Genomic DNA, 57,671 nt, shown 5'->3' on the forward strand with positions numbered 1-57,671 from the left:
CTGGCCGCCCGCCTCCCCATCGAGGCCGCACTCCACTTCACCGGGCAGGTCCCCGCCACCGAACACCTCACCGGCTGGGGCTTTGTGAAGGACCTCGCCGACCGCACCGGCGGCACCCCCGCGACCACCCGCTGGGACGTCGGCGCCGTCTTCACCGTCGTCGCCGAACTGGCCGGACACGAACTCCTCACCCGCATCCTCACCCAACTCCCCAACGGATATGCCCTGCTCTTCGGTCGAGCCGAACTGATCCAGGCTGCCTGACACACAGAACGGGGGCTGGCCTTCACCGCCGGAATATCCGCTCGCGGTCTCCAACCGACGCCGGCGGTGAGCACGCGGTCGAGCAAGCGATGCGCGACGCTCGTACGGGGGACGCCACCCTCATCGTCGCTCACTGCACTCAACGCTTGTCATCGCGGGGGCAGTTGGGCTCCCCGAGCAGGGGCGAGTTGTCGCAACAGGACGCCATGAGACCCTGCTCGGGGAGAGCCGTGCTTACTAGATAGCTCCTCCTGGGGGTCAACGCGGAAGGGACGTTGCACCCTGCCGCATCACGGCGCTGACGCACGGGAGGCCCTTACCTTGGGCGCTCCCGCTTCGTTCGCTGACCAGCACAGCGTGACACGGAGAGATGACCAACGAGCTGCGCTGCACACCAGCACTCCCCGCACCGGGGTTCAAGGACCGGTTGCACACGTGAGTCCGCGCGCCAATACATCGACTCGGCACGGCTAGCGTCAGTCTCGGTCCGGACGAAGCCGGCGGTTGGTGCCGGAGCGGCTGATGTCCAGGTCCAGAAATGAGGACAGCGCAGTGCCGCTGTTCCAGAACCCGAGCAGGTTCACATCGATCAGGCACAAGTGGTGGCGGAAGGCGAAGTCGCGCGCCGGCTTGGTGAACACACAGGAGGCCACGAAAATCGGGACGTCGGCCCCGTGCTCGACACGGGCCGTACCATTGAAGGTCTGGATGTCCCTACTGCCCACCGTTCGATGCTTTGCATATCGCTTGCACTGAATCACCATGCGTCGCCCGTCAGGCAGAAGACCGGTCACATCAGCCCCCAGATCGCCGGCGCCGCCGACCCGCTTGACGTCGGTGCAACCGTCTCGCCGGCACAACTCGGCGACGTACTCCTCGAACTCTCGGTCGTCCATCGCCCAGACCGCGTCCAGCGACCTGCGCGCCTGTACTTGTTCCTCTCTGAGCAACCGGGCTTTTTCAGCTCGCGCTTCACGCTGTCCCGCTCGCACCAGAGCCGCCACGACTGCGCCGACACCGACGACGGCTAACGCCACAAGCAACACTGCCCCCACCGCACGTCCTCCCCATCACCTGATCTGCCGATGTGTTGCTCCCCATCGAGCAGGGCGTTCACCCCGGGCATCGCACAACTTCCCGGCTGAACTGGTTGGTGATGCGGTCAGCGGCGATGATTCAAAACTGCTTGTCGGTTCACCGACAGACTCTGCAGCGTTCGCTCAGTTGCGGCGCTGATGGCGATGTCGCCCGGCCGGTTCAGACCCCCGGTGCAGCCTGCAGAGACGTGCTGATCACGCCAGAAGAGTTGAGCAGGATGCTCTTCGGCTGGACCATCGCCATGGCAGACGACGGTGGCCAGCGAGCGGCGTCGGGACGGCGGCGCCCGCTGTTATTGGCTCCCTGAATTTGGACGGGACAGCTGCCTGCGCTGATGGTCTCTGCGGCCAGCAGCTCGGCTGGCGTCTCGAGCACGTATCAAAGGTGGGGCTGGTCGACTTGAGTCCTGCCAAGTGAGCACTGCGGCTGGTAGCCCATGACGGAGCCGAACAGACGACGGCGAGAGCTGCGGCTGATCCTCACGACAGCATGAGCGGACCGTCCGGCAGCCAACCTTCGACGTAGCCGGCGGTCAGCAGAACGACTCCCTCTGGGAAGACGTCCCGGCGTCGCTGGCGGAGCTGAGTCACCGTCCAAAGCACATGGCTGCCCCCTATGCCCTGCAAGGCTGCCGACTGCTCATCGGTGACGCGCACGATAAAGGCGCGAGACGCGGTGGGGCGGTCGCACTCCCACGACTCCCCCCGTCGCGACTGATGAAGTCCATAGAGGGCGGAGAACTGCGGACGGCGCAGGTCGAACCGCTGCCGCAGGAAGGAGGCTGCTTGCCCGAGGTAGTCGGCGCCTGCATTCAGCCGTACCTGAGGCACTGTCCAACCCCGGCAACACGCCCCACAAAGCATCAGCCGCCTCTGATCATCCAGGAGAAGCAAGAACGCCCGGCGGTCAAACCGGGGCCATGGCACAAAAACGTCGTCCATGACCAGACCATCAGTAATTGCTATTCAAATAGCAAGTCGACAGGCGGGGCACCCGGGAGGCTGGGCCGTCAGAGTGACGCTCCAGAGAACGCACCCAACGGAGTTCGTCGTTCGGGAGCCTGGAGGGATGGCCAGCAGGTACGCCAGCACCGGCCGCGTTTTGAGATCCGGGGGAGGCCGTTTTCACACCCAGAGAACCGAGTCTCCGACCTGGGCTTCGGAGGTTTTCGACAGATCCCACGCTCGGCCCGCGGCAGGACGCCGGTGGTGCCCTCGGAGATGCCCAGCAGCTCGTAGAGGTGCTCGGAGGTGGAGTACGTCTCCTCCGGCTCGTCGAACGGCAGGTCCAGCGCCTTGTTGATGAGCTTCCAGCGCGGGATGTCGTCCCAGTCGACGAGGGTGATGGCCGTACCCGACTTGCCCGCACGGCCCGTACGGCCGATGCGGTGCAGGTAGATCTTCTCGTCCTCGGGCGACTGGTAGTTGATGACGTGGGTGACGTCCTCGACGTCGATGCCGCGCGCGGCGACATCGGTGCACACCAGGACGTCCACCTTGCCGTTGCGGAACGCGCGCAGCGCCTGCTCGCGCGCTCCCTGGCCGAGGTCGCCGTGGACCGCGCCGGAGGCGAAGCCGCGCCGCGCGAGCTGCTCGGCGATGTCGGCCGCCGTGCGCTTGGTACGGCAGAAGATCATCGTCAGGCCGCGGCCCTCGGCCTGGAGGATGCGGGACACCAGCTCGGGCTTGTCGAGCGAGTGCGCGCGGAAGATGTGCTGTGTGATGTTCGCGACGGTCGCGCCCGTGTCGTCCGGGGCGGTGGCCCGGATGTGCGTGGGCTGCGACATGTAGCGCCGCGCGAGCGAGATGACCTGGCCGGGCATCGTCGCGGAGAACAGCATCGTCTGACGCTTGGCGGGAAGCTGCTGGATGATCTTCTCGACGTCGGGCAGGAAGCCCAGGTCGAGCATCTCGTCGGCCTCGTCGAGGACGAGCACCTTGACCTCGGAGAGGCGCAGCTTCTTCTGGCCCACCAGGTCCAGCAGGCGGCCCGGGGTGCCGACGATCACGTCGACGCCCTTCTTCAGGGCCTCGATCTGGGGCTCGTAGGCCCGGCCGCCGTAGATCGACAGCACGCGGACGTTACGGACCTTGCCGGCGGTCTGGAGGTCGTTGGTCACCTGCTGGCACAGCTCGCGGGTCGGTACGACCACGAGGGCCTGCGGGCTGTCACCGGCCTGGCCGGGCTCGGCCCGGCCCGCCTCGACGTCCGCGGGCACGATGACGCGCTCCAGCAGCGGAAGGCCGAAACCGAGCGTCTTGCCGGTTCCGGTCTTGGCCTGGCCGATGACGTCGCTGCCCGAAAGCGCGACGGGAAGGGTCATTTCCTGGATGGGAAAGGGATTCGTGATGCCGACGGCCTCGAGGGCCTCGGCTGTCTCGGGAAGGATCCCGAGGTCTCGGAACGTAGTCAGGGTTTTGCCTCTTCTGTGAAACGCGGCGGCAGAAGGCGAGGGGGGTCGTACCGCACCCGGAATTCAGTCGGCCGTGGGTTGGCCGTCATCGGCGCAGGACCACTGGCTCTCGCGCATCCACTCGCGCCGCGAGCGGGCCCCTCGCTCAGCGGTCCGTACGGTCGTACGTCCCGCGGGGAGGGCTGTCGGTCGGAGCCGATCGGGCCACCGACCGGGCATCCGCATTCATCAGAGCACCCACCGTATGACCGGCGGGCTCTTTACCACCATACCCCGGATTCGCGCACATGTGTTGGGTCATTCGGGTAGCGTGCCGCGTCGCGCTTGCCTGACCAGGGACTTCCGCGCGGCCACGAGCGGGCTATTGTGCGCTTCATGGAGACGCCTGACGAGACCAACGCCCCCGCCGGAATCGAGACCGGGAGCGCCGGGAATCACACGGGAATCGCCGCCCAGGACTGGGCGCAGGCATCCGCGGAGCCGCAGTACCGGGCCGCCGTCGTCGACCTGCTCGGCGCCCTCGCCTACGGCGAGCTGGCGGCCTTCGAGCGGCTCGCCGAGGACGCCAAGCTGGCGCCGAGCCTGGAGGACAAGGCGGAGCTGGCGAAGATGGCCTCCGCCGAATTCCACCACTTCGAGCAGCTGAGGGACCGGCTCGCCGCGATCGAGGCCACCCCGACCGAGGCCATGGAGCCGTTCGCGGCCGCACTGGACGAGTTCCACCGCCAGACCGCACCGTCCGACTGGCTCGAGGGCCTGGTCAAGGCGTACGTCGGGGACTCGATCGCGAGCGACTTCTACCGCGAGGTGGCGGCCCGCCTGGACACCGACACCCGTGCCCTGGTGCTCCGCGTCCTGGACGACACCGGCCACGCCTCGTTCGCCGTCGAGAAGGTGCGGGCCGCCATCGAGGCCGAGCCACGCGTCGGCGGACGGCTGGCCCTGTGGGCGCGGCGCCTGATGGGCGAGGCGCTGAGCCAGGCGCAGCGGGTCGTGGCGGACCGTGACGCGCTGTCGACGATGCTCGTCGGCGGGGTCGCCGACGGCTTCGACCTCGCCGAGGTCGGCAAGATGTTCTCGCGGATCACCGAGGCCCACACCAAGCGGATGGCGGCGCTGGGACTGGCTGCCTGACCGCCGTAGCTCCGCCCCGGGACGGGTGAGCCCGGTGCCGGTGCCGTCACCCGCAGCGGTGACGCCGGGTGCCGGGCGGATCGCTACGCCGGTGCGCAAAGGCTGCGGCCCGGCGGTTCCGGAGGGACCGTCAGGCCGCCGCTGACCGGCGGACCCAGCGTCCTGCCGGCCGGATCAGCAGCGACAGCAGCGCCACGCCCACGGCCAGGGCTCCGAGGAGCGTCGCGAGCGGATACGCGTCGCCGACGACGGTGTACGTGATCAGTCCACCGAAGAGCGCGGCGATGGCGCCGGTGCCGAGAACGAGGGGCCGGGCCGGGAGCCGCTCGGGCAGCCAGCGCGTGCTTGCGTAGGCGACCGCGAGGCCGATGAGTACCGAGCCGAGCGCTTCCAGGATCATCCTTGTCGTCCCTCCCGCACAACAGCCGAACAGGCAGGTGCAAACCGGTCCACGGCCGTCGTACCCCGGCCCTCCGGAACGTAATCCTCCGCCCGGATCCCGCGGGAGACACGCGTACGGCGGCCAAGTGGTCGAATCCGACCACCCGGCCGCCGTCACGGGGTTGCTGCGTTGTGCGCGGTTGACGCGCGGCGCGCCTACGCGGCGCCGAAGCCGACCTTGCGGGCGGTCGGCTCACCGATCTCCACATAGGCCAGGCGGTCGGCAGGAACCAGGACCTTGCGGCCGTGGTCGTCCACCAGGGTCAGGAGCTGTGCCTTGCCGGCGAGCGCCTCGGCCACCGCTCGCTCGACCTCCTCGGCAGACTGCCCGCTCTCCAAGGTGATCTCGCGGGGCGCGTGCTGCACGCCGATCTTGACCTCCACGGCTTCGTCCTCCGACGGTCAGTAGGGTGCGCGGTCAGCCGCGCTGTACGCAGCACACATTAGCCCGGTGCGGGGACCTGCTGACCGCCGTTCGTGCACGCCAGGAGCGAACAGCGCCGTCGGTGTGCCGCGCGGACGCGGCACACCGGAACCGCGTGGCCTACGAGCGGTTCGCGCCGTGCAGCGGGAAGCCCGCGATACCGCGCCAGGACAGCGACGAGACGAGCTTGGCCGCGGCGTCCCGGGGCAGCTTCTGCCCGGAGCCCAGCCAGTAGCGCGCGGTGATCTGCGCCATGCCGCACATGCCCACGGCGAGCAGCATCGACTGCTCGGCCGGCAGGTCGGTGTCCTCGGCGATGACCTCGCTGACCGCCTTGGCGCAGTCCAGGCTGACCTTGTCCACGCGGTCGCGGACCGCGGGCTCGTTCGTCAGGTCGGACTCGAAGACCAGCCGGAACGCGCCGCCCTCGTCCTCGACGTACGCGAAGTAGGCGTCCATGGTGGCCGCCACGCGCAGCTTGTTGTCCGTGGTCGAGGCGAGTGCGGCACGCACCGCCTGCAGCAGCGCTTCGCAGTGCTGGTCGAGCAGGGCCAGGTACAGGTCGAGCTTGCCGGGGAAGTGCTGGTAGAGCACCGGCTTGCTGACACCCGCCCGCTCGGCGATGTCGTCCATTGCCGCCGAGTGATAGCCCTGCGCGACGAAGACCTCCTGGGCCGCGCCCAGGAGCTGGTTGCGTCGGGCACGGCGCGGCAGGCGCGTGCCTCGCGGGCGCGCCTCGGTCTGCTCGATGGCTGTCACGCCGCCTCCCATGGGTCCGTTCCGTGTGCGGCGACGCCACGTCCACCGCGTCCGCCATCGTACTTTCGGGTAACCCGGGTGTGCTCGGTGCGGGCACAGAATTTCACGGTCCGGACAGATTGCCCGGTGTACTAGGGGGATGACAAAAAGGGCAGATCACCGGTAGTCGTCCTCATTGAGCTCGACGACCCGGGCCTGTTCCGCGGCGTCCGCGGGATTCGCGGAATCCAGCGCCCGGTCGTCGATCGGGGCGTCGTGCTCCTCGACCAGATCGGCGTGCTGCTCGGCGGCGTCGGCCTCGGGGGCCTCGACGTCGAACTCCTCCGCCTGGTCGGAGTCGTTCTCGAAGGTCTCGGGATCGGTTGGGTCGACAGACATGGTGGCTCCCCTTTCCAGGGCGAGCGCCCTCTACACGAGCCTATGAGACCGGGTGTTCTCGTGCCATGACATGGTGTGACGGCCGCCACACAAGCCAGAGCGTGATCGTCTCGTAACATTGCCGCATGTCTTCGACCGAGCTGCCGGGTACCCGCGCCGCGCATGCGGCAATCCAGACGCGTGGTGCCTGTGCTGCCGGAGAGGAACTCCGCCAGGTCTCGCTCCCGGGTCTCCACCTGGCCGTGCGGACCAGAGAGCCGGCCCGTGAGGGCCTGGATCCGGCGCTCTACGTCCACGGGCTCGGCGGTTCCTCGCTCAACTGGTCCGCCCTCCTGAAGTCCCTCGACGACACCCTCGACGGCGAGGCCCTCGACCTGCCCGGCTTCGGGTACTCGGCGCCGCCGGACGACGGGGACTACTCCATCTCGGGACACGCCCGGGCCGTCATCCGCTACCTCGACGCCGAGCGCCGCGGACCCGTCCACCTCTTCGGCAACTCGCTGGGGGGCGCCGTCACCACCCGCGTCGCCGCCGTCCGCCCCGACCTGGTGCGCACACTCACCCTTGTCTCGCCGGCGCTGCCCGAACTGCGCCCGCAAGTCTCCGCCATGCCCACCGCGCTGCTCGCCGTCCCGGGTGTGACCAGCCTCTTCGCCCGGATGACCCGCGAGTGGACCGCCGAGCGCCGCACCCTCGAGGTGCTGGCCCTGTGCTACGGCGACCCGGGGCGGGTGGATCGGGACGGATTCGCGACGGCCGTCGCCGAGTACGAACGGCGGCTCGCACTGCCCTACTTCTGGGACGTGATAGGCCGCTCCGCGCGAGGCGTCGTTGACGCGTACACGCTTGGCGGCCAGCATTCCCTGTGGCGCCAGGCCGAGCGTGTGCTCGCACCGACCTTGCTCGTGTACGGCGGACGGGACAAGCTGGTGTCCTTCCGCATGGCTGCCCGCGCGTCGCGGGCTTTTCGCGACTCGCGGCTCCTGACCCTGCCGGAGGCCGGGCACGTGGCGATGATGGAGTATCCCGATGTGGTGGCGCGGGCCTTCCGCGAGCTGATGGACGACGAGAAGGCCGCGGGGACGACGACGGCCGCGGCAACGGCCGCGAAGCGGGCAGGAGCTGAGTCGACGCGTGGGACGTCATAGCCGTCGCGGCCGCACCGGTGCGGCCGCAGCTACGGAACAGACGCCGGGGCGGGAGTCCGCCGACGGCGAGTCCGTTCCACGGGTCGTCAGGGGCTCGGGCACGCCGGGGCCGCGCGATGCGCGTGGCGGCCGTCCCGGACAGCGCGAGCAGGGCGGAGACCGGGGCGCCGCCCCCGCGCCGCCGACCCCGCCGCACGGCACCCCCGTCATGCACCGAGGTGCGCCGCCGATGCAGCACGGCACGCCGCCGCGCGGGGTGCCGGTCCAGGGCGGCAGCCCCTTCCCGCAGCCCCGCCCCTCGCAAGGGGCGGGCCCCGGGACGCCGCCGCAGGGCGTGCCGGCATACGGCGCGGGCGTGCGCAACGGCGCCGCAGGGCGGGCGGCCGGTGTGCGCCGACCGGGACCGGGAGGTGGTCCCGCGTACGGTCCGGGCACGCCGCCGCACGGTGTTCCGGCGTACGGTCCGGGCACACCGCCGCACGGTGTTCCCGCGTACGGACAGGGGCGCCGCGGGCCCGGTGCCGCCGCTCCCGCTTCCTCCGCACCGGCTTCCGGATCCGGATCCGTCGCCGCGTCAGCAACTGCCGCTGCCACCCAAACCCCGCCAGGAGGCGTGTTCGTGCCGAGGCCGCGGCAGGAGTACATCGATGCGTTCGAGGACGAGGTCTACGGCGGCGGTGTGCCCGGTGTGCCCGGTGTGCCCGGTGTGCCCGGTGTGCGCGAACGGCGTGGGAGCCGAACGCCCGGGACCCCGCCGGAAGGCGCTCCCGACCCGCGCGAGGCCGACGACGGCGTGAGGGCCGGCGGCGATCCCGCGGCACGGCGCCCCAAGGGCGGGAAGGGCCGCACCTTCACCGGCATCGCCGCCGCGGCCGTCATCACCGTGCTCGCCGTCGTCGCCGCGGGGGAGTTCATGGGCGGCGACCGGAGCCGCACCGCGTCACCGGGGCCGAGCAAGGCGCCGCGGGAGGACACCCGCGACACCTCGCGCTCCGACAACCGGCCCGCGCCGTCCAAGCCGACCGCCGCCCCCCTCACGTACGTCCAGAAGATGGCGGCCCTCTACCCGCTCGACGAGAAGCTGGCCGCGTCGGGCGCCTTCAGCGCCGTCGGCGGGCGCGACAAGGCGCCCGGCAGGGGCGAGGTCGTGCGGTACCGCGTGGACGTGGAGAAGGGACTCCCGCTCGACGGGAAGCTGTTCGCGCAGGCCGTGCAGAAGACCCTCAACGACCGCCGCAGTTGGGGCCGCGGCGGCACCCGCACCTTCGAGCGGATCTCGTCCGGGGAGCCGGACTGGGTGATCACCCTGGCCAGCCCCGCCACGACCGCCAAGTGGTGCGCGAAGTCCGACCTCGACACCACGGTCGACAACGTCTCCTGCGACTCCGCCTCCACCGAGCGCGTCATGATCAACGCCTACCGGTGGGCCCAGGGTGCCGAGACGTACGGGGACAAGAAGCTGTTCAGCTACCGCGAGATGCTCATCAACCACGAGGTGGGCCACCGTCTCGGGCTCGGACACGAGGGCTGTCCCAAGTCGGGTGCCCTGGCCCCGGTCATGATGCAGCAGACCAAGTACCTTGCGACGGACGGCCGTCTCTGCAAGCCCAACGCCTGGCCGTACCCCAAGGGTTGAGCCTCAGGCGGACGCGTCGAGCCTCCCGTGAGCGTTCCGTCGGCCACGCGATGTGCGATGCGCGATGGTCCGGTGCGCCGAACGGGGCCTGCCGTACGAGGCGTACGAGCCCTCCGTCACCTGCTGGTCCCGTCGTGAGGGGCTGTCGTACCGGCCCGCGCGCCGGGGCTCGCGCCTGCCCGCCGCGCGCCCGGTTCGCGTGCCCCGGTGCCTGACCTGCCCGTTGGATGGGGGTGCGAGGTCGGGAACCGCTGTCTCTAGCGCGTCGCAACGTCGATCTACAAGGAAAGTCACGACCGTTCACCCCTTCCGGTGGCGTGATGGACAACCGTCCATCGCACTGCCCGCAGGCCCGCATACGGTCTCTTCGCTGCCGTTCGGCGGCCTTGTCATCGAGTTCGGGGGTGCACACGTGCGCGTAGGACTGCTTACGGAGGGTGGGTATCCGTATGCGACCGGTGAGGCCAGGGTCTGGTGCGACCGGCTCGTGCGCGGTCTCGCGCAGCACGAGTTCGCCGTCCATGCGCTGAGTCGCAGCGAGCGCCAGGAAGCGCACGGACTGCTCGAACTGCCGCCGCACGTGACCCGGGTGCGCACGGCCCCGCTATGGGGGACGGCCGAGGACTGGCAGCAGGACGCCCCCAAGGGGCGCACGCGGGCGCGTGGATACGGTCGGCGCGAGCGCCGCAGGTTCGCCGCGCACTTCGCCGAACTCGCCGCTGCGGTCTGCGGTGCCGCACCGGACACCGCCGCGGAGGACGCGCGGGGCACGGAAGTCCAGGCGGACCGTTTCGCCACAGGGCTCTACGGCCTGGCCGAACTCGCCGACGAACAGGGCGGGTTGCCCGCGGCCCTCCGTTCCGAGACGGCCGTGCGCGTCCTCGAGGCGGCCTGCCGTGCCCCCGGTGCCCTGCGCGGCGCCCACGGCGCGCACCTCTCCGACGTGCTCGCCGTGCTCGAAGGGCTCGAGCGCGCCCTGCGTCCGCTCTCCCTCGGCTGGTACGGCGACGGTGACGACGGCCTCGGCGGCGTCGACCTGTGCCACGCGACATCGGGCGGCACGGCGGCCCTGCCCGGACTCGTCGCCAAGCGCTTCTACGGCACTCCGCTCCTCGTGACCGAGTACGGCGTACGACTGCGCGAGCACTACCTCGCCTCCGCCGCCGCGCCGCTCACCGCCCCTGTGCGTGCCCTGCTCGCCTCCTTCCAGCGGCAGTTGGCGACCGAGGTCTACGCCCAGGCCTCCCTCATCACCCCCGGCAACACCCACGCACACCGCTGGCAGGAGCGCTGCGGAGCCGACCGCACCAAGCTGCGGACCGTCTATCCCGGCATGGACGCGCGCCCCTTCGCCGCCGTCGGTGAGGCGGACCGGACCGCTGGGTCCGGCGCGGCGCAGGGACACCTGGCGGACGACCGCACGCTGGTCTGGGTCGGCCGGATCGAACCGGCGAAGGACCTGGTCGCCCTCCTCCACGCCTTCCGGCTCGTACGGGAGGCCGAGCCGGACGCACGGCTGCGGATCGTCGGGGCGCCGGGGCGCGGGCCCGAGGCGGCCGCGTACGACGCCCACTGCCGCGTCCTGGCCGCGCAGTTGTTCCCCGACGAGGCCGAGAGCGCCGTGAGCGTCGGTGACAACCCGGTCTCCTTCGAGGGGATCGGGGACCCCGAAGTCCCCGAGCTCGCCGACGCGTACGCGTCGGCCACGCTGGTCGTGCAGTCCAGTGTGGTGGAGGGATTCCCGGTCGGCCTGGTCGAGGCCATGCTCTGCGGCCGGGCGACGGTCTCGACGGACGCCGGCGCGGTGTGCGAGGTCATCGGTGGTACGGGCCTGGTGGTGCCGCCACGCAACCCCCGCGCGCTGGCCGACGCGTGCGTCACGCTGCTCCGTGACCCGGACCGCCGCGAACGGCTGGGCGCCGCCGCACGGGCGCGAGCGCTCGAACTCTTCACCGTCGAGCAGAACATCGCGGCATTTCGTGGCATCTACCTGGAGTTGATGTCCCGCTGCCCGGTCCAGCGCGAGCCCGCCGACGGGGGCGGTGAACCGCAGCCGTTCGCGCGCCCCGCCGAGGCCCATGTCCCCGGCCGCTGGGCCCGTTCCGGCGGCGCCCGGCCAGGCCCGGGACGGGACGCCGGACAAGGCGGAGCGCTGATGTCCCACGTCCCGGCCTGGGCGGCGGACGGCCCGGGGCGGCAGGGCGGAGGCGCGCGGGAGGACCGGTCCGGTGCCGAGGCCGAACCGGTTGCGGCAGGTGCCGGAGCAGTGGGTGGTGCGGAGACCGAAGCCGTGGGTGCCGGGGCCGAACCGGCCGGCGCCTGCACCGAACCGGTGGGCGCGGGGGCCGAACCGGTGGGTGCCGGCGCGCCGTTCGCCCGTCACACCCCGTTCAGGGAGGCCCGGGCATGACCAGACCGGATACGACGGACGGCTCATGGTGGACGGAGGGCGGTGGTTCTCTGCCGTCCGCGCGACAGGAGGACCCGGCGCCCGCGGCGGCCGACGCGGACCGCGGCCCGTACGGCGACGCACGCCCGTACAGCGACGCACGCCCGTACAGCGACGGCAGCGCGTACGGGAAGGGAAGCGCGTACGGCGACCGCAGCACGTACGGGGAAGGAAGCCCGTACGGCGACGGCAGTGCGTACGGCGGTTCCGCGTACGGCGGTTCCGCGGATGACAGCAGCACCGGGCGCTACGGATCGGCCTACGGCGGTCCGGCGGCGGACGGCGCACGTCGGCGGGCTCCGGACGCGGAGGACGACGCGGACGAGTCGTCGGGCACGGGCTCCCTCGCCGCCGCGCGGCAGCGGATCGCCGACCGGCGCTCCGATGGCACGGCACCCGGGCCGTTCTCCGACGCGGGCGAGGATGCGGATGCGGGCGCCGCAACGGGCCCGGAGGCGGACCGCACCTGGTTCGATCCGGTGGTCACCCCGCGCCCCACGAGCGGGATTCCCGCGCAGGAGCCGGGGCGCGGTGCCGACCGCGACGCGGACCGTCCGCCCGGGAGCACGCCGCCCCCCGGCATGCCCGGCGCGTCCGGTGCCTCCAGTACCTCTGGAGAGCCACGCCACGTCCCGTCTCCGCCCGCCGCGCGGTACCAGGCCGCCGTGGATCCGCGCTCCGTCGAGCCCGGAAACGAGCCGGCCATCGCGCCGAGGAGCCCGGCTGGACCAGGTCCGCGGGAGGCGCGGCCGCGCGCCGGTGCCCCCAGGCCCGCGCGGCCCGCGCCCCGGCGCGGCCCGGCCGACCCCGTCAAGGCGCTGATGCACCGCCACCGCGCCCTGTGCGAGCGGGCCATCGACCCGCTCGAGATCGCCGCCGGTCTGGAGGCGCACGGCGTCACCGACCGGACCGCCGCCCGCTTCCGGCACCGCGACGTGTTCTCCCTCGCGGAGGAGCTCTACGCGCGTGTCCCGAGGGCGGAGAACCCCCCGGGCCGGTCGCGGACCACCGCCCCCGAGGCCCCGCCCGCGCCGCCCCGTTCGCGACGCCTGCTGTATCTGCTGCCGGGAGCGGGGGCGGCCTGCGCCGCCGCCACGCTCGGCGCCGAGCCCCTGGTGACGGCCGGTCAGCCCGTACGGCTGGTGATCGCCGTCGCGGGCACCGTGGCGGTCGCGGTGGCGCTGCGGCTGTGCGTACGCCGCGGGCCGCTGAGCCTGCGCGGCACAGCCGCCGGCACCGCTCCGCTGTGGACGTGCTGGCTGCTCGGCCACCTCCTCGTCGGTGACGCGCTGCTGGCCCAATGGGCCGGTGGCCAGGGCCCGTTGTGGCCGCCGACCGCCGCACCGGACGCCGCCGCCACCGCGGCCCCGGCGGTCGTCGCCCTCGCGTTCGCGCTCGCCCCGGCGGTCTGGTGCGCGCGGTGGTTCGCCGCGCGCGCCCGATCCCGGCTCGCGGCCAGCCGCGGCCTCGAGGACTTCTCGGCGGCCGTCCGCCCGTCCCTCCCGGCGGCGGCTCTCCTCTTCGTGGCAGCGCTCGTGACCCTGTTGGTCGCCGCGCGTGCGGCGACCCTGGCCGCGGGCGGCTGGTACGACGCCGTGCCCCGCCACGCCCTGTCCCACGACGCCTCGTACGCGGCCCTGGCCCTGGACGCCCTGTCCGCGGCCGCGGCGCCCGCGGCACTCGGCGCCCTGGTCTTCGTGGCCCGGCTGCTCGCCGTCCACGGCCGTGCGTCGGCCGCGGCCCGCGGACTCGCTGCGGCCTGCGCGGTCGAAGCCCTGGCGCTCGGCACCGCCGCGGCCGCGCGGCTGCCCGGATGCGGAGTGCTCGGCCGCCCGGTCGAGGCGGTCGTCACCGCGTACGGACCCGGAGCCGTGCCGCTCGCGGCCTGCGCCGCCGCCGCGCTCGCACTTCTGGTGCACGCCACCGTCACCCTCTCCCGCGCCGAGGCGCACGCCCGGCCCCCGGCCGACCCGCGTTGACCTCCTGACCCCGAACGCCCCTGCACAACCCCCCGTTGGACCCCTCACCCCCTGGTCGCACCGCGGCTCCGGCACGTCCTTCTAGGAGAAACCGAGATGACACCACGGCTTCCGGCATCGCCGGCCCGGCCCCTCACCCGTTCCCGCACCGCGCGCCCGCTGCGCGCCGGCGGGGGCGCCGCCAGGCACCCGTACGGGCACCGGACCACCGTCCGGTACGGCACCCACGCGGTCCCGTGCGAGAAGAGGGAGGGCGCGCGATGAGGGTCCTGCTCCTGGGGGCCAACGGGTTTCTCGGACGGCATGTGGCCGAGCGCCTCCTCGCCGACCCCGCCGTCCAGCTCACCGCGCTCGGCCGCGGTGACGACGCCGACGTCCGCTTCGACCTCGCCGCCGGGAGCCCCGGTGCGCTGACCCGCTTCCTGGACGCCGTGCATCCCGGGGTCGTCATCAACTGCGCGGGCGCGACCCGCGGCGGCGCCCGCGACCTCACCCGGCACAACACCGTGGCCGTGGCGACCGTCTGCGAGTCGCTGCGGCGCAGCAGCTGCGGCGCCCGCCTGGTCCAGCTCGGCTGCGCCTCCGAGTACGGCCCCTCCCAGCCGGGATCGTCGACGTCGGAGGACGCGGTGCCGCGTCCCGGCGGCCCGTACGGGGTGAGCAAGCTCGCCGCCACCGAGCTGGTCCTCGGCTCCGATCTCGACGCCGTCGTGCTGCGCGTCTTCTCCCCGGCCGGCCCCGGTACCCCCGCAGGCTCCCCGCTGGGCCGTCTCGCCGAGGCGCTGCGCCGCGCGATGCAGTCCGGGGACAACGAGCTCAAGCTGAGCGGGCTCGGTGTGCAGCGGGACTTCGTGGACGTACGGGACGTGGCCCGCGCCGTGCACGCGGCCTCCCTGTCCGCCGCCCAGGGCGTGGTCAACATCGGCACCGGGCGCGCCGTACGGCTTCGTGACGCCGCCGTCGTCCTGGCGAAGTCCGCCGGCTTCGGCGGCACCATCCACGAGCTGGACGCGAGCGCCGCCCGGGGCGGAATCGGGGGAGCGGCCGAGCACCTCGGCGTCCCCGCCGCCTACCCCTACCCGGACGGATGCGGCACCTGGCAGCAGGCGGACGTGCGTACGGCACGCGACCGGCTCGGCTGGCGCCCCCGCATCCAACTCGAGGAGTCCCTCGCCGACATCTGGATGGAGGCAGCATGTCGCATCTGATCTCCGCCGGTCCCCGGCGGACCACTCACGCCGATGTGAACCGTCTCGGCTTCGGGGTGCCCGGCTACGCCCATCCGCTGATCGCCCCCTCCGAGTGGGCCGAGCTGACCCGCCCCGAGACACCGCTGCACTGGGCGGTGCTCAATGTGGCGCGCGGCCCCGGGGTCCGCCCCGATCCGCACTGCCTGGAGGCCGCGGGGCGGCTGACCAACGCGGGCGTGCGCGTCCTCGGCCATCTCGACATGCGCCTGGGTACCCGTCCCTTCGGTGAACTGGTCTCCGACGCCCACCGCTTCCTCGACTGGTACAAGGTCGACGGGTTCTTCCTCGGCCGCTGCTCCTCCGAGCGCTCCGAGCTGCCGGACGTCCGGCGGACGACGACCACGCTCCGTGCCCTGCTGGAGGAGGCCTTCGTCGTCTACGGGCACGGCACGCACCCCTACCCCGGCTATGCGGAGTGGGGCGACCAGCTCGTGACCTTCTCCGGGGCGTGGACGGACTACCGCTGGTCACAGGTGGCGGAGTGGACGGCCGAGTACGCGCCGCAGCGCTTCTGCCACCTCGTCCACGGCGTCCCGCGCACGCACCTGGAGGAGGCGATGCGCATCGCCCGCTGGCAGGGCGCGGGCACGATCTACTTCACGGACCGTACGGATCGGGGAGGCGGCGCGGACCCCTGGGAAGCCCTTCCCGGGTACTGGGACGAAATCGTCTCGCGCATCGGACCGGGTGTCTCGGAATGAGAAGGCCCATGGCACTGTTACGAGGAGACGAACCGTCCTCATAACCGACCAACGGAGTCCCCGTGTCGCTGCCACCCCTGGTCGAGCCGGCTGCCGAGCTCACCGTCGACGAGGTCCGCAGGTACTCACGCCACCTGATCATCCCCGATGTCGGGATGGAGGGGCAGAAGCGGCTCAAGAACGCCAAGGTGCTGTGCGTGGGCGCCGGCGGCCTCGGCTCGCCCGCCCTGATGTACCTCGCCGCGGCCGGCGTCGGCACGCTGGGTGTCGTGGAGTTCGACGAGGTCGACGAGTCGAACCTGCAGCGCCAGATCATCCACAGCCAGTCGGACATCGGCCGCTCCAAGGCCGAGTCCGCGCGCGACACCGTCAAGGGCATCAACCCGTACGTCGACGTGATCCTCCACCAGGAGCGGCTGGACTCCTCCAATGTGATGGAGATCTTCTCCGGCTTCGACCTGATCGTCGACGGCACCGACAACTTCGCCACCCGGTACCTGGTCAACGACGCGTGCGTGCTGCTGAACAAGCCGTACGTCTGGGGTTCCATCTACCGCTTCGACGGCCAGGCCTCCGTCTTCTGGTCCGAGCACGGCCCCTGCTACCGCTGCCTCTACCCCGAGCCCCCGCCGCCCGGCATGGTGCCGTCCTGCGCCGAGGGCGGCGTGCTCGGCGTGCTCTGCGCGTCGATCGGTTCGATCCAGGTCAACGAGGCGATCAAGCTGCTCGCCGGCATCGGCGACCCGCTCGTCGGCCGGCTGATGATCTACGACGCCCTGGAGATGACGTACCGGCAGGTCAAGGTCCGCAAGGACCCGGAGTGCGCGGTCTGCGGCAAGAACCCGACCGTCACCGAGCTGATCGACTACGAGGCCTTCTGCGGCGTCGTGTCGGACGAGGCGCAGGAGGCGGCCGCGGGCTCGACCATCACGCCGAACCAGCTCAAGGAGTGGATCGACGCGGGCGAGAACATCGACATCATCGATGTCCGCGAGCCCAACGAGTACGAGATCGTCTCCATCCCGGGCGCCCGGCTGGTCCCCAAGAACGAGTTCCTCATGGGCACCGCCCTTCAGGACCTCCCGCAGGACCGGAAGATCGTCTTGCATTGCAAGACGGGCGTCCGCTCCGCGGAAGTCCTCGCGGTGCTGAAGAACGCGGGCTTCGCCGACGCCGTCCACGTGGGTGGCGGCGTGATCGGCTGGGTCCACCAGATCGAGCCGTCGAAGCCGGTGTACTGACGGGGACCGACGCGGTCGCGACGCGAGCGCGGATTGCGCTCGCGCCACGGAACGCACGAGGGGCCTGCCCGCTGGGGCAGGCCCCTCGCCGTGTCCCCGGCCCGCTGATCATCCGGTCCGGCGGATCATCCGGTACCGCTGGATCGGTCCGTCCCGGTGGGTCAGCCGGTCACGGGGCGGAGCACGTACCCGGCGTAGCGGTACTCGCTGCCGTGTGCGCGCCGCAGACCGATCTCCTCGCGGACGGCGGCAACGGCCTGTTCCATGCCTGGTGTCGCGAAATCGGCCGCGTCGGCCCGCGCGGTGAGCGGTGTGTAGTACTCCTCCCACCAGTCACGCTCGGGGAGCGGGAGGACGGCGCCCACGCGGTAGCCGGCGGCCTCCGCCGCCGCGCTGTTCTCCTCGGACGTCCGCAGCGGATAGGCCGGATCCCAGAACGCCCGGGTCCGGGGCGACGGGCTCGCCGTGGTCCACTCGACCTCGGTCACGACGAGGACCCCACCGGGCGCGAGCAGCCGGCGCCAGCCCCGCAGCGCCGTGTCGAAACCGATGGTGTAGGCCGAACCCTCGGCCCAGATCACATCGAAGCTGTGGTCCGGGTGGGGCAGATCGTCCATGGAGCAGTTGAGCGTGGTGATCTGTCCGGTCAGGCCCTTCCGGGCGGCGGCCGCGTCCAGTTCGTCCAGGAACGGCTGGTGCAGGTCGACCCCGGTGACCCGGGCCCCGGCGTCGGCGGCGAGGATCAAGGTGGCGCGGCCGGGGCCGCAGCCCGCGTCCAGCGCACGGGGGCGCTTGGGCAGCGGACCGGCCAGTTCCATCAACCGGCGCGTGGTGGCATCGGATCCGGGGCCCTGCCGCGGCAGCCGGTGGTGCAGGGCGAAGAAGGCGTCGGTCAGTGGATCGTTCGACGGTTGAGACAACGTGGAAACCCTTGGTGAAGGGGCCCCGAGGAGGACGGGGAGCGCCCGACGGCGATGCGCCGTCGCCCCGCGAGCCGTTCGTACGGCCCTACGGCGGGTGGCTCAGGTCAGACCGGGGCCCGGGACGTGAGGATGGTCCGGGACTTGCGCACGGAAGTGGTCTCCACGACGGTCATCAACCTCACCTCTCCTCCGCTCCGGCAGCGACCTGGTCGTCTCTGCGCCCGCGACCTTAACACGCCTCGCTGCGGCCCCGTTGGCCACAGACCCCTTGAGCCCGAAGCCCGGGCGGGCACCGTGCGGAGGCTCCGGTGAGCCGCTACCGCGTGCAGACCGTGCCGGACCTCGGCACCTTCCCGTCGAGCAGATAGGCGTCGACGGCGTCGGTGACACAGGTCCCGTTGCCGTACGCGCCGTGGCCCTCGCCCTTGTTGGTGACCTCGATGCCCACGCCCCTGCCCAGTCCCTGGGCCATCCGTCGCGCCCCCTCGTACGGGGTGGCCGGGTCGCCGGTGTTGCCGACGACCACGATCGGGGCCGAGCCCTTCGCGGAGACGTCCAGGCCCCCCGAGCCGCCGCCCACCGGCCAGTCGGTGCACTGCTGCAGACCCCAGGCCAGGAAGTCCCCGAACACGGGGGAGGCCTTGCGGAACTCGGGCAGCTTCGCCTTGATGTCGTCGGTCGTGTAGCGCTGCCGGGCGTCGGCACAGGCGATCGCGGTGTTGGCGGACTGGATGTTGCTGTAGTGGCCCTGCTGGTCCCGGCCCGTCATCGAGTCGGACAGGGCCATCAGCAGATTCCCGGTGCCGAGTTGCTGCGCCTCCGACAGGCCCTGCTTCAGATAGCTCCAGAAGTCCTGGGAGTAGAGCGACTGCGCGATGCCGTTCAGCGCGTGGGTCTGGGTGAGGCGACGGCCGTCCTTCGTCGGCAGCGGCTTGCTGTCGAGCTGCTTCAGCAGATCGCTGATCTTCTTGCTGCCCTGCTTCGGGTCGGTGCCGGTCGGGCAGGTGGCGCCGTCCGCCGCGCAGTTCCTGAGGAAGTTGTCCAGCGCGAGCTGGAAGCCCTTGGCCTGGCCGAGGGAGCTCTGCTCGGGGTCGTGGGTGGGGTCGACGACGGCGTCGAAGACGGCCCGGCCCACGTTGCGCGGGAAGAGGTGGGCGTAGACGGCGCCGAGCTCGGTGCCGTACGAGATGCCGAAGTAGTTGAGCTTGCGGTCGCCGAGGACCTGGCGCATCAGGTCCATGTCGCGTGCGGCGCTCTCGGTGTCCACGTGCGGGATCACCTTGCCGAAGTCCTTGTCGCAGCCCTCCGCCGACCGGCGGGTGACCTCCAGGGACTGCTTCTCCTCGGCCGCGTCGTCCGGGGTGCCGTCGACGGCGTAGGCGGCGTCCATGGCCTTGTCGTCGAGACAGCGCACACCCTCGCTGTCGCCGACGCCGCGGGGGTCGAAGCTGACCAGGTCGTAGCGGCCGTGCAGCTTCTCGTAGTCCTCCTGCGCGGCGAGGGGCAGGGTGGAGACGCCGGAGCCGCCGGGGCCACCGAAGTTGAAGACGAGGGAGCCGAGGCGCTTGTCCTGATCCCTGGCCTTGGCGCGGATGAGGGCGAGATCCATGCGCTCGCCGTCCGGCTTGCTCCAGTCGAGCGGCACCTGCATGGTGCTGCACTCCCAGGCGGTGCCGTCGGGCATGGGGGCGGGCTTTCCCGTGCCGGCGCCCTGGAGGGTGGACGGGGCGGGGCAGCTCTTCCAGCTGAGCTTCTGTTCGGCCAGCGGGCCTCCGGCCTTGCCGCCGTCCCCGTCGTCGCCGCAGGCGGTGGCCGCGGCGGCGACGAGCAGGGCCGTTGCGGCCGCGGCCCCGGCCCGCCCTATGGATCGGTTGCGTCTGCGCACCCTGCTCCCCGTCCCGTGGATGGCTCCTTCAGGAACAGTAGAACAGCCAGTCGGTTCCTCAGCTCGGCCGACGATCCTCGCGGAGTACGGCGAGGGCCTCGATCTCCAGCAGAAACTCCGGGCCGATCAGCGCTGCCACCTGAACGGCCGAGCTCGCGGGCGGCCGGGCGGTGTCGACGACCTCGTCCCGCGCGGCTCGTACGGCCGGGAGGAAAGCCACATCCGTGACGAAGAAGGTGAGCTTGATCACGTCGTTGAAGTCGCCGCCGACCGCGGCCAGACACCGGCGGATGTTCTCGAAGACCTGCCGCGCCTGGGCGGCCGGATCGCCGGGCCCGACCAGCGCTCCGTGCTCGTCGAGGGCCAGCTGCCCGGAGACGGCGACGAGGCGTCCGGTGCCCTGGACGACCTGGCTGTAGCCACGGCCGGGCGCGACGCCTGCGGGGGTGCGTATGTGCTCCAGATGATCGGGTCGGGACATGCCGGACTCTCCTCGCGTCGTCGGGGACACCGCGGATCCTCACGCAGGAGCCGACGCGGGCGGAAGCGGTTTTCCTCCGCCCGCGAGGGTGCGGGGCCAGGTCAGTTCACCTAGATCGCTTCCTTGCGCGTCAGGTGCGTGAACGACAACCACCCCGGCAGCACCGGCAGCCAGAACGTCATCAGCCGGAACAGCAGCACCGCCGGCGTCGCGATCTCCTTCGGCAGACCGGCCGCGATGAGACCGAACGTCAGCGTCGCCTCGACCGCGCCCACACCGCCCGGCGTCGGGGCGGCCGACCCCAGCGCGTTGCCCGCGAGGAAGACCACCGCGATGCTCGCGTAGCTCAGTTCGCCGCCGAACGCGCGGATCGACGCGTCCAGGCACATCACGAACGCACCCGTCAGCAGCAGCGTCCCGCCGACGCCCGTGAGCAGCTTCTGCGGCCGCTGCATGATGTCCAGCATCCGCGGGACCACGCCCGCGAACAGCGACCGCACCCGCGTCGCCAGGAACTTCCGCAGTGCCGGGACCGCCGTCACGATCAGCGCCGCCACCGCGGCCGTCAGCAGACCCGCGATGACCGTACGGGACGGCGTCAGCGACGGCGTCCGCTCGGTCCCCGTGATGTAGCCGAAGGTCAGCAGCAGCACGACATGGATGCCGAGCCCCACGAGCTGGGACGCGCCCACGCTCGCCACCGCGAGCCCCGGCCGCACGCCGGCGCGCTGCAGGAAGCGGGTGTTGAGCGCGACGCCGCCGACCGCCGCCGGGGCGACGAGCTTCACGAACGACCCGGCGACCTGCGCCAGGACCGTACGGACGAAGGACACCTTCTCGGGGACGAAGCCGAGGAGGTTCAGCGCCGCGGCGAGGTAGCTGACGGCGGAGAAGGCGAGCGCGGCGGCGACCCAGTACCAGTTCGCCTCCGCGATCACGTCCTTGAAGCTGACGTGCGTGAGCGTCGAGAGCAGGAAGTACGCGGCGAAGGCCCCGGCGATGAAGCTGACGAGCGTACGGGGCCGGATCCGTTCCAGCCGGGCGGGTTCGACCGGCGCCTGCGGCCTGATGAGCAGGACCTGGCGCCGGATCTGGGCCAGCAGGTCCTCCTCGCGCGCCTCCTCCAGCGCCTCGTCGATGGCCCGCTTCTCCGCGATCCGCTCGGCCCGTACGGACTTGCGCTCCGCCCGTGTCGCCTTGCGGCCCGCCTTGCCGCCGCCCGCGTCGCTCCCCTCGGCGCTCTCACCGCGCGCCTCGCGCGACGCGCGGGACGCGTCGAGGACCGCCTCGCGTTCGCGCTGCGCCCGCTCCTTGGCGAGCTGCCGCAGCGTGGCGCGCGTCGAGCGGCTGAGGGCGATGGGCTGGAGGAGCGGGAGGCTGTCGGCGATGGCGTCGGGGCCGAGGACCTCGACCGCCGCGGCCACCGAGCGTTCGGCGCCGACGCGCAGCCCGAGCGTGGTGAGGAGCTGGGCGATGTCCATCCGCAGCACCAGGTCGCCCGCCGCGATCTCGCCGCCCCGCAGATCGGTCAGGGCGACCGAGCCGGAGGAGCCGACGAGGATGGCGTCCCCGACGAGCCTGCGGTGCGCGATCCGGCGGGACTGCAGGGCCTGGACCTGGAGCCAGGTGCTGCGCATCAGTTCGTCGGTGATCTCCTCGTCGGGCAGCGAGTCCAGGCTGCGGCCGCCGGTGTGCTCGTAGACGAGCATGACGGCGTCGGGGCCGAGTTCGGAGGTGGCGATCAGCTTCGGGGCGTTGGCGCCCGCGGCGATGGCCGCGTAGGCGAGCAGGGCTTCCTGCTCCAGCGCCTGGCGCAGCGACTGGAGGCTGCGGCGCTGGGTGATGCCGCGGATCGCGAAGCGGCGCCACACCCGATAGAAGAAGCCGTGCGCCTGCTGCTCGCGGTCGACGACGGTGACGTCGAGCGGGGGGCCCTCCTCGAGGGTGACGAGGTAGCGGCGCCCGCGCTCCTGGTTGTCGGCGTCCGGGGTCTCCTCGGCGCGCAGGGCGCTGACGGGGCGGAAGCCGACACGGCGCAGTCCGGCGAGGAGGTTCTGGCCGGTGGGCCGGACGTTGGGGGAGCCGACGGTGTAGAGCGTGCCGTAGGCGACGGTCCAGCCGATCAGGACCGTGACGAGGATCGAGAACGGCGTCGCGAACCCGCCCACGAGCACGGCGAACACCTGGAGCGCCAGGACGACCCACAGCACCACGCGCCAGCGTGGCCGGCGGGCCATCCCGACCGCCGTCATATAGGCGATGACGGGCGCCAGATAGCCGTGCACGGGGTCGGTGATGTCGCCGCTCGGGGCCTGCTTGGTGAGCGCGTCCTGGATCGACTCCGGGGCGGATCGGGCCACCCACAGGTCGGTGGCGAGCGAGACGCCGTGTGCCAGGACGGCGGCCAGGACGCCGTCCGCGATCCGGAGCCCGTCGCGCTTGATCAGCCGCTCGATGGCGAAGGCGACGGGGACGATGAGGACGGCCACGCTCGAGGCGAACCCGGCGAAGCTCGTCAGCAGGTCCGGGGCCTGGCCCGTGCCCTTGCCGATGTCCTGCTTGAGGCCTTCGGTCGTGCCGTGCGCGAAGGCGGCGATGGCGAGGACGACGACGATCCCGAGGATGCCGAGGAGCACCCGTACGAGGTCGGCGGGGCGGTGCACACGGGCGGGGAGCAGGGGCTCGTCGCCGGACACCTGGTCGACGTGGATCTCGCCCTCGTCGTCCCCGTCCCCGGCGCCTGAGCGCCAGGACGCCTTGACGGCGGACGTCCGGCCTCCGGTCCGGCCGGTGGCGGCGGGTTTGTCGCGGGGCTTGTCGGGCCGAGGGCCGGGCCGGGGGCCGGGCTCTTCGTCGTTACGGCTGCCGGGCCGGTCCTCGGCGTGGTCCTCCGCCAGGTCGCCGGGGTGCGCGTCGCCACCGTTTCCGGGCCCGTCGTCGGGCCGGTCGCCGGGCCGGTCGCCGGGCTGGGCGTTGCCGCGGTCACCGGGGGCCGCCCCCGAAGAGGCCTCCGCCCGCCGGCGCTCCGTGGCCGAATCCCGTGCCTCGCCGGTGTCCGGGCGCGACGGCTCGCCAGAGGTGCCGGCCCCCTCGGGGCCACCCGCACTCTGCTGCTCTGCCGACTCTCGTTGGTCGCGTATCACCAGTCACCGCCCGGAAGATGGTGGCATGGCCCGGCCCCTGCGGGGGGCATCAGGGTGCTTTTCGAGGGCGGAGGAAGCGGAAGGAGCGCCCCCGCTCGGCTCCGTACGAGCCCGGGTACGCACCCGGCGACCACCCGTCGCGGCCGGAATCCGACCTGTCGGTCCCGTGCGGCACCATGGGCGGGATGAGCCCCGAGAGCGCCTCCGCCGAACCCCTGCCCGAGTACGCGGAACGGGTGCTGGACGCCGCCGAGCACATTCCGCCCGGCCGGGTGATGTCCTACGGGGACGTGGCCGAATGGCTGGGTGACGGCGGTCCCCGTCAGGTGGGCCGGGTCATGTCGCTGTACGGCGGCGCCGTGCCCTGGTGGCGTGTCGTCCGCTCCGACGGCGTGCTCCTGTCCGGGCACGAACAGGACGCTCTCGCCCACTACCGCGCCGAGGGCACGCCGCTGCGCACGGCCTCGCGCGCCGCCGCGGGCCACATGCCGAAGATCGACATGGCGCGGGCCCGCTGGGACGGCGGCGCGAGCGGCGGCGCGGGTGACGGTGCCGCGGGCGATCCGGACGAAGGGGCTCATATCTGACAGCTTCCGCCATACGACGGCAGAAGACGTGGTCCACAGCTCCTTTCCCTTGTGCGTTCCGTCTCCCGCGAGGCGGTGGCCGCTCCGGCAGGGGTGCGGGACCACGGGGTGCGGGACCGGGGCCCGGCGGCCTCGGCGTCCACCTGGACGCGCTGCGGCCCGCGGCCCGGAGGGCGTAGCGTCATGAGCTCGCACCCCGGAAGCCTCGCACCTCGCAGAGATCACGAAAACCACGGAATCCACGTACCTCACATCGTCCCCGGGCGTCCCGGACTCCACGGAACCCACCCGAACCACCACCAGTAACACGCACAGCACGCAGCACAGCACACCCACCAGGACCGGCGAACCACGTGAGCTCCTCCACACCGCCCCCTTCGGCGCACCGGCAGGCCCGAACACCGGCCACCGGTGCGTACCGACTGGTGCGCACGCCCCCGGAGACGGCCGGCCCTCCTGCTCTGGACGCACGCCAGCGCGCGGTGGTTGACCATCCCGGCGGTCCGCTGCTCGTCCTCGCCGGTCCGGGGACGGGCAAGACGACCACCCTCGTCGAGGCCGTGGCCGAACGCGTCGCGAAGGGCACCGACCCGGAGCGGATCCTCGTCCTCACCTTCAGCCGCAAGGCGGCGGTCGAACTGCGTGACCGTATGGCGGCCCGGCTGGGCGGCACGCACAGCCCGCAGGCCACCACCTTCCACTCGTACTGCTACGCACTGGTCCGCGCCCATCAGGACGTGGACCTGTTCATCGACCCGCTCCGGCTCCTCTCGGGACCCGAACAGGACCTGGTGGTCCGTGAACTGCTCGCCGGGCAGACCGAACTGGCCGCGCAAGGGCGCGGCGCCGTCCGCTGGCCCGACGAACTGCGCGCCTGCCTGACGACGCGCGGCTTCGCCGACGAGGTCCGTGCCGTGCTGGCGCGCAGCCGCGAACTGGGGCTCGGGCCGGGTGCGCTCGGGGCATTCGCGCGCAGGACGGGACGGCCCGACTGGGAGGCGGCGTCCTCGTTCCTCGCCGAGTACCTGGACGTGCTGGACGCCCAAGGGGTCCTCGACTACGCGGAGTTGGTGCACCGGGCTGTCCTGCTGGCCGGTCGCGAGGAGGTCGCCGCCGAGCTGACGGCACGTTACGACGCGGTGTTCGTCGACGAGTACCAGGACACCGACGTCGCACAGGTCCGCCTGTTGCGCGCGCTGGCGGGCGGCGGCCGCACGCTCGTCGCCTTCGGCGACCCGGACCAGTCGATCTACGCGTTCCGCGGCGCGGATGTGAACGGCATCCTCGACTTCCCCCACGCCTTCCCCAAGGCCGACGGAACCCCCTCGGACGTGGAGGTGCTCGGCACCTCCCGCCGCTCCGGCGCCGCGCTCCTCGACGCCACCCGCCTCGTCACGCGCCGGATGCCGCTGACCCGCCTCCCGGCCGCGGCGGTCCGAGCCCACCGGGACCTGACGGCCCTACGGGAGGGCGGGCGCGTCGAGGTGTACACGTACCCGACGGCGGGCGCCGAACTGGACAACGTCGCCGACATCCTGCGCCGCGCGCACCTGGAGGACGGGGTGCCCTGGGGGGAGATGGCCGTACTCGTCCGCGCGGGGGGCCGTTCCGTCCCGGGCGTGCGGCGCGCCCTGACCGCCGCGGGCGTCCCCGTGGACGTCGACGGCAACGACCTTCCGCTGCGCCACGAACCGGCCGTCGTACCGCTGTTGGCGGCGCTGCGGGTGGCGGCCACGGCGGCGGTGCGCCCGGTGGGATGGGGCCCGGACGGCGAGGAGGGCTCGGAGGGTGAGGAGGGCTCGGAGGGTGAGGAGGGCTCGGACGGTGAGGAGGGGGAGGGCGGCGCGGGCGGAGAAGACGGCGCCGACGGTACGGATCGGCCGGGGGCGCTGGACCTCGCGGACGGTACGGAGCCACCGGAGCCACCGGAGCCACCGGAGCCACCGGAGCCTGTGGACGCCACGGACGGCACGGGTGCGGATGCCGTGGCGGACGCCGTGGACAACACCTCCGGACCCGCCATCGGGACCGAGACCGCCGTCGAGCTCCTGACCTCGCCCCTCGGCGCGATGGACAGCACCGATCTGCGCCGCCTCGGGCGGGCGTTGCGGGAGGAGGAGCGGGCCGCCGGGCAGGCCGTGCCCCGCCCGTCCGACGTGCTCATCGCGGAGGCGCTCGCCGAACCCGAGCGGCTGACGGCGCACGACCCCGGGTACGCGCGCGGGGCGCAGCGCCTGGGGCGCCTGCTGCGCGAGACGCGGGACGCGCTCGCCCGCGGCGCCACCGCCGAGGAGGCGCTGTGGCGGATCTGGGACGGCACGCCCTGGCCGCAGCGGCTCGAACGGGCCGCGTGCCGCGGCGGTGCCGCAGGCCGCAACGCCGACCGCGATCTCGACGCCGTCTGCGCCCTCTTCGAGACCGCGGCCCGCACCGAGGAGCGCACCGGCGGCCGCGGCGCCCTCAACTTCCTCGAGGAGGTCGAGGCCCACGACATAGCGGCCGACACCCTCTCGCGCCGGGCCGTACGCCCCGACGCCGTACGCCTGATGACCGCGCACCGCTCCAAGGGCCTGGAGTGGCGGCTCGTCGTCGTCGCGGGCGTCCAGGAGGGGTTGTGGCCCGATCTGCGGCGGCGCGGTTCACTGCTCGAAGCGGACCGCATCGGCCGCGACGGCATCGCCGACCCCCTCACGCCCGGCGCGCTGCTCGCCGAGGAGCGGCGGCTGTTCTACGTCGCCGCCACCCGCGCGCGGGACCGGCTCGTCGTCACCGCCGTCAAGGCGGCCGCGGAGGACGGCGACCAGCCCTCCCGCTTCGTCACCGAACTCGGCGTCGAACCGGCCGCGACGGCGCACCGCCCCCGTCGCCCGCTCTCGGTCGCGGCGCTCGTCGCCGAACTGCGCGCCACCACCGTCGATCCGGCCGCGTCGCGCGCCCTCCGTGACGCGGCCGCCCGCCGGCTGGCCCGGCTGGCGGCGCTGCGCGACGACGGGGACCAGCCGCTCGTACCGGCCGCGCACCCGCACCGCTGGTGGGGCCTGTACGAGCCGACGCACAGCGAAGTCCCGCTGCGTGACCCGGCGCGCCCCGTCACGCTCTCCGGCAGCGCCCTGGACCAACTCGCCAACACCTGTTCGCTCCAGTGGTTCCTGGGCCGGGAGGTGAAGGCGGATGCTCCGGCGACCGCCGCCCAGGGCTTCGGCAACGTCGTGCACGTGCTGGCCGACGAGGTCGCCTCCGGGCGGACGCCCGCGGACCTCGCCGTCCTCATGGAGCGGCTGGACTCCGTCTGGGACGCCCTCGCCTTCGACGCGCCCTGGAAGTCGCAGCAGGAGAAGGACACCGCGCGCGCCGCCCTGGAGCGCTTCCTCCGCTGGCACGTCATGGACCGCGGGGGCCGGTCGACCGTCGCCACCGAACACGACTTCGACGTCACCCTGGAGGCCGGTGCGTACGAGGTCCGCATCCGCGGCAGCATGGACCGGGTCGAGGAGGACGGCCAGGGCCGCGCCTACGTCGTCGACTTCAAGACCGGCAAGACCAGGCCGACCGGACCGGAGGTCGCCCGTCACCCGCAGCTCGCCGTGTACCAACTCGCCGTACGGGAAGGGGCGGTGGACGGCGCCTTCGGGGGGCGCGCGGTCGAGCCCGGGGGCGCGGAGCTGGTCCATCTGCGTCTGGGTGCCTCGAAGAAGGACGGCGGCGACCGTGCCCCTGTGGTCCAGTCACAGGAGCCCCTGGCCTCCGGTCAGTCCTCGCCGGAGGACGGCGTCTGGGTCGGGGACCTGCTCGCCACGGCGGCCGGGCGGGTCCTGGACGAGCGCTTCGCGCCGAGCCCGGGACAGCACTGCCGCCACTGCGCGTTCCGCAACTCCTGTACGGCGAAGGCGGAGGGGCGGCACGTGGTGGAGTGACGGCACGTCGGCCTCGCCGGTCTCCGGCCGGGCTTACGGGCTCCGGGACGGCCGTGGACGGATCGGTGCGGTCCGGTGCGCATCCGGTGCGGCCCCGTGCGGTTCGGTGCGGCCGGGGGCGGATCCGGTGCGGTGATGCGGGTGGTGCGCGGGCCGGGCGTCACGACTGTCAGTGGTGCCGACTAGCCTCGCGTGCGTGGCATCCCGTATCACCGCACCCGAGCAGCTGAAGGAACTCCTCGGCATCCCCTTCACCCGCGAGCAGATGGCGTGCATCACCGCGCCGCCCGCCCCCCAGGTGATCGTCGCGGGAGCGGGCTCCGGCAAGACCACGGTGATGGCGGCGCGGGTCGTATGGCTCGTCGGCACGGGTCAGGTCGCGCCGGACCGGGTGCTCGGACTCACCTTCACCAACAAGGCCGCGGGCGAGTTGTCGGAGCGTGTCCGCAAGGCCCTGATCGAGGCCGGGGTGACCCCCGCGGACGGTGACGGCGCCCTCGTGACTCCTGTCGCGTCGGCGCCTCCCGGCACCGGGCTGGATGCCCGCTCCGGCAGCGGCTCCGCTCCCGACCCGGAAGAACCGCTCGGAGAGCCGCGGATCTCCACGTACCACGCCTTCGCCGGGCAGCTCCTGAAGGAGCACGGACTGCGCATAGGGCTCGAACCCAGCGCACGGCTGCTCGCCGACGCCAGCCGCTACCAGCTCGCCGCGAGCGTCCTGCGGACCGCTCCCGGCCCGTACCCGGCTCTCACGAAGTCCCTCCCCGCGCTCGTCGACGACCTCCTCGCGCTGGACGCCGAACTGGCCGAACACCTCGTCCCCGCCGACCGCTTGACGGCGTACGACACCGGGCTGCTGGAGCGGCTGGAGACGGTGCGGCTGTCCAACGCGGAGCTGCGCAAGGCCCCGGACGCCGCCCGGGCCCGGCTCGAACTCCTGGAGCTGGTCGGCGCGTACCGCGCGGAGAAGAAGCGTCGCGATCTGCTCGACTTCGGCGACCAGATCGCGCTGGCGGCGACGCTCGCGCGTACCCACCCCGAGGTCGGGCGCATCCTGCGCGAGGAGTTCGAGGTCGTCCTCCTCGACGAGTACCAGGACACCTCCGTCGCGCAGCGGCTGCTGCTTGCCGCACTGTTCGGCGACGGCACCGGCCACCCCGTCACGGCGGTGGGCGACCCGTGCCAGGCCATCTACGGCTGGCGCGGTGCCTCCGTCGCCAACCTCGACGACTTCCCCGCCCACTTCCCGCACGCCGACGGCACTCCGGCGCGCCGCTTCGCGCTCAGCGAGAACCGGCGGAGCGGCGGACGCCTGCTGGGCCTGGCCAACCGGCTGGCGGCACCGCTGCGTTCGCTGCACGAGGGCGTGGAGGCCCTGCGCCCGGCCGACGGCGCCGAGCACGACGGCACGGTCCGCTGCGCTCTCCTGCCCACCCACACCGACGAGTTGGCGTGGCTGGGCGACTCGATCGCCCACCTCGTCCGTACGGGTACGCCGCCCGGGGAGATCGCCGTGCTGTGCCGTACGGCGGGCGACTTCGCCGAGATCCAGGGCGCGTTGGTGGAGCGGGACGTGCCCGTGGAGGTGGTCGGCCTCTCCGGGCTGCTGCACCTGCCGGAGGTCGCGGACCTGGTGGCCGTGTGCGAGGTGCTGCAGGACCCCACGGCCAACGCGGCACTGGTCCGGCTGCTCGTAGGACCGCGCTGGCGCATCGGCCCGCGGGACCTGGCGCTCCTCGGCCGCCGCGCCCGTACGCTCGTACGGCACTCCGCGTCCGGAGGCGACGAGGGCGACCCCGACCGGCGGCTCGCGGAAGCGGTCGAGGGCACCGACCCCGCCGAGGTCGTCTCGCTCGCGGACGCGCTCGACACCTTCCTGACGGCCGAAGAGCCGGACGACGGGCTGCCGTTCTCCGCCGAGGCCCGGGTCCGCTTCGCCCGCCTGGCCGCCGAACTCCGGGACCTGCGGCGGTCGTTGGCGGATCCCCTCATGGACGTGCTGCACCGGGTGCTGGCCGCCACGGGGCTCGAGGTCGAACTGTCCGCGTCACCGCAGGCCCTGGCCGCCCGCCGCCGCGAGACCCTGGGCAACTTCCTCGATGTGGCGGCGGGGTTCGCCGCGGTGGACGGCGAGGCCACGGTGCTCGCCTTCCTCGGCTTCCTGCGCACCGCCGTCCAGCACGAGAAGGGCCTCGACAACGCCCTGCCCGGCGGTGACAACACGGTCAAGGTGCTGACCGCGCACAAGTCGAAGGGCCTGGAGTGGGACGTCGTCGCCGTCCCGGGGCTCGTGGGCCGCCACTTCCCGAGCGAGCAGGCGCGAGAGTCCTGGACCTCCAACGCGAAGGTGCTGCCGCACGCGCTGCGCGGGGACGCGGCCACCCTCCCGGACATGGAGGAGTGGGACGCCAAGGGCATGGCGGCCTACAAGACAGCCATGAAGGACCATCAGGCGACCGAGGAACTCCGCCTGGGCTATGTGACGTTCACCCGCCCGCGGTCCCTGCTCCTGGGCTCGGGCCACTGGTGGGGGCCCGCCCAGAAGAAGCCGCGGGGCCCGTCGGCGTTCCTCGAGGCGCTGCGCGAGCACTGCGACAGGGGCCACGGGGAGACCGAGGTCTGGGCCGACGAGCCGGAGGAGGGTGAGGAGAACCCGTCCCTGAAGGCGTCGGCCGCCGCCGATCAGGCCTGGCCCCTGCCCCTGGACCCCACGGCCCTCGCACTGCGCCGCCGGGCCGCGGGGACCGTCCTGACGTACCTGGACGAGCTGTTGGGGGCGGCGGAGGGTGCCGTGCCGGAGGAGGGCGCTACGGGAGGGGACGGGCCGCCGGAGGCGGACGAGGCTCCGGACGACGACCTCTGGGCGGCGGATCCGGAAGAGGACCCTTGGGACGGGGATCCCGGGGACGACGTTCGGGAGGCGGCCACGGGGGACGACGTTCAGGAGGTGGACCCCGGGGACGACCCGTGGGCCGGTGAGCCCGAACACGGGCATGCGGCGACGGGCGTGCGGGCGCCGGAACGGGACCCCGGGGCGCCCGGTCCTGCATGCGAGCACGAGGGATCTGCGCCTGTACGTGTGGCCGGGGCGCCCGAGCGCAGGGTGCCCGCGCCCCGGAGGGCCGCGACGCCTGGACCCGTGCCCGAGGGGGACCCGTCCGCGCTGACGCCCGAGGGGGTCCCGTCCGCGCTGACGCCCGAGGGGGTCCCGTCCGCGCTGACGCCCGAGGGGGTCCCGTCCGCGCTGACGCCCGAGGAGGCGCGGGCCGTGGCCTCATGGGACCGGGATCTCGACGCGCTCGCCGGTGAGCTGCGCCGGAACCGGGCGACCGTGTGGGACGTGCCCCTGCCGCAGTCGCTCACCGCGTCGCAGCTGCTCCGCCTCGCGGACGACCCGGACGCGTTCGCTCGGGAGCTGGCCCGCCCCATGCCGCGGCCCCCGCAACCCGCCGCGCGCCGCGGCACGCGCTTCCATGCCTGGGTCGAGTCGCGGTTCGAGGAACTGCCGCTGCCACTGCTCGGACCCGACGAACTGCCGGGCGGACCGGACGACCTCTTCGGGGACGGGGGAGCGGAGTTCGCGGGCGCGGCGGACATCGCCGACGAGCGCGACCTGGGGGCGCTTAAGGAAGCCTTCGAGCGCACCCCGTACGCCCGGAGGACCCCGTACCGCGTGGAGGCGCCGTTCCAACTCTCGCTCGCGGGGCGGGTGATCAGGGGCCGCATCGACGCGGTGTACCGCGCGGACGGGGCGTCCGGACGGGGTGGCGCGGCCGGGGCCGACGGCGGCGAAGCGTACGAGATCGTCGACTGGAAGACGGGACGCGGCAACTCCGCCGACCCGCTCCAGCTCGCCGTCTACCGCCTCGCCTGGGCCGAACAGCACGACCTGCCGCTGTCGGCCGTCACGGCGGCGTTCCTCCACGTCCGCACCGGCGAGATCGTGCACCCGCCCGACCTCCCGGACCGCCCAGCCCTGGAACGCATCCTCCTCGGCGACACCTGAGGCCGACCGTGATGCCGGGCGCCGGCGCCGCGGGGAGTGACGGGGAACGCCGCCCGCCGGCTCCGCCGTCGACGGCCAGGCGCTCGCTGCTCGTCGCCAGGAGCTGGACGCCGAGCGCAGGGCGCGGCGGTCGAGGCACCCGCCCGTGCACAGGCCGCGGACCACCGGAGCCACCGACGGCGACGACGGCGACGACGGGTGGGCGCGGGGGGTGGGGACGCCGCCGGTTTGCGGTAGGGACCGGCCGGTCGGTCCCGTCGAATCGGCGTCGGGGCCCGTCAGCCGTCCCGCCTTACCCGATCCGGGCCGTACCCGATCCGCGCGCCCACCCACGCGCACGTCCCCGCTCGGCTCTCGTCCCCGTCTGCACCCCCCGGTCTCGGCAGCGCGCTGACGCCTGCCGGGACTCCGCGTCGGCACTCCTGAGCCGGAAGCTCCGAGCGCGGCCGCGCCCGTCCTCGCAGCGGCGCGCCGGGGGCCACCTGCCCTGGCGTCCTCGGCGTCCTGTACCCGTGCCATCGGCCCCCGCGCCGCCGCCCGCCCGATGCCCGAGGGCCACCCGCTCTCCCCAGGGGCGCCCGCTCTCCCGAGGGCGCCCACGCGGTGCTCGCCCATGAGCGCCCGCACTCGCCGCCCCGGCCTGTGGACAACGACATCGACCGTTGTCCACAGGCCGGGAGCCGCTCCGCGCCCGGCCGGTAGGCTCCTCCGCATGAGCAGCACCCCGGACAGCGCCGTCCGCGCCTTCATCGACGCCCACCGCACCGCTTTCCTCGACGATCTGTCGGAGTGGCTGCGCATCCCTTCCGTGTCGGCCGATCCGGCCCGCGCGGGTGATGTCCGGCGCAGCGCCGAGTGGCTGGCGGCCAAGCTCGCCGAGACCGGCTTCCCCGTCACCGAGATATGGGAGACCGGTGGCGGCGCGACGGGCGCCCCTGCCGCTCCCGCCACCCCCGGCGCCGCACCTCCCGCCCCCGCCGTCTTCGCCGAGTGGCCGTCCGGCGACCCGGACGCTCCCACCGTGCTCGTCTACGGTCATCACGACGTGCAGCCCGCCGCCCGCGAGGACGGCTGGGCCACGGAGCCGTTCGAGCCCGTCGTCCGCGAGGGCCGGCTCTTTGCGCGCGGTGCTGCGGACGACAAGGGACAGGTGTTCTTCCACACCCTCGGTGTGCGGGCCCATCTCGCCGCCACCGGCCGCACGGCTCCCGCTGTCAACATCAAGCTGCTCATCGAGGGCGAGGAGGAGTCCGGTTCGCCGCACTTCGCGGCCCTCATCGCCGAGCGAGCCGACCGTCTGGCGTGTGACGCCGTGATCGTCTCGGACACCGGCATGTGGTCCGAGGACACCCCGACGGTCTGCACGGGGATGCGCGGCCTGGCCGACTGCCAGATCGACCTCCGCGGACCCGACCAGGACATCCACTCCGGCTCCTTCGGCGGCGCCGTGCCCAACCCGGCGACCGAGGCCGCCCGCCTCGCCGCCGCCCTGCACGACGACGACCGCCGCGTCGCGATCCCCGGCTTCTACGACGGCGTCGTCGAGCTCACCGACCGCGAGCGGGAGCTCTTCGCGGAGCTGCCGTTCGACGAGGAGACCTGGCTGCGGACCGCCCATGCGCACGCGACGCTCGGTGAGGAGGGCTACACCACCCTGGAGCGGATCTGGGCCCGTCCGACGGCCGAGGTCAACGGCATCGGCGGTGGCTACCAAGGCCCCGGCGGCAAGACGATCGTGCCGTCGACCGCTCAGCTCAAGCTGTCGTTCCGGCTGGTCGCGGGCATGGAGACCGAGAAGGTTCAGCAGGCCGTGCGCGACTGGGTCGCCGAGCGGCTCCCGGCCGGCATCCGTCACGAGATCACGTTCTGGGGCGCCACCCGCCCCTGCCTGACCCCGCTCGACCACCCGGCGCTGCAGTCCGTCGTACGAGCCATGGGCCGGGCGTTCGGCCAGGAGATCCGGTTCACCCGGGAGGGCGGTTCGGGACCGGCGGCGGATCTGGCGGACGTCCTCGACGCTCCGGTCCTCTTCCTCGGCATCTCGGTGCCCTCGGACGGCTGGCACGCGCCGAACGAGAAGGTCGAGCTCGACCTCCTGATGAAGGGGGTCGAGACCGCCGCCTACCTGTGGGGCGACCTGGCGGAGCATGGCCCGATCACCTGAAGCCCCGCCGCCTCGCCGCCCCGACGGCGCGTACCGCCGAGCGGGCCGCGCCGGAACACCCGTCCCCCAGGGGGAGTTGGAAACAGCCGTGACCACCTCGACCGACCACAGCCGCGTCCCGCGGATCGCCCTGACCGCGCCGAGCGGCATCGACCGGGCCGCCCACCACCGCCTCGACGAGGCCTGGCTCGCGGCCGCGTGGAGCCACCCCAGCACGCGGGTCTTCGTGGTCTCGGGCGGCCAGGCGCTGATCGACGACACCCCCGACGGCCGCACGGAGCTGGTCATGACGCCCGCCTTCGAGGCGCCGCCGACCGAGACCCACCGCTACTTCCTCGGCACCGACGAGGACGGGGTGTGCTACTTCGCGCTGCAGAAGGACGCCCTGCCCGGACGGATGGACCAGTCGGCCAGGCCGGCCGGACTGCGGGAGGCGGGCTCGCTGCTGTCCGAGCGGGACGCCGGGCTGATGGTGCACGCGGTGGCCCTGGAGAACTGGCAGCGGCTCCACCGGTTCTGCTCGCGCTGCGGCGAGCGCACGGTCGTCGCGGCCGCGGGCCACATCCGGCGCTGCCCGGCGTGCGGCGCCGAGCACTACCCGCGGACCGACCCGGCCGTGATCATGCTGGTGACCGACGAGGAGGACCGGGCGCTGCTCGGCCGCCAGGTGCACTGGCCGGAAGGCCGCTTCTCCACGCTCGCGGGCTTCGTGGAGCCGGGTGAGTCGATCGAGCAGGCGGTCGTCCGCGAGGTCTACGAGGAGGCGGGCGTTCCGGTCGGCGAGGTCGAGTACGTCGCCAGCCAGCCCTGGCCCTTCCCCTCCAGCCTGATGCTCGGCTTCATGGCGCGGGCCACGTCCTCGGAGATCCGCGTCGACGGCGAGGAGATCCACGAGGCCCGGTGGTTCTCGCGGGACGAGCTGCGCGCCGCGTTCGAGTCGGGCGAGGTCCTGTCGCCTTCCGGCATCTCGATCGCGGCCCGGCTCATCGAGCTCTGGTACGGAAAGCCGCTGCCCGCGGGCGTCCCGCGCTGAGGCGGGCCGCTCCCGCGGGCAGCGGTGCGGCGGGCGCTCGCCGCCGGGCCGGGGGAGCCCCGGCCCACCGCGGCGTCAGGCGCCGATCCGCTCCTTGACCTGGGCCAGGGACGGGTTGGGCAGTGCGGAGCCGTCGTGGAAGAGCACGGTCGGCACGAGCTGGTTGCCGTTGTTGACCTTCTCGACGAAGGCCGCAGAGTCCGGGTCCTGCTCGATGTTGATCTCGGTGTAGGCGATGCCCTCGCGGTCCATCTGGCCCTTCAGCCGGCGGCAGTAGCCGCACCACGTCGTGCTGAACATCGTCACCGTGCCCTGCAACGGCTCCTGCATCGTCCTCGTACTCCTTCGGTCCGGTATGTGGCGGTGTGATTCCGGGGTGTGGTGGCCCGGCGCCGAAGAGGGAACGCGCGGCCCGCGCCGCACATTCCCCCTGATCGTCTCGTAAGTACGACCGCAACCCCACAGCTGTGGACAAGCATCCCGGGCGTCACGGCAGACCTGGCAGCATGGCGGGGTGACACCAGTAACGGACACCACACTCTTCCCGGCGGTTCCCGACTCGGCCGACGCGGTGCTCGACGGGCTGGACCCGGAGCAGCGCGAGGTCGCCACGGCGCTGCACGGGCCGGTGTGCGTCCTGGCCGGTGCGGGGACGGGCAAGACCCGAGCGATCACGCACCGGATCGCCTACGGCGTGCGGGCCGGGATCATCCAGCCCGCCAGTGTGCTGGCCGTCACGTTCACCAACCGTGCAGCGGGCGAGATGCGCGGGCGGCTCCGCCAGCTCGGGGCGGCCGGTGTCCAGGCGCGCACCTTCCACTCCGCCGCCCTGCGCCAGCTCCAGTACTTCTGGCCGCGCGCGGTCGGTGGCGAGCTGCCGCGGCTCGCCGAGCGCAAGATCCAGTTGGTGGCCGAGGCCGCTGCCCGCACCCGTATCCGCCTCGACCGGAACGAACTGCGGGATGTCACCGGCGAGATCGAGTGGGCGAAGGTCACCCAGACCGTTCCTGAGGACTATCCGGCGGCGGCTGCGAAGGCGGGCCGCGAGGTGCCCCGGGACCCGGCCGAGATCGCCGGGATCTACGGCGCCTACGAACAGCTCAAGCGCGACCGCGGCTGCATCGACTTCGAGGACGTGCTGCTGCTGACCGTCGGGGTCCTGCAGGACCGGCCGGACATCGCGGACCAGGTGCGCGGGCAGTACCAGCACTTCGTCGTCGACGAGTACCAGGACGTCAGCCCGCTGCAGCAGAGGCTCCTGGAGCTGTGGCTGGGCGGTCGGGACAGCCTGTGCGTGGTGGGCGACGCGGGCCAGACCATCTACTCCTTCACCGGCGCGACGCCCGACCATCTGCTCAACTTCCGCACCCGGCACCCGAATGCGACGGTCGTGAAGCTCATCCGCGACTACCGCTCCACCCCGCAGGTCGTGCACCTGGCCAACGGCCTGCTGGGGCAGGCGCGCGGCCGCGCCGCCGAGCACCGCCTGGATCTGGTCTCGCAGCGCGAAGCCGGGCCCGAACCCGTCTACACCGAGTACACCGACGAACCGGCCGAGGCCGAGGGCACGGCCCGCAGCATCCGCGCCCTGCTCGACGCCGGGGTCCCCGCCAGTGAGATCGCCGTCCTCTACCGCGTCAACGCCCAGTCGGAGGTCTATGAACAGGCCCTCGCCGACCAGGGCGTGCCCTACCAGATGCGGGGCGCGGAGCGGTTCTTCGAGCGCCCCGAGGTGCGCGAGGCGGGCGTCGCACTGCGCGGCGCCGCCCGCGCGGGTGGGAACGACGTGCTGCTGGACGACGCGGTCGACCTGGCCTCCCAGGTGCGCGCCGTGCTCGCCGCGTCGGGCTGGACCCCCGAGCCGCCCACGGGCTCCGGCGCCGTACGGGACCGGTGGGAGTCCCTGGCCGCGCTCGTCCGCCTCGCCGAGCAGTTCGCCACCGCGCGCACGGCCGCCGGCGCACCGGCCCCCACCCTCGCCGATCTCGTCGCGGAGCTCGACGAGCGGGCCAACGCGCAGCACGCGCCCACCGTCGAGGGCGTCACGCTCGCCTCGCTGCACGCGGCGAAGGGCCTGGAGTGGGACGCGGTGTTCCTGGTCGGCCTGACCGAGGGCATGATGCCGATCACCTACGCGCGGACCGACGAGCAGATCGAGGAGGAACGCCGTTTGCTCTACGTCGGCGTGACCCGCGCACGGGTGCATCTCGCCCTCTCCTGGGCGCTCTCGCGCGCCCCCGGCGGCCGCGCGTCGCGCAGGCCCAGCCGCTTCCTGAGCGGGCTCAGGCCCGGCTCCACGACGGCGGCCGGCCGCACGCGGGGCGGGGCCGGCGGCATCGAGCGCGGCAGCGCCGCGAGGAAGCGCCGCGGCCCGGCCAAGTGCCGGGTGTGCGGGCGCACGCTCACGGACGCGGGCGAGATGAAGCTGATGCGCTGCGAGAGCTGTCCCTCGGATCTCGACGAGGCGCTCTACGAGCGGCTGCGGGAGTGGCGCATGGAGGAGGCTGCGGCACTGGGCCAGCCGGCGTACTGCGTCTTCACCGACAAGACGCTGATGGCCATCGCCGAGGCCGTGCCGGACAGCGAGTCGGCGCTGGCGTCCATCTCCGGGGTCGGCCGGCGCAAGCTGGACCGGTTCGGGGCCGCTGTGCTGGCGTTGTGCGCGGGCGAGGATCTCGCCCCCGATCCTGCCGAGGACGGGCCCGAGGAAGCGGCGGATCAGGCTCCGGAGGAGCCCGCGGCGGACTGATACAAACTCGTCGAGAAAATAGTTTGCGCATGCCACAAGAATCCCCATAGCCTTCCGAGCACGGGTCAACGGACTTCTCCGAGCCGCTGATCCGTGTTGTACTGAAGGTCCACCGGACTGGTTCGCGCCAGTCCCCCGAGACGCCGAGAGGAGGCGAGCCCAAATGATCAGCATCACCAAACTGGCCGGTCACAAGGCCGCCTTCTGCCTGCCTGGCGTCTCTGTGCTCCGTGGCACCGGTCTGTCCGGCGCTGCCGAAGCACGTCGTCGCTTCGAGCGCGGCATCGTCGCGATCGACGCGCGACCGATCCAGGCACCGGCGGCAGTAGCGGCGGCACAGGTCTCGGCCTATGCCCCTGCGGCCAATGGTGCCGACCTCCAGCAGACGTGGACCGGTGGCTTTGCCACCGGCGCCGACTCTGCGGCCGAGCACCTCACGATGCGGGCCTTCCGCGGGCTCGAACCCTGGAGAGATCCAGCCTGATCGCAAGATCAGGTCGGCACCTTCCAGGGCCGCGGAACCCGAACCGGGATCCGCGGCCCTTTTCGTTGCCGGGGGACGTAAGCGTCCTGCCGCCAGCGGAATCGGAAAGCCACCCGGTACCGACCGAACATCCCGGCCCACCAGGCCGGGCCCGAACAGACGAGGAAACACGAAGGTGCACAGTCCCGCGCACGCCCCGTCCGTCCCGCACGACCCTGCGATCCCCCCGCCCGGCTCCACGGAGGTCACCTTGACTCAGTCCACCCCGCTCACCGTGCTCGATGACGAGATCGAGCGCCTCGGCGAGCTCGTCCCCTGCCGCTCGTACGACCCGGAGGTCTTCTTCGCCGAGTCGCCGGCCGACGTCGAGTACGCCAAGTCGCTCTGTCAGACCTGCCCGCTGCGCGAGGCCTGCCTCGCGGGCGCCAAAGACCGGCGCGAGCCGTGGGGCGTCTGGGGCGGCGAGCTGTTCGTGCAGGGCGTCGTCGTGCCGCGCAAGCGGCCGCGCGGTCGCCCGCGGAAGAACCCGGTCGCGGCATGACCACCCCGGGAACCATCAACCGCCCTCGCACGCACGACCCCATGAAGCAGGTCCCCACGATGAAGCCGTCCACCTACGAGCCGTCCGCCGCCGGTAACCCGGACACTCCCAGCTCCGCTGCGAACTCCTCCCGCCAGAACAGGACCCGAGAAATGCAACTCATCCCAGAAGCCCTGGCCCGTGCCCATATGAACGACCGACTGCACGAGGCCGAGTCCGAACGCAGGGCCTGGCGCGTGGCCGCCGCCCAGCGCATGCAGCGTCGCGCCGAGCGTGCCTCGCTCCGCGCCCGTCGCGCCATCGCCATGGCCGTGATGCAGTGACCGCCTGAGCCCGAGCGGACTCAGCGCTTTGATGACCACCGCGGGACCGGTTCGCCGAACCGGTCCCGCGGTGCGTTGTGCCCGGTCGAACACGGTCCCGGAGGTATCGTCGACAGGTGGAACAACAGACTCATCACTCCGCGCAGCAGGGTGCCGAGGACGGGGCTGTCGTGTGCGCCCGCTGCGGTGACGTGGCGCCGGAACCGACCCCGCCGGTCACCTGGACCTGCTCCGTGGAGAACGGCAGCCGGGTCTACTTCTGCGAACACTGCGCCCGCGACAACATCCGCTCCATCGAAGGACGGCTCGACTCCTCCTGGTGGTGAACGCCGCCCGCAGGGCCTGGCGGTGAACGCCGCCCGTGGCGCCTCGGATCAGGCGCCGGCCGCCGTGCCGTCCTCCTCCAGCGCCTCCTCGTCCGTCTCCGCGGGCACGAAGTCCGGGAGCCAGGCGGCCAGTTCGTCACGCAGCCGGACCGTGGCCCCCAACTGGCACAGCACACCGATGGTGCTCAGCGTCACCCGGTGGATCAGAAGGTAGGACGGCGGCAGATTGAGCTGCCGGCCCAGTTGGTGGGCGGGGGAGCGAGGGTCCGCGATCCGCGCCGCCTGGGTGCGCATCCAGCCCCGCGTGAAGGTGAACTCCTCCGCCCGGGCAGGCTCGATGATCGGCAGCAGATAGTCGAGCACGGAGTCCGGATCCAGCTCGATGCTCGGCTTGACGAAGCCCTCCTCGCACAGCATCCGGTGGACCTCCTCCGCCTCGCCGTCGAGGGTCATGCGCAGCGCCGTGCCGATCGTCGGCGGCAGCCCGTCCGGCAGCCGGTCGACGGTCCCGAAGTCCAGCACCCCCAGACGCCACTTCTCCGGCGGACCGTCCTCCGCTCCGCCGATGAGCAGCCGGAAGTTCCCCGGGTGGGGGTCCGCGTGGAGCAGACCCGTACGCGCCGTGCCGGAGAAGAGGAAACGCGCCAGCAACTGGCCCGCCCGGTCCCGCTCCTCACGACTGCCGTCGGTGATGACCTCCGACAGCGGCACGCCCTCGATCCACTCCGTGATCAGCACCTGATCGCTCTGGTGCACCACATCCGGTACGACGACGTCCGGGTCGTCCGCGAACTCCGCGGCGTGGGCCCGCTGCGCCTGCGCCTCCAGGCCGTAGTCCAGCTCCTCGGAGATGCGGTCGCGCAGCTCGGAGATCAGCGGCTTGATGTCCATCCCCGGAATCAGCGGCCCCAGCATCCGCGCGAACCGGCCGAGCTGCGTGAGGTCGGACAACAGCGCCTCACCCGCGCCCGGGTACTGGACCTTGACCGCGACCTCCCGCCCGTCGTGCCACACGGCGCGGTGCACCTGCCCGATCGAGGCCGCCGCCGACGGCTTGTCCTCGAACTCCTCGAACAACTGCCGCCAGTCCTCGCCGAGCCGCTCCTCCAGCACCGCGTGGACCGTCCGCACCGGCATCGGCGGCGCGGCCTCCTGCAGCTTGGTCAGCGCCGCACGATAGGGACCGGCCACCTCCTCAGGGAGGGCGGACTCGAAGACCGAGAGCGCCTGCCCGAACTTCATCGCACCGCCCTTCAGCTCGCCCAGCACCTTGAACAACTGCTCGGCGGTGCGTTGTTGAAGTTCCCGGCCGACGATCTCGGCGGACCGGCCACCGATCCGCTTGCCGAGCCCCCAGGTGGCCCGGCCGGCGATTCCCAGTGGCAGCGCGGCCAGCTTGGCCGTACGCGTCACGGCCTTGCGGGGAAGATCCGACATTCGCCCCTCCAACTCCACTGCACCTCCGGGGAGAGCTACCCCCCGAGCCACGCCGCAGACGGCGGTTGCCCGGCCATTGTCGCCTGCGGCTCATTCTCGAAGGACGGGGATTCCCCGTCGGGGATGTCGTGCGCCCGCGCGGCGCCGCACGCACAGCCCGGGTGTGCCGGGACCGGTCGTGACTGCCATGCCAGGTCCGGCAGGGCGAACTCCAGCCGCGCGCCGGTGCTTCGGGGAAGCCGTCCGTCGAGAAAGTTCAGCGCATGGGAGGCGGCGAGTCCCGCCACCACCGTCGCCAGCGCGGTGTCGCACGCGACCGCGGCTGAGGCGCTGCGTCCCGAGCGCCACTGCGCCAGCATCCGCGGCCAGGCGGGCTCCCGGTCGGCCCGCTCCAGGGCCAGACACCCGGCACACGCCGACGTGCCCGGCAGCACCAGCGGCCCGACCACGCCCGTGCCCTCGATGACCCCCGCGTACAGATGAGGGGTACCAGAGGCGATCAGCTCCTCGGTCACGACCGGGTCGGGCGCGTACGTCGCGAGCCCGTCGCGCGGCGCCAGCACCACCAGCTCCGTCACCGCTCGGGCCGACCCGGACGAGGCCGTCCGGCCGGTCCCGACCGCTCCACCCGCCCCCTCGGCCCCCGAACGCCAGGGCCGCCGGCCGGGCGCGGCGGCCCGCACCACTCTTCGCGCGGCCACACTCCGCCGCTCGCCCACCGACTCGGACGGCAGCCCGGACGGCGCGACGTCCCAGGGCTCGACACAGCCGCCGTCCTGCACGTCGACCTGGCCGACACCGGAGGCCGACAACGTCGCGGCGACCGCCGCGCCGACCCGTCCCGCGCCGCGCACCTGTACCCGTACGGCCGCACGCGCGGACATGCGCCGTACAGCCGCGCCTGCCTCCGGATGGATCACCGACAGGGACGCCAGATCTGCCCGGAGCCGGTCCGCCGCCCCGGCCTGCTCCGCCCCGGCGGCACCGGGCGAACTGCCCGACGCCGTCGCGTCCTCCAGGAGCCCGGCCGCCCCCAGCCGGTCCATCAGCTCGTCCACCCGCCCGGGACCCAGGCCCATCGCCTCCCCCTCACGCCTCAGCAACGGCAGACCGCGCGTGCCGTCGAGGAGGGAGAGGAAGAGGCCGGTCGTGGTGTCCACCGGGCCCAGGACCACCGCATGCGCCCCCGCGATCCCGAACTGCACGGTCTGCCGGTCACGCCAGCCGCGCCGCAGCGCGGGCTTGAGCATCGGATGCATCACTGCTGTCCCCCGTGATGACTCGTCGTTTCCGGTGGGCGCCGCCGACCCCCGCTCGGTCGTCGCCGGCCCCCGCCGATTCCCCGTCGGACCGACCCGAGTGCGTCCTCGATCGATCCGGTCGGCGACCAGCATGCCCGCGCCGCCGATCGGCCGCCGAAAGTTGTCCACAGGCGGTGGGGATTAGTCATTCAAATTGCGCACACCCTTCGAGGGGCGGGACTTCCCCTACCCCCAGCAGGTAACGTCGGGGCGTGTCCGCCGACCCACTGCAGCGCTCCGCGCAGCGCAGCACAGCCAGTCAGCCCTCCCGCGGCTCGGGCGCGAGCGCGGTCGAGGTGAGGAGAAGCGCCCGGCGGCGCAGAACGGTCTCCGCGTACCGCGAGGGCGACCGCACCATCGTCCTGATCCCGGCCCGTATGTCCGAGGCCGAGGAGCAGCGCTGGGTCACGGTCATGCTGGACAAGCTGGCGGCCCAGGAGAGCAAGCGGATGCTCGGCGACGCCGAACTCGCCCAGCGTGCCGAGTACCTCTCCGACCAGTACCTCGGCGGCCGGGCCCGGCCCGCCACCGTCCGCTGGGTCACCAACCAGAACACCCGCTGGGGTTCCTGCACCCCCGCCGAGGGCAGCATCCGGCTCTCGCACCGCCTCCAGGGCATGCCCGAGTACGTCATCGACTACGTGCTCCTCCATGAGCTGGCGCATCTGCTGGTGCCCGGGCACGGCCCCCGCTTCTGGGAGCTGCTGGAGTCCTACCCGCGGACGGAGCGCGCCCGCGGCTATCTCGAGGGTGTCGTCGCGGCGGACCGGCTGCCCCATCTGCCCGCTGCCCGGACCGAGTAGCCCGCGAGCTGCGGGCCTGTGCGAGCGCCGGCCGGCAACCTGATGCGCCTGCGTCCGTATCACCCGTGTACCAACCCCGTTCCGGCGTCGCCGCGTGTCGGCACCAGCGGTTAGCCTGACGCAACGCACACATTGCACGGGATGGGGGGATGGTCGTTTCGCATGTCCAGGGAATTCCAGCGCGGCCACAAAGCCAAGATCAGTGACCTGACAGCGGGGACGGATCTGTACGTCGGAGTGCAGATCGCCGGTCCCGGACTGTCCTTCGACATCAGCTGCTTCGGCCTCGACGCCGATGAGCGTCTGTCCGACGACCGCTACTTCATCTTCTTCAACCAGCCGAAGTCGCCCGAGGACTCCATCCAGCTCCTCGGCGCACAGGCGGGGGACACGGAGTCCTTCCGCATCACGCTCGACAGCATCCCGGCGAACGTCCAGCGGCTCTCCTTCACCGCCGCGGTCGACGGCGCGGGACAGATGTCCCAGGTCGGGCCCGGATACATCCGGATCGTCGCCGGTGGCGAGGAAGTGGCCCGCTACTCCTTCACCGGCTCGGAGTTCACCACGGAACGCGCGGTGATGCTCGGCGACTTCTACCTGAAGGACGTGTGGCGCTTCGCCGCCGTGGGCCAGGGGTTCGACGGCGGGCTCGACGCGCTGCTGCAGAACTTCGGTGGTGAGGTGCTCGAGGAGGAGCCGCAGCAGGCGCAGCAGGCGACGCCCGGGTTCGCACCGCCCCAGGCGTCGGCGCCCGCACCCGGATTCGCTCCGCCGCCGGGGCCGCCGGCCGCTCCGTCCACGCCGCAACCGCCTCCGCCCGCCCCGCCCCAGGGGGCCACGCCGCCGCCCTCGCCCGCTCCCGGCATGCCCGATCCGCAGGTGCACGCCGCTCCCACCATCGCCGCGCCCATGGCGCCCGGTCTCCCCGGTCAGCACACCCCGCCGCACGGTGGTCAGGTCCCGCCGCCGCCCGGACAGCCCGGTGTCCCCGGGCAGCACCCCGGTCAGCAGGGTGCCCCGTACGGACAGCCGCCCGCGGCACCAGGGGCACCAGGGGCACCCGGAGCCTATGGAGCCCCGGTGCCCGGACAGGCACCGCCCGCGCCGGGACAACCGGCCGCGCCCGGACAGCCCTTCGGGGCACCCGGCCAGGCGACGCCACCCCCGTACGGTCAGCCGCAGGCGGGGCCGTTCCCGGGGCAGCAGCCCGCTCCGCACGGCGCGGCCACCGCTGGAGGAGCGGCCACGCCCGGGCTCGGCGCGGCGCTGGAGAAGTTCCGCGAGGCACCCACAGGGCAGCGCTGGACGCTCCAGAACCAGCAGCTCGTCCGCATCGACCTGGGCGCCGACGGCCAGCCCGTCCTCGCCCGCCAGGGCAGCATGGTGCTCTACCAGGGCAAGGTCGACTTCAGCTACAAGGGCGCCGGGTTCGCCGGGCGGATCGTCGGCAACGCCACCGGCCAGGAGATGCAGCTCATGCGCTGCACCGGCCGCGGCCAGGTCTTCTTCGCCGAGAACGGCGCGCAGCTCCACCCCATCGAGCTCCAGGGCGACGCCATCTGCGTCTCCGCGGAGAACGTGCTCGCCTTCGACGAGTCGCTGCAGCACGAGGTGCGGCGGATCGAGGGCCACGGCATCCCCGGCGGGGCGCTCTTCACCATGCAGTTCCAGGGCACCGGCACCGTCGTCGTGAAGACCCAGGGCGTCCCGGTGGTCCTGCCGGTCACCCCGACCACGTTCGCCGACAGCAACGCGATCGTGGCGTGGTCGGCGGCCTCTCAGGTGATCATCGCCAGCCAGGTGCGACTGCGCCGCAACGCCTACCCGGGCCACAGCGGCGAGACCGTGAACCTCCAGTTCCGCGGCGCGCCCGGCAACTTCATCGTCGTCCAGCCCTACGAGGTCTGAAGGAGCCCGTCATGGACCAGACACTGATCGCGGGCTTCGCCCCGGCCCCGATGGCCGCCCGGATGGAGAACCACGGGCGCAACATGCTGAAGGTCGCCATGCAGAGCGGCCAGGACCTCTTCGCGCGCACCGGCTCGATGGTCGCGTACGAGGGCTTCGTGCAGTACGAACCGAATCCGCCCGCCGTCCGTCAGATGGCGTCCCAGTGGATCACGGGCGAGGGCGCGCCGCTGATGAAGTGCAGCGGCGACGGTCTGCTCTATCTCGCCGACTACGGCGCGGACGTCGTCTGCATCAACCTCGCCGGGGACTCCGTCTCGGTCAACGGCACCAACCTGCTCGCGTTCGACGCCCACCTCCAGTGGGGCGTCCAGCGGGTCAAGGGCATGGCGAAGTTCGCCGGGCAGGGTCTCTTCAACGTCGGGATCTCCGGCACGGGTTGGGTCGCCCTGACCTCCCGGGGCACCCCGATCGTGGTCGACTGCGGTCGCGGTGACGACGAGACCTATGTGGACCCGGACGCGCTCGTCGCCTGGTCCACCGGACTGAAGATGAAGGGCAAGCGCAGCTTCAAGGCCTCCTCGATGATCGGGCGGGGCAGCGGCGAGGCGTACCAGATCGGCTTCTCAGGCCAGGGGTTCGTCGTCGTACAGCCCAGCGAGGACAGTACTGACCGGCTCCGGGCCCGGGGCTGAGGGGGAGCGAACACACCATGCAGAGCCCGCTTTTCGGCTACACCGAGAACCAGACGCAGGACCGGTACGCGCTCCAGAACCCGCAGATGCTGCGCGTCACCCTCACCGGCCACGACGACATCCTCGCCCGCAAAGGCACCATGGTCGCCTACCAGGGGATGATGGAGTTCGACGGCGAATACCAGACGCAGGGGCAGCGCCGGGCCCGCGCCCACACCGGCGAGGGCCTGGATCTGATGCGCTGCTCGGGGCAGGGCACGGTCTTCCTCGCCAACCTCGCCCAGCACGTCCACGTCGTGGATGTGGACCGGGACGGGCTGACGGTCGACAGCGCGTACGTGCTGGCGCTCGACTCCGGCCTCCACTGGGAGGCGATCGCGGTGGACAGCCAGTTCGGTATCTCCGGGTCAGGGGCGTACAACCTCCAGATCTCCGGCCAGGGCAAGGTCGCGCTCATGACCTCGGGCCAGCCGCTGATGCTCCAGGTCACCCCCGACAAGTACGTCAACGCGGACGCCGACGCGGTCATTGCCTGGTCGACGTCGCTGCGCGTCCAGATGCAGGCGCAGACGTCGTCCTCCAGCGTGTTTCGCCGGCGCGGCAACACGGGCGAGGGCTGGGAGCTCAGCTTCCTCGGCCAGGGCTACGCCCTCGTCCAGCCCAGCGAACTGCTTCCGCCGCAGAACGCGGTGATCGGGCAGGGCATGGCCGCGCAGTACGGGATGGGCCAGCACGGCGCCCACGGCCAGAACCAGGGCAACATCTGGTCCAACCGCTAGATCCCGGTCCCACCGCTGGATCCGGAAGGGCAGCACGGCGTCAGGCCGGGCAAGCAGGTCGGCCGCCCCGCGCGCGTGGGGTCCTGGGGCCTCAGGACTCGAGCAGCGCGCGGGTGCGGTCCACCAGCCGTACGACGGACTCGTCCGCCACATCGGCCACCTCGTCGTACGCGAACCAGCGCAGATCAAGGGACTCGTCGCTGATCGCGGCCACCGCCCCGGCGGGGGCGAGGGCCGCGTACTGCACGTCCAAGTGCCAGGTGCAGGGCGGGCGATGGCGGTCCAGACGCACCGGACCGCCGGGCAGCAGCGTCAGACCGCCGATACCGGACTCCTCGGTGGCCTCGCGCAGCGCCGCTCCGGCCAGGGTGGTGTCCTCCGGCTCGCAGTGCCCGCCCATCTGCAGCCACATCCGCAACTTGCGGTGCAGGGTGAGCAGCACCCGCCCGCCCGGAGGGTCGACGACGAGGGCACTCGCCGTGATGTGCCCGTCGCGGCAGGACTTCCACATGCCGTCCGGGTGCGCGGTCAGATGGTCCCCGTAGGTGAGCCGCAGCCGCTCCTGTTCCTCGTCCGGCGCGGACCATTCCTTCAGGACCCGCGCCGTGTCCGCGTGGAGGCTCACTTCTCGCTGTCGCCCTCTCCCGGGCCCTGCTCACCGGAGCCCTGTCCACCGGACTTCTGATCGCCGGAGTCCTGATCGCCGGGGCGCTGGGTGTCCCCGGAGCCCTGCTCGTCGCCGTCCTTCTCCAGACGCGGCCGGGTCTCGCCCCCGCCGCTCGCCGCCTCACCCAGCATCTTGTCCAGCTCGGCGAAGTCGAGCTGCTCGCGGTGCACGAAGCCGTCGGGGTCGTCGAGGTCCGCGGCGGTCGGCAGCATGTCCGGGTGCTCCCACAGGGCGTCCCGGCCCTCCAGACCGCGCGCGTCGGTCAAGGAGGCCCACAGTCTGGAGGCGTCGCGCAGCCGGCGCGGACGCAGCTCCAGCCCGATCAGTGTGGCGAAGGTCTGCTCCGCGGGGCCGCCGGTCGCGCGCCGCCGGCGCAGCGTCTCGCGCAGCCGGTCCGCGGACGGCAGATGCGGTGCCGCGGCGGCGTGCACCACCGCGTCGACCCAGCCCTCCACGAGCGCCAGGGCCGTCTCCAGCCGGGCCAGGGCCGTCTTCTGCTCCGGGGTGTCCTCCGGCTGGAACATGCCCTGCTGCAGCGCCTCCTGGAGCTGCTCGGGGTGGGTCGGGTCGAGCTGGCCGACCACGTCCTCCAGCTTGGCGGTGTCGACCTTGATGCCACGCGCGTAGCCCTCGACCGCCCCGAAGAGATGCGACCGCAGCCACGGAACGTGTGCGAACAGGCGCTGATGGGCCGCCTCCCGCAGAGCGAGATAGAGCCGGACCTCCTCGGGCGGGACGCCGAGGTCCTTGCCGAAAGCCTCGATGTTCACCGGCAGCAGTGCCGCCTTGCCCGCCGGTCCCAGGGGGAGGCCGATGTCGGTCGAGCCGACCACCTCACCCGCGAGGACGCCCACGGCCTGCCCGATCTGCGTGCCGAACATGGCGCCGCCCATGGAGCGCATCATCCCGAGCAGCGGGCCCGCCATGGCCTGCATCTCCTCGGGCAGCACATCGCCCATGGCCGCGCCGACGCGCTCGGCGACCGGGTCCACGAGGTCCTTCCACACCGGGAGCGTCGCCTCGACCCACTCGGCGCGGCTCCATGCGACGGCCGCACCCGAGCCCGAGGGCAGGGAGGTCACGCCGTCGAGCCACAGGTCGGCGAGGCGCACCGCCTCTTCCACGGCCCCGCGCTCGCCCGGCGAGACGGTCGCGTCCTTGGTGCCGTCGGACGTGCCCTGCGCGACGGTCTGCCGCGCGATGTCCTTGGCCATGTCCCAGTTCACCGGGCCGCCCTCGTAGGAGAGCATCTGCCCGAGGCGCTGGAACGCCGCCCCCAGATCGTTCGGATTCAGCGAACCGAACATCGCGGCGAACGGATTCTCCGCGCCACCGCCCCCGCCGCCGAACCCGAACGGATTCGGGGGGCCCTGGTCGCCGCCCTGGCCGCCCTTCTTCTTGCCGTCGTCGCCGTCCTCCGGCTCCTCCGGCGGGAGGCCGAATCCGAATGGGGTGTCACTCACGGGTTTCCTCGGCTCGTAGGGCCGCCGGCCCGGCCGGCGGCGACTGCCCGACAACACACCCAGCGTAGACACCCTGTCCACCTCTAGGCTCGGTGCTTGGCTGCCCGGAAGCCTGCGGCAGGATGGACCCACCTGGTACGTACGCGTAACTGCCCGTACGCACTGAAGACAACCGCTGGAGCCGCCCGGTGAGTTCCCCAGACCGAGAAGTTCGCGCAGCGCGAAACGGCACTGCCGGATCCGCGCACAGGCCCGTCGTCGCGGTCACCGGTGCCGCGTCGGGCGTCGGTGCCGTGCTCACGCAGCGGCTCGCCGCGTCCGAGGAGATCAAGCAGGTCGTGGCGCTCGACGAGCGCCGCGGTGACGTGTCCGAGGCGCAGTGGCATCTGCTCGACGTCCGGGATCCGGCGATCGCGGACAAGCTGCGCGGCTGCGACGTGGTCGTGCACCTCGCGCTCGACCTCGACCTCGGCTCGGACCCCGCCGCCCGTACCGCGTACAACGTGCGCGGTACGCAGACCGTGCTCACCGCCGCCGCGGCCGCGGGCGTCCACCGCGTCGTCCTGTGCACCTCGGCCATGGTCTACGGGGCCCTGCCCGAGAACGACGTGCCGCTCGCCGAGGACGCCGAGCTGCGGGCGACCGCCGAGGCCACCGGCGTCGGCGATCTGCTGGAGATCGAGCGGCTGAGCCGCCGTGCCCCGCGGGCGCACCCCGGCCTCAATGTCACGGTGGTCAGGCCCGCCGTCCTGGTGGGCGGCACGGACACGGCCTTCACCCGCTACTTCGAGTCGCCCCGGCTGCTGGTCGTCGCGGGATCGCGCCCGACCTGGCAGTTCTGCCACGTCGAGGACCTGGCGAGCGCCTTGGAGTACGCGGCGCTGGAGAAGGTGGAGGGCGAGCTGGCGGTCGGCTGCGACGGGTGGCTGGAGCAGGAGGAGGTCGAGGAGCTGACGGGAATCCGCCGCATGGAACTGCCGTCCGCCGTCGCCCTCGGCGCCGCGTCCCGGCTCCATCGGCTCGGCCTCACTCCGTCCCCGGCGGGCGACCTGGAGTACACGATGCACCCCTGGGTCGTCAGCGGCAGCAGGCTCCACGACGCCGGATGGCGGCCGCAGTGGACCAACGAGGAGGTCCTCGCGGAGCTGCTGGAGGAGGTCTCGGGACGGCACACGGTCGCGGGCCGCCGCCTCGGCCGCAAGGACGCGACCACGCTCGGCGCCGCCGGTGCGACGGTCGCCCTGGTCGGTACGGCCGCCCTGGTACGGCGGGCCCGCAAGGCACGCCGCCGCGTCTGAGCGCCGCCGCCACGGCCCACCGAGAGGCGGAATTCCAATTCCGCGATACGGATGGCCGGAGTTCCTTAATGCGGGCCGGTACGGCACGATGGACGCCATGGCACGCACGTACGACCACCCCGGCGAGGCGCCCGCCCTCGACCCGATCCGCCTCCTGGCGATCCGCGACACCCCGCTGTCCGTCGACGAGGTGTTCGCGGCGGTGGGGGAGGACTCCGCGGGCGGCATCGCGCTGTTCGTCGGCACCGTGCGGAACCACGACGGCGGGACGGACGTGGACGCCCTCGGCTACTCCGCCCATCCGACGGCCGATGCCGAGCTGCGGCGCGTGGCGGAGAAGGTGGCGGCGGACTTTCCCGTACGGGCCATGGCCGCCGTGCACCGGGTGGGGGACCTCGCGGTGGGCGACCTCGCGGTCGTGGTCGCGGTGGCGTGCCCGCACCGCGCGGAGGCGTTCGCGGCCTGCCGCCGTCTGATCGACGACCTCAAGGCCGAGGTCCCGATCTGGAAGCACCAGCAATTCGCCGACGGCACAGAGGAATGGGTCGGCGCGTAGCGCTGTCGTTCAGGGGTGGTGGTCGGGCGTCGGGTGGGCGGGTCGGCGCGTAGCGCTGTCGTTCTGGGGTGGTGGTCGGGCGTCGGGTGGGGGCGAAGCGCCGTCGTTCAGGCGGCCGTCGTACGGGTCGGTGGCCGGGCGCCCGCGTCGCGCGCTCGTCCCGGGTTGGTAACGCCGCCGTACCGGCCCTCACCTTGGGCGGGTCGCAGCGCCGTCCCATCGCATGGGCATGGCAACGTCGTTCGAGGGCAAGCGGACTCGTATGGCGCACTGACGCTTCGTCTCCGGTTGCGTAACTCACCCCCCGCCGTGAGCGTTGATCAGGCGGATGGTTAATCTGCTGATCAGTCAGTTGCGGTTGTCGGTTCTCGTTGTGCATGGGGTCGGGAGGCCGGTATGGCGGCGCTCGCTTGGTTGCTGATTCCGGTCGTCGCGGCCGTCGTTGCCGCGCTGTGGGCGCGCTGGGCCTCGCGCAATCGCAAGGTCGGCGACGTCGCTGAACTCGCCGGGTACGAACGCTTCCGTGAGGCGATGGAGCGTTCCCGCTCCGATTCCGCGTCGGACGGGCCGGTCGAGGCTCCCGCTCCGGCCGCCGCCGCGGCCTCCGCGCAGGCCGCCGACTCCGACGCCGCCGCCTGAGCAACGGGCCCCCGGCCCGGTGGGCTCCGGCGGTCCCGATCGGACCGGCCCCCGGAGTGCACTGTCGGACCAGTCCCGTACTGTCGTTCTCATGCCACGCCGCACCGCGACGATGCTCGCTTCCACCCTGATGCTCATCGCGCTGCTGTGCGCTGGAGTGCTCATCCCCGTTCCGTACTCGGAGATGTCTCCCGGCCCGACGGTCAACACGTTGGGCGATCATGGTGGCGAGCCGGTGCTGAACATCTCCGGGCGCAAGACGTATCCGGCGACGGGGCACCTCAACATGACGACGGTCCGGGTCACCGGTGCCGACTACCGGATGAACCTCGTGGAAGCGGTCGCGGGCTGGCTCTCGCACGACGACGCGGTTGTCCCGCACAGCACGCTCTACCCGAACGGGCAGACCGCGGAGCAGGCCACCCAGGAGAACGCCGAGGAGTTCAGTCAGTCCCAGGAGAGCGCGAAGGTCGCGGCGCTGAAGGTGCTGGACGTCCCGGTCGCGGCGCGCGTGGTGGTGGCGTCGGTGGTGAAGGACAGCCCGGCCGAGGGCACGTTGCACGCGGGCGACGTGATCAAGGCGGTCGACGGAAAGCCGGTGAAGCAGCCGGGCGACGTGGCGAAGCTGGTCACGCAGCACAAGCCGGGGCAGAAGGTGAGCTTCACCATCATTCCGGCGAAGGCGGCCGCCGCGGCGGAGAAGGCCCGCAAGCCGGAGCCCTCGACCCGCGAGACCCTCTCCATCACGACGCGCAAGGCACCGGACGACAACCGGGCCATCGTCGGCATCGAGGCCGGGACGGACCACACGTTCCCGTTCCAGATCGACATCAAGCTCGCCGACGTCGGCGGACCGAGTGCCGGGCTGATGTTCGCGCTCGGCATCGTGGACAAGCTGACGCCGGGCGACCTGACCGGCGGCAACTTCGTGGCGGGGACGGGCACGATAGAGGCCGACGGCAAGGTCGGACCGATCGGCGGGATCCAGATGAAGACCGTCGGTGCCCGCGCCAAGGGGGCGGAGTACTTCCTGACGCCCAAGGACAACTGCGCGACGGCGGCGCGGGACGTGCCGTCCGGCCTCACGCTCGTCAAGGTCGACACGATCGATGACGCCGTGAAGGCGCTCAAGCAGATCCGTGCCGGTGACACCGGCTCCCTCGACCGCTGTACGACGGGCTGACCCGACCGGCTCGGCCGGGAGCGGGACCGAGCGCGAAACCGGGACCGGGACCGAGCGCGACACCGGGACCGGGAGCAGCGGCGAGGCCGGGAGACCGGGCGCCCGCCGCGCCGCTCCTGCGCCTACTCCGAGAAGGTCGCCGCCAGTGCCTCGGCCAGGCCCGGCACGAGGTCGGAGCCGGTGAGGACCTCGGTCGGCGAGTCCTTCTCGCGCAGGCGGAGCGCCGTCTCGCGCGCGCCGTCCCGCAGCACGGCCACCGTCATCCGGACCTCCTGGCGCTCAGGATGCTCGGCCACCCATGCCGCCAGCTGCTCCCCGTCCAGCTCGTCGGGCACCGACGCCTCCGCCGAGGGCGGCAGCAGCAGCCGCTCCACGGTCAGGGCGCAGCCGACCACGGCGTCGGGCCAGGCGATGGTGGCGAGGAATTCGTCGAGCGGGGTGCCGGAGGGCAGCTCGTCCTGTTCCACCGGCGTGAGGGTGGCGTCCGCTTCGTTGTCGATGCCGAGCTGGTCGGCGAGACCGGGCTCCTGGGCGCGGAGCTGATCGGTGTCGACGAGGGCGAAGAGGCGGGCGGGCTGGTCCCAGCCGAGCCCCGAGGCGTACTCGTCGATCTCGAGGACGGCACGGGTCAGGGGACTGGCGGCCATCGGCGTTCCGGAGGAGACATTGGACATGGTCGGTATCTTGCCCTGTTCGTAACCGGAACCGGGAACTGGGTAAAGCTTGAGTAAGTTGCATGGGTGGGCCCTACTATCGCGGGGCCTGCTCATACGACAGCGAAAACTTCGAGGTGCGCACCTTGGCTTTCCAGATGCCGGACCGTGGGGGAGGCCCGACGGGTCCACGGATCAGAGTCGGCCGGCCGTCCCGCCGCGCCCGGACCCTGCTCATGACCTTGGGCGTGCTCGCCGTACTGGCGATGCTCTTTGTCATGTTCGCCGGGTTCTGGACGGACTGGCTCTGGTACCGCTCGGTCGGATTCTCCTCGGTCTTCTCCACCACCCTGTGGACCAAGATCGGTCTTTTCTTCGTCTTCGGCCTGCTGATGGCCGTGGCCGTCGGGCTCAACATCTGGCTGGCGCACAAGCTGCGCCCGCCGCTGAGCGCGATGTCCGTGGAGCAGCAGAGCCTCGACCGCTACCGGATGAGCATCGCTCCGTACAAGAAGTGGGTGCTGCTCGGGGTCACCGCCCTCGTCGGGCTGATCGCGGGCGCCTCGGCCTCAGGGCAGTGGCGCACCTGGCTCCTGTGGGTCAACGGGGTGCCGTTCGGCTCGAAGGACCCGCAGTTCGACAAGGACGTGTCCTTCTACGCGTTCGACCTCCCCTGGTACCGCTTCCTGCTCGGCTTCGGCTTCGCGGCGACGGTGCTGAGCCTGATCGCCGCCGCCCTGGTGCACTACCTGTACGGGGGTCTGCGGATCACCAGCCCCGGTGCACGCGCCACCGCCGCGGCCACGGGCCATCTCTCGGTGCTGCTCGGCATCTTCGTCTCGCTGAAGGCCGTGGCCTACTGGCTCGACCGGTACGGCCTGGCCGTGAAGTCCAGTGACCTGAAGTCGACCGACAACTGGACGGGTCTGAAGTACGTCGACGCCAACGCCTATCTCCCGGCGAAGACGATCCTCTTCTGCATCGCGGTCATCTGCGCGGTGCTGTTCTTCGCCACGCTCTGGCGGCGCACCTGGCAGCTCCCGGTCATCGGCTTCGGCCTGATGGTGCTGTCCGCGATCCTCATCGGCGGCCTGTACCCGGCCATCGTGCAGAAGTTCCAGGTCCAGCCCAACGAGCAGGCCAAGGAAGCGGAGTACATCCAGAAGAACATCGATGCGACGCGTGAGGCGTACGGCATCACCGGGGCGAAAGTCTCGGACTACTCCGGGGTCAGCGACACGAAGGACGCCGCGAAGCTGCGCGCCGACGCGGACACCACGGCGAGCGTGCGGCTGCTGGACCCGAACGTGGTCTCGCCCACCTTCCAGCAGCTCCAGCAGGTGCGTGGCTACTACGGCTTCCCCGGCACGCTGGACGTGGACCGCTACAAGGAGGCGGGCAAGGAGCAGGACACCGTCATCGGTCTGCGCGAGCTGGACATCAACGGTATCCCCGAGCGCAACTGGATCAACGACCACTTCAAGTACACCCACGGCTATGGTGCGGTGACGGCGAAGGGCACGGAGACCAAGTCCGGCGGTGCCCCCGACTTCACCGAGTCCGACCTGCCCACGAAGGGCTTCCTGGGCAAGTACCAGCAGCGCATCTACTACGGCGAGAAGACCTCGCAGTACTCGATCGTCGGCGGCCCGCAGAAGGAGCTGGACTACTCCGACGCGGGCGGCGAGAAGCTGTACAGCTACACGGGCAAGAGCGGTGTGAATCTCTCGAACCCGGTGAACCGTGCGGCCTACGCGGTGGCGTTCAACGAGCCGCAGATCCTCTACTCGGGGGCGATCGGCGAGGGTTCGCGGATCCTGTACAACCGCACGCCCAAGGAGCGGGTGGAGTCCGTCGCTCCGTGGCTGACCATCGACGGTGACGCCTACCCGGCGGTCGTCAACGGCCGGGTCCAGTGGATCGTCGACGCGTACACGACCTCCAACGGCTACCCGTACTCCTCGCGTACGACGCTGGGGGACACGACGGCCGACTCGCTGACCGACGGCCAGCGTGCCGTGGTCGCGCAGCAGAACCAGGTCAACTACATCCGGAACTCGGTGAAGGCGACGGTCGACGCCTTCGACGGCAAGGTGAAGCTGTACGAGTGGGACACCAAGGACCCGGTCCTCAAGACCTGGAAGAAGGCGTTCCCGGGCACGGTGAAGCCGAAGAGCTCGATCGATCCGGACCTGATGCAGCATCTGCGGTACCCGCAGGACCTGTTCAAGGTGCAGCGCGAGCTGCTGACGCGGTACCACGTCACCAACTCCGTGCAGTTCTACAGCGGCAGTGAGGTGTGGCAGGTCCCGGACGACCCGACGAACAAGTCGGGGAACGCGGTGCCGCCGTACTACCTGAGCATGAAGATGCCCGACCAGCAGGCGCAGACGTTCTCGCTGTCGACGACCTTCACCCCGAAGGGGCGGGAGAACCTGGGCGCCTTCATGGCGGTCGACGCGGACGCGAACAGTTCCGACTACGGCAGAATCAGAATCCTCAAACTGCCGTCCAACACCACGGTGTCGGGGCCGCAGCAGGTGCAGTCCAAGTTCAACTCGGACACCGACATCGCCAACGAGATCAACATCCTCAAGAGAGGTGACTCGGAGGTCGAGTACGGCAATCTGCTGACCGTCCCGATGGACGGAGGACTGCTCTATGTGGAGCCGGTCTACGTCCGAGGTGCCGGCACCAACTACCCGCTCCTGAGGAAGGTTCTGGTCTCGTACAACGACCAGACGGCCTTCAGGAACACGCTCGGTGAGGCGCTCGACGAAGTCTTCGGAGAGCAGGGACCGAGTGAGCCGGGCACGACGGAGCCACCGGGCACGGAGCAACCACCGTCCCAGGACCCGACGGTGCGTGAAGCGCTCGACGACGCGCAGAAGGCGTTCGAGGCCGGCCAGAAGGCCCTCGCGGACCAGGACTGGACCGCGTACGGCAAGGCGCAGGGCGACCTCGAGGCGGCGCTGAAGCGGGCTGCGGACGCGGAGGCCAAGGCCGACCAGAAGGGTGACGGGAAGCCGGCCGAGGAGAAGCCGGCCCAGTAGGACAAGTGACAGGGCGCCACCCCGCGCCGTGCTAGTGTTGGGTTCACCGACGCGGGGTGGAGCAGCTCGGTAGCTCGCTGGGCTCATAACCCAGAGGTCGCAGGTTCAAATCCTGTCCCCGCTACGACAGAAGGACCCGGAGTCAACAGACTCCGGGTCCTTCGCTTGTGTGGGGGAACCTGTGTAACGGAGTTTGGCCTGTCGTCGTGTCGGGAAGTCGACAAAACGCCGAAGTGACTTCACTGGCTGCGGTATACCAGGTGTACGCAGGTTGCAGGTGGTGCGACGATGGCCCTTATGGGGGACAAGGCAATTCTGTTGGAATCAGGTCGGTTTGCGGACCCGCCCGGCGACGAGCGGGTCTCCACCCTGCCCGGATCCACCACGACCAGGGAGGACGCCGCCGCCGACATCACCACCGACCCGGCCGCCGGGATGCTGACCTCCCAGGCCGCCGAGGAGGAGGCGCGGCACCGCCGGGCGGCCGAGTCCGGCAGCACCGAGTCGATGAGCGTTCTGGGCGCGCTGCTGCTGCGCCGGGGGGACCTCGACGGCGCCGAGCCCCTGCTGCGCGCCGCGACCAGCGCGGGCGACCGTGCCGGAGCCAACAACCTGGGCGTCCTGCTGCACCAGCGGGGCTACGCGGACGAGGCGGCCGGCTGGTGGCGGATCGCCGCCGTCGCCGGTTCCGCGGCCGCCGCGCATGCGCTCGGCCGCCACTACCGAGAGCGTGGTGACGAGCCGTCAGCCGAGTACTGGCTGCGACAGTCGGCCGAGTCGGGTCACGCGCTGGGCGCGTACGCGCTGGCCGATCTGCTGGAGCACCGCAGCGACATCGGCTCCGAGCGCTGGTTCCGTGCCGCGGCGGACCAGGGGCACCGCGAGGCCGCGTACCGCCTCGCCCGTGTTCTGGACCGGCGGGCCCATGACGTCACGAGCCGCGACGTCGCGCACCACGACGTCATGGGTGCGGAGCTCGGCGACCGGGACGTTGCTCGCCGGAGTGCCGTACGCGGAGAGGACGGACGGGGTCACGTACGCCGGAACGTGGCGGCCGGGGACGGCGGCCTGTCCGAGAGCGGAGCCCCGCCCGAGGACGGCGAGCACCAGGACGTCAGCGACGAGGCGGAGCAGTGGTACCGGCAGGCAGCCGCCCGCGGACACCGGCGCGCCGCGCTCTACTTGGGCACGCTGCTGGAGGAGCGCGGCGAGGCCAAGGAGGCGGGTCGCTGGTACCTCACAGCCGCCAAGGACGGCGAGGCGCGCGCGGCGTGCGCGCTCGGTTTCCTGCTGCGCGACGCGGGGGACACCGACAGCGCCGCCATCTGGTGGCGCCGGGCCGCCCAGGAGGGCGACGGCAAC

General features: G+C 72.2%; 45 protein-coding genes and 1 tRNA gene (2 of these 46 running past the window's edge). 30 read left to right on the forward strand and 16 right to left on the reverse strand.

The features are described from left to right. Positions 1 to 264, forward strand: partial view of a DUF2267 domain-containing protein gene (locus ABZ822_RS02770; RefSeq protein WP_360846014.1) — the 3' portion only. It extends 171 nt beyond the left edge of the window; the window shows 264 of its 435 coding nt (coding positions 172-435); its start codon lies off the left edge, out of view; the stop codon is at positions 262 to 264. Between the two features lie 476 nt (positions 265 to 740). On the opposite strand, the gene ABZ822_RS02775 is transcribed toward ABZ822_RS02770, so the two are convergent. Both ABZ822_RS02775 and ABZ822_RS02780 read right to left on the reverse strand, forming a co-directional pair. After that, positions 741 to 1,319 (reverse strand): restriction endonuclease, encoded by a 579-nt coding sequence (locus ABZ822_RS02775; RefSeq protein ID WP_360846016.1) that lies wholly within the window; start codon positions 1,317 to 1,319, stop codon positions 741 to 743. 1,052 nt (positions 1,320 to 2,371) lie between these two features. Then, on the reverse strand, positions 2,372 to 3,685 hold the full coding sequence (locus ABZ822_RS02780; protein WP_360846018.1) for a DEAD/DEAH box helicase: 1,314 nt from the start codon (positions 3,683 to 3,685) through the stop codon (positions 2,372 to 2,374). Between the two features lie 465 nt (positions 3,686 to 4,150). On the opposite strand from ABZ822_RS02780, the gene ABZ822_RS02785 reads away from it, so the two are divergent. After that, positions 4,151 to 4,909, forward strand: a complete 759-nt coding sequence (locus ABZ822_RS02785; RefSeq protein WP_360846020.1) for a ferritin-like fold-containing protein — start codon at positions 4,151 to 4,153, stop codon at positions 4,907 to 4,909. A gap of 130 nt (positions 4,910 to 5,039) precedes the next feature. On the opposite strand, the gene ABZ822_RS02790 is transcribed toward ABZ822_RS02785, so the two are convergent. The 4 genes from ABZ822_RS02790 to ABZ822_RS02805 form a co-directional block, all read right to left on the reverse strand. Then, positions 5,040 to 5,309 (reverse strand): hypothetical protein, encoded by a 270-nt coding sequence (locus ABZ822_RS02790; protein WP_360846022.1) that lies wholly within the window; start codon positions 5,307 to 5,309, stop codon positions 5,040 to 5,042. Positions 5,310 to 5,506: 197 nt separating this feature from the next. Beyond that, positions 5,507 to 5,734: a DUF3107 domain-containing protein gene (locus tag ABZ822_RS02795; protein ID WP_360846024.1), complete on the reverse strand. Its 228-nt coding sequence runs from the start codon at positions 5,732 to 5,734 to the stop codon at positions 5,507 to 5,509. A gap of 160 nt (positions 5,735 to 5,894) precedes the next feature. Continuing rightward, a complete protein-coding gene (locus tag ABZ822_RS02800) occupies positions 5,895 to 6,533 on the reverse strand; it encodes a TetR/AcrR family transcriptional regulator (protein WP_360846026.1) in 639 nt (212 codons plus the stop codon). Between the two features lie 156 nt (positions 6,534 to 6,689). Continuing rightward, positions 6,690 to 6,911, reverse strand: a complete 222-nt coding sequence (locus ABZ822_RS02805) for a hypothetical protein (protein ID WP_360846028.1) — start codon at positions 6,909 to 6,911, stop codon at positions 6,690 to 6,692. 125 nt (positions 6,912 to 7,036) lie between these two features. On the opposite strand from ABZ822_RS02805, the gene ABZ822_RS02810 reads away from it, so the two are divergent. The 7 genes from ABZ822_RS02810 to moeZ all read left to right on the forward strand — a co-directional run bounded on the left by ABZ822_RS02810 (position 7,037) and on the right by moeZ (position 17,315). Continuing rightward, positions 7,037 to 8,059 carry an alpha/beta hydrolase gene (locus ABZ822_RS02810; protein ID WP_360846030.1) on the forward strand — a complete coding sequence of 341 codons (1,023 nt, stop codon included), beginning with the start codon at positions 7,037 to 7,039 and terminating at the stop codon, positions 8,057 to 8,059. Positions 8,060 to 8,678: 619 nt separating this feature from the next. Beyond that, complete coding sequence (locus ABZ822_RS02815; protein WP_360846032.1) at positions 8,679 to 9,695, forward strand: DUF3152 domain-containing protein; 1,017 nt, start codon at positions 8,679 to 8,681, stop codon at positions 9,693 to 9,695. 412 nt (positions 9,696 to 10,107) lie between these two features. Beyond that, complete coding sequence (locus ABZ822_RS02820; RefSeq protein WP_360846034.1) at positions 10,108 to 12,105, forward strand: DUF3492 domain-containing protein; 1,998 nt, start codon at positions 10,108 to 10,110, stop codon at positions 12,103 to 12,105. Continuing rightward, the gene (locus ABZ822_RS02825) at positions 12,102 to 14,123 is read left to right on the forward strand and encodes a hypothetical protein (protein ID WP_360846036.1); all 2,022 of its coding nucleotides are present in this window, start codon (positions 12,102 to 12,104) and stop codon (positions 14,121 to 14,123) included. The genes ABZ822_RS02820 and ABZ822_RS02825 overlap by 4 nt, the downstream gene beginning before the upstream one ends. A 260-nt stretch (positions 14,124 to 14,383) precedes the next feature. Continuing rightward, entirely contained in the window at positions 14,384 to 15,331 is a 948-nt protein-coding gene (locus ABZ822_RS02830) for an NAD-dependent epimerase/dehydratase family protein (RefSeq protein ID WP_360846038.1), read from the forward strand. Next, complete coding sequence (locus ABZ822_RS02835) at positions 15,319 to 16,074, forward strand: spherulation-specific family 4 protein (protein ID WP_360846040.1); 756 nt, start codon at positions 15,319 to 15,321, stop codon at positions 16,072 to 16,074. Before ABZ822_RS02830 ends, ABZ822_RS02835 begins: the two co-directional genes overlap by 13 nt. Positions 16,075 to 16,136: 62 nt before the next feature. Further along, entirely contained in the window at positions 16,137 to 17,315 is a 1,179-nt protein-coding gene (moeZ, locus tag ABZ822_RS02840) for an adenylyltransferase/sulfurtransferase MoeZ (protein ID WP_360846042.1), read from the forward strand. Positions 17,316 to 17,476: 161 nt separating this feature from the next. On the opposite strand, the gene ABZ822_RS02845 is transcribed toward moeZ, so the two are convergent. The 4 genes from ABZ822_RS02845 to ABZ822_RS02860 all read right to left on the reverse strand — a co-directional run bounded on the left by ABZ822_RS02845 (position 17,477) and on the right by ABZ822_RS02860 (position 23,747). Further along, positions 17,477 to 18,235 carry a class I SAM-dependent methyltransferase gene (locus tag ABZ822_RS02845; RefSeq protein ID WP_360846044.1) on the reverse strand — a complete coding sequence of 253 codons (759 nt, stop codon included), beginning with the start codon at positions 18,233 to 18,235 and terminating at the stop codon, positions 17,477 to 17,479. A 319-nt stretch (positions 18,236 to 18,554) separates the two neighbouring features. Next, entirely contained in the window at positions 18,555 to 20,123 is a 1,569-nt protein-coding gene (locus tag ABZ822_RS02850; protein ID WP_360846046.1) for an alpha/beta hydrolase, read from the reverse strand. Between the two features lie 58 nt (positions 20,124 to 20,181). Beyond that, positions 20,182 to 20,604, reverse strand: coding sequence for a RidA family protein (locus ABZ822_RS02855; protein ID WP_360846048.1), 423 nt, complete (start codon positions 20,602 to 20,604; stop codon positions 20,182 to 20,184). Between the two features lie 110 nt (positions 20,605 to 20,714). Beyond that, positions 20,715 to 23,747: a lysylphosphatidylglycerol synthase domain-containing protein gene (locus tag ABZ822_RS02860; protein WP_360846050.1), complete on the reverse strand. Its 3,033-nt coding sequence runs from the start codon at positions 23,745 to 23,747 to the stop codon at positions 20,715 to 20,717. 185 nt (positions 23,748 to 23,932) lie between these two features. On the opposite strand from ABZ822_RS02860, the gene ABZ822_RS02865 reads away from it, so the two are divergent. The 5 genes from ABZ822_RS02865 to nudC all read left to right on the forward strand — a co-directional run bounded on the left by ABZ822_RS02865 (position 23,933) and on the right by nudC (position 35,451). Next, on the forward strand, positions 23,933 to 24,334 hold the full coding sequence (locus ABZ822_RS02865; protein ID WP_360846052.1) for an MGMT family protein: 402 nt from the start codon (positions 23,933 to 23,935) through the stop codon (positions 24,332 to 24,334). 353 nt (positions 24,335 to 24,687) lie between these two features. Then, a complete protein-coding gene (locus ABZ822_RS02870) occupies positions 24,688 to 28,248 on the forward strand; it encodes an ATP-dependent DNA helicase (protein ID WP_360846054.1) in 3,561 nt (1,186 codons plus the stop codon). A 196-nt stretch (positions 28,249 to 28,444) separates the two neighbouring features. Next, a complete protein-coding gene (locus tag ABZ822_RS02875; RefSeq protein WP_360846056.1) occupies positions 28,445 to 32,254 on the forward strand; it encodes a UvrD-helicase domain-containing protein in 3,810 nt (1,269 codons plus the stop codon). 712 nt (positions 32,255 to 32,966) lie between these two features. Further along, positions 32,967 to 34,418 (forward strand): dipeptidase, encoded by a 1,452-nt coding sequence (locus ABZ822_RS02880; RefSeq protein ID WP_360846057.1) that lies wholly within the window; start codon positions 32,967 to 32,969, stop codon positions 34,416 to 34,418. A gap of 88 nt (positions 34,419 to 34,506) precedes the next feature. Then, entirely contained in the window at positions 34,507 to 35,451 is a 945-nt protein-coding gene (gene nudC, locus ABZ822_RS02885; protein WP_360846059.1) for an NAD(+) diphosphatase, read from the forward strand. A 75-nt stretch (positions 35,452 to 35,526) separates the two neighbouring features. Here the strand turns inward: nudC and ABZ822_RS02890 are convergent, their stop codons facing one another. After that, entirely contained in the window at positions 35,527 to 35,769 is a 243-nt protein-coding gene (locus ABZ822_RS02890; protein ID WP_360846982.1) for a mycoredoxin, read from the reverse strand. 196 nt (positions 35,770 to 35,965) lie between these two features. Here ABZ822_RS02890 and ABZ822_RS02895 point away from each other — a divergent pair, with 196 nt between their 5' ends. From ABZ822_RS02895 to ABZ822_RS02915, 5 genes are all read left to right on the forward strand, one after another. Continuing rightward, entirely contained in the window at positions 35,966 to 38,200 is a 2,235-nt protein-coding gene (locus tag ABZ822_RS02895; RefSeq protein ID WP_360846061.1) for an ATP-dependent DNA helicase UvrD2, read from the forward strand. A 163-nt stretch (positions 38,201 to 38,363) separates the two neighbouring features. Then, entirely contained in the window at positions 38,364 to 38,684 is a 321-nt protein-coding gene (locus ABZ822_RS02900; protein ID WP_360846063.1) for a hypothetical protein, read from the forward strand. Between the two features lie 175 nt (positions 38,685 to 38,859). Beyond that, entirely contained in the window at positions 38,860 to 39,225 is a 366-nt protein-coding gene (locus tag ABZ822_RS02905) for a WhiB family transcriptional regulator (protein ID WP_360846065.1), read from the forward strand. Next, entirely contained in the window at positions 39,222 to 39,548 is a 327-nt protein-coding gene (locus ABZ822_RS02910; RefSeq protein ID WP_360846067.1) for a hypothetical protein, read from the forward strand. The genes ABZ822_RS02905 and ABZ822_RS02910 overlap by 4 nt, the downstream gene beginning before the upstream one ends. Positions 39,549 to 39,664: 116 nt before the next feature. After that, complete coding sequence (locus ABZ822_RS02915; protein ID WP_360846069.1) at positions 39,665 to 39,874, forward strand: hypothetical protein; 210 nt, start codon at positions 39,665 to 39,667, stop codon at positions 39,872 to 39,874. Positions 39,875 to 39,922: 48 nt separating this feature from the next. On the opposite strand, the gene ABZ822_RS02920 is transcribed toward ABZ822_RS02915, so the two are convergent. Next, entirely contained in the window at positions 39,923 to 41,311 is a 1,389-nt protein-coding gene (locus ABZ822_RS02920) for an AarF/ABC1/UbiB kinase family protein (RefSeq protein ID WP_360846071.1), read from the reverse strand. 35 nt (positions 41,312 to 41,346) lie between these two features. Continuing rightward, positions 41,347 to 42,570, reverse strand: coding sequence for a TOMM precursor leader peptide-binding protein (locus ABZ822_RS02925; protein ID WP_360846073.1), 1,224 nt, complete (start codon positions 42,568 to 42,570; stop codon positions 41,347 to 41,349). Positions 42,571 to 42,824: 254 nt separating this feature from the next. On the opposite strand from ABZ822_RS02925, the gene ABZ822_RS02930 reads away from it, so the two are divergent. The 4 genes from ABZ822_RS02930 (at position 42,825) to ABZ822_RS02945 (ending at position 46,797) form a co-directional block, all read left to right on the forward strand. Further along, on the forward strand, positions 42,825 to 43,415 hold the full coding sequence (locus ABZ822_RS02930; RefSeq protein ID WP_360846075.1) for a M48 family metallopeptidase: 591 nt from the start codon (positions 42,825 to 42,827) through the stop codon (positions 43,413 to 43,415). A 162-nt stretch (positions 43,416 to 43,577) separates the two neighbouring features. Then, complete coding sequence (locus ABZ822_RS02935) at positions 43,578 to 45,323, forward strand: TerD family protein (protein WP_360846077.1); 1,746 nt, start codon at positions 43,578 to 43,580, stop codon at positions 45,321 to 45,323. Between the two features lie 11 nt (positions 45,324 to 45,334). Next, positions 45,335 to 46,018 carry an AIM24 family protein gene (locus tag ABZ822_RS02940; RefSeq protein WP_360846079.1) on the forward strand — a complete coding sequence of 228 codons (684 nt, stop codon included), beginning with the start codon at positions 45,335 to 45,337 and terminating at the stop codon, positions 46,016 to 46,018. A 17-nt stretch (positions 46,019 to 46,035) separates the two neighbouring features. Continuing rightward, a complete protein-coding gene (locus tag ABZ822_RS02945; protein ID WP_360846081.1) occupies positions 46,036 to 46,797 on the forward strand; it encodes an AIM24 family protein in 762 nt (253 codons plus the stop codon). 91 nt (positions 46,798 to 46,888) lie between these two features. On the opposite strand, the gene ABZ822_RS02950 is transcribed toward ABZ822_RS02945, so the two are convergent. Beyond that, on the reverse strand, positions 46,889 to 47,422 hold the full coding sequence (locus tag ABZ822_RS02950) for an NUDIX hydrolase (RefSeq protein ID WP_360846083.1): 534 nt from the start codon (positions 47,420 to 47,422) through the stop codon (positions 46,889 to 46,891). Continuing rightward, the gene (locus ABZ822_RS02955) at positions 47,419 to 48,927 is read right to left on the reverse strand and encodes a zinc-dependent metalloprotease (protein ID WP_360846085.1); all 1,509 of its coding nucleotides are present in this window, start codon (positions 48,925 to 48,927) and stop codon (positions 47,419 to 47,421) included. Before ABZ822_RS02955 ends, ABZ822_RS02950 begins: the two co-directional genes overlap by 4 nt. Positions 48,928 to 49,115: 188 nt before the next feature. On the opposite strand from ABZ822_RS02955, the gene ABZ822_RS02960 reads away from it, so the two are divergent. The 4 genes from ABZ822_RS02960 to ABZ822_RS02975 all read left to right on the forward strand — a co-directional run bounded on the left by ABZ822_RS02960 (position 49,116) and on the right by ABZ822_RS02975 (position 52,603). Beyond that, positions 49,116 to 50,225 carry an SDR family oxidoreductase gene (locus ABZ822_RS02960; RefSeq protein ID WP_360846087.1) on the forward strand — a complete coding sequence of 370 codons (1,110 nt, stop codon included), beginning with the start codon at positions 49,116 to 49,118 and terminating at the stop codon, positions 50,223 to 50,225. Positions 50,226 to 50,322: 97 nt separating this feature from the next. Then, on the forward strand, positions 50,323 to 50,781 hold the full coding sequence (locus ABZ822_RS02965) for a molybdenum cofactor biosynthesis protein MoaE (protein WP_360846089.1): 459 nt from the start codon (positions 50,323 to 50,325) through the stop codon (positions 50,779 to 50,781). A 396-nt stretch (positions 50,782 to 51,177) separates the two neighbouring features. Next, positions 51,178 to 51,420, forward strand: a complete 243-nt coding sequence (locus tag ABZ822_RS02970) for a hypothetical protein (RefSeq protein ID WP_360846091.1) — start codon at positions 51,178 to 51,180, stop codon at positions 51,418 to 51,420. Positions 51,421 to 51,511: 91 nt separating this feature from the next. Then, a complete protein-coding gene (locus ABZ822_RS02975; RefSeq protein WP_360846093.1) occupies positions 51,512 to 52,603 on the forward strand; it encodes a PDZ domain-containing protein in 1,092 nt (363 codons plus the stop codon). 122 nt (positions 52,604 to 52,725) lie between these two features. Here ABZ822_RS02975 and ABZ822_RS02980 read toward each other — a convergent pair whose 3' ends face one another. Next, a complete protein-coding gene (locus ABZ822_RS02980) occupies positions 52,726 to 53,277 on the reverse strand; it encodes a PPA1309 family protein (protein ID WP_360846095.1) in 552 nt (183 codons plus the stop codon). A 137-nt stretch (positions 53,278 to 53,414) separates the two neighbouring features. Here ABZ822_RS02980 and ABZ822_RS02985 point away from each other — a divergent pair, with 137 nt between their 5' ends. From ABZ822_RS02985 to ABZ822_RS02995, 3 genes are all read left to right on the forward strand, one after another. Continuing rightward, positions 53,415 to 56,309, forward strand: coding sequence for a UPF0182 family protein (locus ABZ822_RS02985; RefSeq protein WP_360846985.1), 2,895 nt, complete (start codon positions 53,415 to 53,417; stop codon positions 56,307 to 56,309). A gap of 50 nt (positions 56,310 to 56,359) precedes the next feature. Then, positions 56,360 to 56,433, forward strand: a tRNA-Met gene (locus ABZ822_RS02990). 164 nt (positions 56,434 to 56,597) lie between these two features. Further along, a protein-coding gene (locus tag ABZ822_RS02995) for a tetratricopeptide repeat protein (RefSeq protein WP_360846097.1) crosses the window boundary here: on the forward strand, positions 56,598 to 57,671 show its 5' portion. It continues 942 nt past the right edge of the window; the window shows 1,074 of its 2,016 coding nt (coding positions 1-1,074); the start codon lies at positions 56,598 to 56,600; the stop codon falls past the right edge of the window.

The organism is Streptomyces sp. NPDC047108 (assembly GCF_040643575.1).
Lineage (GTDB): Bacteria > Actinomycetota > Actinomycetes > Streptomycetales > Streptomycetaceae > Streptomyces.

Excerpts from the sequence above, each read along its gene's own strand:
- ABZ822_RS02780 (WP_360846018.1), bottom strand. The coding sequence starts at position 3,685 with ATGACCCTTCCCGTCGCGCTTTCGGGCAGCGACGTCATCGGCCAGGCC.
- ABZ822_RS02785 (WP_360846020.1), top strand. The coding sequence starts at position 4,151 with ATGGAGACGCCTGACGAGACCAACGCCCCCGCCGGAATCGAGACCGGG.
- ABZ822_RS02790 (WP_360846022.1), bottom strand. The coding sequence starts at position 5,309 with ATGATCCTGGAAGCGCTCGGCTCGGTACTCATCGGCCTCGCGGTCGCC.
- ABZ822_RS02805 (WP_360846028.1), bottom strand. The coding sequence starts at position 6,911 with ATGTCTGTCGACCCAACCGATCCCGAGACCTTCGAGAACGACTCCGAC.
- ABZ822_RS02810 (WP_360846030.1), top strand. The coding sequence starts at position 7,037 with ATGTCTTCGACCGAGCTGCCGGGTACCCGCGCCGCGCATGCGGCAATC.
- ABZ822_RS02825 (WP_360846036.1), top strand. The coding sequence starts at position 12,102 with ATGACCAGACCGGATACGACGGACGGCTCATGGTGGACGGAGGGCGGT.
- ABZ822_RS02830 (WP_360846038.1), top strand. The coding sequence starts at position 14,384 with ATGAGGGTCCTGCTCCTGGGGGCCAACGGGTTTCTCGGACGGCATGTG.
- ABZ822_RS02835 (WP_360846040.1), top strand. The coding sequence starts at position 15,319 with ATGTCGCATCTGATCTCCGCCGGTCCCCGGCGGACCACTCACGCCGAT.
- ABZ822_RS02855 (WP_360846048.1), bottom strand. The coding sequence starts at position 20,604 with ATGTCCCGACCCGATCATCTGGAGCACATACGCACCCCCGCAGGCGTC.
- ABZ822_RS02865 (WP_360846052.1), top strand. The coding sequence starts at position 23,933 with ATGAGCCCCGAGAGCGCCTCCGCCGAACCCCTGCCCGAGTACGCGGAA.
- ABZ822_RS02880 (WP_360846057.1), top strand. The coding sequence starts at position 32,967 with ATGAGCAGCACCCCGGACAGCGCCGTCCGCGCCTTCATCGACGCCCAC.
- ABZ822_RS02900 (WP_360846063.1), top strand. The coding sequence starts at position 38,364 with ATGATCAGCATCACCAAACTGGCCGGTCACAAGGCCGCCTTCTGCCTG.
- ABZ822_RS02910 (WP_360846067.1), top strand. The coding sequence starts at position 39,222 with ATGACCACCCCGGGAACCATCAACCGCCCTCGCACGCACGACCCCATG.
- ABZ822_RS02920 (WP_360846071.1), bottom strand. The coding sequence starts at position 41,311 with ATGTCGGATCTTCCCCGCAAGGCCGTGACGCGTACGGCCAAGCTGGCC.
- ABZ822_RS02925 (WP_360846073.1), bottom strand. The coding sequence starts at position 42,570 with ATGCATCCGATGCTCAAGCCCGCGCTGCGGCGCGGCTGGCGTGACCGG.
- ABZ822_RS02935 (WP_360846077.1), top strand. The coding sequence starts at position 43,578 with ATGTCCAGGGAATTCCAGCGCGGCCACAAAGCCAAGATCAGTGACCTG.
- ABZ822_RS02940 (WP_360846079.1), top strand. The coding sequence starts at position 45,335 with ATGGACCAGACACTGATCGCGGGCTTCGCCCCGGCCCCGATGGCCGCC.
- ABZ822_RS02945 (WP_360846081.1), top strand. The coding sequence starts at position 46,036 with ATGCAGAGCCCGCTTTTCGGCTACACCGAGAACCAGACGCAGGACCGG.
- ABZ822_RS02965 (WP_360846089.1), top strand. The coding sequence starts at position 50,323 with ATGGCACGCACGTACGACCACCCCGGCGAGGCGCCCGCCCTCGACCCG.
- ABZ822_RS02970 (WP_360846091.1), top strand. The coding sequence starts at position 51,178 with ATGGCGGCGCTCGCTTGGTTGCTGATTCCGGTCGTCGCGGCCGTCGTT.
- ABZ822_RS02975 (WP_360846093.1), top strand. The coding sequence starts at position 51,512 with ATGCCACGCCGCACCGCGACGATGCTCGCTTCCACCCTGATGCTCATC.
- ABZ822_RS02980 (WP_360846095.1), bottom strand. The coding sequence starts at position 53,277 with ATGTCCAATGTCTCCTCCGGAACGCCGATGGCCGCCAGTCCCCTGACC.
- ABZ822_RS02985 (WP_360846985.1), top strand. The coding sequence starts at position 53,415 with ATGCCGGACCGTGGGGGAGGCCCGACGGGTCCACGGATCAGAGTCGGC.